Raw genomic sequence first — 42,674 nt, 5'->3', positions numbered from 1 at the left:
CGGCCCTGGCCGCCCGGCTGACCCTGCGCACCGGAGCCCGCGGTGCCGCCCTGGCCCGTCCGGTCCCCACGAGCAGCGCCGCCACCCTGACCCTGGCGCCCGGGCGGAGCCTGCTGGGCTCCCGCGGGACGGCCGGAGCCGCCCTTGTCGGGCGCGCGTCCCATCAGCCGGTCGGCGCGGGTCGGCGCACCGTCGGAGCCGGCGCCCGGGGCGCCCTCTCCCTCGACCCGCGGCTGGACCACCGTGTCGTCCTCGGGGTTGGCCGTGACCTTCGACCGATCACTCACGGGTGTCGTCCTCCTCGGCACCGCGAGACGGCGCGTCGTCCGTCGCCGGAGCGTCCGCGTCCGGCGTCAAGCCCCCATTATCGTCATCGGACTCCGAAACCGAACCGTCGGAGGCCAGCGCCGCGTCGGTGGTGTCGTCATCGGCGGGCGCGGCGACCTCGGTCAGCACCGCGTCGGCGGCCTGCACCGCCGCGGTCGCGGCACCCTCCTCGGCCGACTCCGCGGCCTGCTGCTCGACCTCCTCGGCCACGCTCGCCTCCGGGTTGATCGCGATCACGGCGACCGCGTCACCGTCGCGCACCCCGACGAAGCGGACGCCCATGGTGTCGCGGCCCTTAACCGCCACCTCCGACACCGCGCTGCGGGTCACCTGACCGCTGGTCTTGATCGCCAGCACCTGGTCGGACTCGCGCACCACGATGCCGCCGACCAGCTCGCCACGGTCCTCGTTGAGCCGCATCGCCTTGATGCCCAGCCCGCCGCGGCCCTGCACCCGGTACTCCGAGACCGCGGTCCGCTTGCCGTAGCCGCCGTCGGTGACGGTGAACACGTAGCGGTCGTCCTCGGGCATGTCGGCGTCGATGATCGACATCGACAGCAGCTCGTCCCCGGGGCGGAACTTCATCCCGGTGACGCCGGAGGTGGCCCGGCCCATCGGCCGCAGCTGGTCGTCGCCCGCGGAGAACCGGATCGCCTGGCCCTTGCGCGAGATCAGCAGCACGTCGTCGTCCTCGCTGCACGGGGCGGCCCCGATCAGCTCGTCGTCGTCGGAGCGGAAGTTGATGGCGATCAGACCCGCCTGGCGCGGCGAGTCGTAGGTCTGCAGCGCCGTCTTCTTCACCAGCCCCTGGCGGGTGGCCAGCAGCAGGTAGGGCGAGTCGTCGTAGCCGCGGATGTCGAGCACCTGGGCGATCCGCTCCTCCGGCAGGAACGACAGCAACCCCGCCACGTGGCCGCCGCGGGCGTCCCGACCGGCCTCGGGCAGCTGCCACACCTTGGCCCGGTAGACCCGGCCCAGGTTGGTGAAGAACAGCACCCAGTGGTGGTTGGTGGTGGCGAACATGTGCTCGACCTCGTCGTCGGTGCGCAGGGTGGCCCCACGCACCCCCTTCCCACCGCGCTTCTGCACCCGGTAGAGGTCGCTGCGGGTGCGCTTGGCGTAGCCGCCGCGGGTGATGGTGACCACCACGTCCTCGTCGGGGATGAGGTCCTCATCGGAGAGGTCGCCGTCGGCCCGGATGATCTGGGTGCGCCGCTCGTCGCCGTACTTGTCGACGATCTCGGCCAGCTCCTCGGAGATGATCCGGCGCTGCCGGGCCGGGGTGGCGAGGATGTCCTTGAGGTCGGCGATCAGCCGCTCGTACTCGGCCAGCTGGTCGATAATCTTCTGCCGCTCCAGCGCCGCCAGCCGCCGCAGCTGCATGTCGAGGATGGCGTTGGCCTGCAGGTCGTCGATGTCGAGCAGCTCGCGCAGCCCGGTGCGCGCCTCGTCGGTGCTGGGGCTGCGCCGGATCAGCGCGATGACCTCGTCCAGGGCGTCCAGCGCCTTGACCAGACCTCGGTAGATGTGGGCCTTCGCCTCGGCGTCGGCCAGCCGGTAGGCGGTGCGCCGGCGGATGACGTCGAGCTGGTGCTCGACCCAGTGCGAGATGAACTGGTCCAGCCGCAGCGTCCGCGGGACGTCGTCGACCAGCGCCAGCATGTTGCAGCCGAAGGTGTCCTGCAGCTGGGTGTGCTTGTAGAGGTTGTTCATCACCACCCGCGGCTGGGCGTCGCGCTTGAGCACGATCACCAGCCGCTGACCGGTGCGGGCGGAGGTGTCGTCGCGGATGTCGGCGATGCCGTTGAGCCGTCCGGTGTTGACCAGGTCGGCGATCTTCAGCGCCAGGTTGTCCGGGTTGACCATGTAGGGCAGCTCGGTGATCACCAGCAGCTGGCGACCGGTGCGCTGCTCCTCCTCGAGGTCGATCACCGCGCGCATGGTCACCGAACCGCGACCGGTGCGGTAGGCCTCCTCGATGCCCTGGCGACCCACGATCAGTGCGCCGTTGGGGAAGTCGGGGCCCTTCACCCGCTCGATCGCGGCCTCGAGCAGCTCCTCGCTGGAGGCCTCCGGGTGCCGCAGCGACCACTGCACCGCCTCGGCCACCTCGCGCAGGTTGTGCGTCGGGATGTTGGTGGCCATGCCGACCGCGATGCCGGTGGAGCCGTTGACCAGCAGGTTGGGGAACCGTGCCGGCAGCACGGTCGGCTCGGTGTCGCGGTTATCGTAGTTGGGCTTGAAGTCGACGGTGTCCTCGTCGATGTCGCGCACCATCTCCATGGCCAGCGGCGCCATCCGGCACTCGGTGTACCGCATCGCGGCGGCCTTGTCGTTGCCCTGGGAGCCGAAGTTGCCCTGCCCGGTCACCAGCGGCGCCCGCATCACCCACGGCTGGGCCAGGCGGACCAGGGTGTCGTAGATCGCGCCGTCACCGTGCGGGTGGTACAGACCCATCACCTCACCGACCACGCGGGAGCACTTGTTCCAGCCCCGGTCGGGCCGGTAGCCGCCGTCGTACATGGCGTAGAGCACCCGCCGGTGCACCGGCTTGAGCCCGTCGCGGACGTCGGGCAGCGCGCGTCCGACGATCACGCTCATCGCGTAGTCGAGGTAGGAGCGCTGGATCTCGGCCTGCAGGTCGATCGGCTCGGTCCGCTCGGTCGGCGGGTCGATCGGGGTGTCGGTCATGCCTTCTCTTTCTGGGTGCGGGGCGGCGCTTCGACGGGCGCAGGGCGCTGGAGCCGGGTCGGCCCTGGACGTCCGAGCCGGCTCAGATGTCGAGGAACCGGACGTCCTTGGCGTTGCGCTGGATGAACGCGCGGCGCTGCTCGACGTCCTCGCCCATCAGGATGGAGAACATCTCGTCGGCCTGGGCCGCGTCGTCGAGGGTGACCTGCAGCAGCACCCGCTGCTCGGGGTTCATCGTGGTGGCCCACAGGTCGTCGGGGTTCATCTCACCCAGACCCTTGTAGCGCTGGATCGGGTTGACGCTGGGCAGCTTCTTGCCCGCCTCGAAGCCGGCGTCACGCAGGCCGTCGCGCTCCTCGTCGGTGTAGGCCAGCTCGTGCGGGGCGTTGGTCCAGCGCAGCCGGAACAGCGGCGGCTGGGCGAGGTAGACGTGCCCGGCCTCGATGAGCGGCTTCATGAACCGGAACATCAGGGTGAGCAGCAGCGTGCGGATGTGGGCGCCGTCGACGTCGGCGTCGGCCATCAGCACGATCTTGTGGTAGCGCAGCTTGTCCAGGTCGAAGTCCTCCTGGATGCCGGTACCGAGGGCGGAGATGATCGCCTGCACCTCGTTGTTCTGCAGGATCTTGTCGATCCGCGCCTTCTCGACGTTGAGGATCTTGCCCCGGATCGGCAGGATCGCCTGGATCCGCGGGTCGCGCCCGCCCTTGGCCGAACCGCCGGCAGAGTCGCCCTCGACGATGAACACCTCGCACTCGGTCGGGTCGGTGGACTGGCAGTCGGCCAGCTTGCCCGGCAGCGTGTTGCTGCCCAGCAGACCCTTGCGGTTGCGGGCCAGGTCTCGGGCCTTGCGCGCAGCCAGCCGGGCCTGCGCGGCCGCCTGGGACTTGCGGACGATGTCCTTGCCCTCGTTGACGTTCTGCTCGAACCAGTCGCCGAGCTTGTCGTTGATGACCCGCTGGACGAAGCTGCGGGCCTCGGTGTTGCCGAGCTTGGTCTTGGTCTGGCCCTCGAACTGCGGCTCGGTCAGCTTGACCGAGATGATCGCGGTGAGGCCCTCGCGGACGTCGTCGCCGGACACCCGGTCCTCGCGCTTCTTGATCATCCCCCAGGTCTCGCCCCACTTGTTGACCGTGTTGGTCAGCGCGGAGCGGAAGCCCTCCTCGTGGGTGCCGCCCTCGTGGGTGTTGATGGCGTTGGCGAAGGTGTGCACGGCCTCGGTGAAGGAGCTGTTCCACTGCATCGCCACCTCCAGGCTCATCCCCTGGGCGGTGGCCTCGGCCTCGACGCCGATCACCGAGGCGTGGATCGGGTCCTTGGCCGAGGACAGGTGGCGGACGTAGTCCACCAGGCCGTCGTCGTACTTGAAGGTCTCGCCGATCTGCTCGCCGTCCTCGTCGACGTGGCCGGCCCGCTCGTCGCGGATGCTGATCGAGAGCCCCTTGTTGAGGAAGGCCATCTCGCGCAGCCGGTTGGCCAGGGTCTGGTAGGAGAAGTCGACGCTCTCGAAGATGTCGGGGCTCGGCCAGAACGAGATCGTGGTGCCGGTGCCCTCGGTGGCCTCACCCTGCACCAGCTCGCCGGCGGGCACGCCGAGGGCGAAGGACTGGCGCCAGTGGTGGCCCTCGCGCTGCACGTCGACCTCGAGCCGGGACGAGAGCGCGTTGACCACCGAGCTGCCGACGCCGTGCAGACCGCCGGAGACCTTGTACCCGCCACCGCCGAACTTGCCGCCGGCGTGCAGCACGGTGAGCACCAGGGTGACGGTGGGGATGCCCTCGGTGGGGTGCATGCCGACCGGGATGCCGCGACCGTTGTCGGTGACGCGGACGCCGTTGTCGGGCAGCAGCGTCACCTCGATGGTGTCGCAGTAGCCGGCCATCGCCTCGTCCACCGCGTTGTCGACGATCTCCTGCACCAGGTGGTGCAGACCGCGCTCGCCGGTGGAGCCGATGTACATGCCGGGGCGCTTGCGGACCGCCTCCAGACCTTCCAGGACGCTGATCGAGCTGGCGTCGTAGCTCTCCTCGACCCGGTGCCCGGTCGACTCCGTCAGCTCGAAGTGGCTGCCGTCGTCGGCTCCGTCGGTGCCGGCCGGGTCGCCGGGGGTGGCGCCGTCGGGGGACTCGTCAGCGGGGTCGAGGGGGTTGAGGTCACTCACCGAGACAGGCTCCTGTCAGACAGAGGACGCCCGGAGGTGAGACCTCACTCCCCGGGCAGCGCCTTCGCGCCCGGCCAGTCTACCGGGTAGGCGCCCAAGATCGGCGTCGTGAACCGCTCGATCTGTGGACAGTTGTCGTTTCCCGGCCTCCGACGGCCCGTTCGAGCCCTTCCGGGCCCCTTCCGTAGGGGCCGGTATGCGCTCCACCCTCCCAGACGCCCCAGGACGCCCTCTGGAGGAGGTCGGCCGGGCCGCCGCCCGCGGCCCGGCCGGTCAGGCCCCGTCGTGGTACGGGACGGCTCTAGGCTGCGGCCATGTCCGTGCCACCGGGAGTCTGGCTCGACGAGCGGCCGCTGTCGAGGAGCTGGCCCGAACCCGTCCCGCCGCTGCAGGTACCCGCCTGGGCGCGGATCGGGCTGCCGCTGCTGGTGCTGGCCGCCCTGGTGGCGGCGGTGGTCGGCTTCGGCGGCCTGGAGCAGCGCCGCGACCAGGTGCAGGTGGTCGCCCCCGGCGTCCCGGTGGACTGCAAGAACCTCGTGTTCGCCCTGGAGTCGGCCACCGTGCAGCGCGCCACCCAGTGGGACGACTCGATCGCCTGGACCGTCCGGGTCCACGGCACCGTCAGCAACCCCAACGACGAGCCGCTGCGTCCGCGCGACGGTCCCAGCGGCAACCTGGCGCTGGTGCCGGGGGAGCCGCTGGCCACCGTCACCGAGCTCGAGGGCTACACCATCGGCGAGGGTGAGGACTCGGTGCGCCGCGCGGTGCCGCCGGGCGGGGCGGCCTTCCCGCTCGAGCTGGAGTTCGTGCTGCCTGAGGAGTTCACCCCGCGCGACGTCATCCACGTCGGGCTGGTGGAGAGCGAGTTCACCGACAACTCGGTGCTCGACATCGGCGGCGGGGAGAAGACCTGGAACGGCGGCGACCAGGCGTACTCGGTCTACCTGCCGGTGACGGTGCTCGCCGAGGACGTCTACTGAGCCAGCTGGCGCCCCGGGCGCGGGTGCGGCTCAGGCCGGTGGGCGCAGCACCCACGCGACCCCGGTCTCGGGGTCGTTCATGGTGACGCCCTTGATGGCGTCGGTCCGCGTCCGCGGCACCTCGACGACCAGCTCGGTCAGGCCGGGTCCGGACTCCGGGCAGTCGTCGGGCACCGGGCGCTCGAGCCCCGACGGCAGCAGGTCGGCGGTCAGCTGCTCGTCCTCACCCAGCAGCACCGATCCGCCGCAGTAGGCGTCGGGCAGCAGAGTCTCCACCTCGAGGTGGGCGACGAGGAACACCTTGCCGGGCTCGGGGGTGACCGGCACGCCGTCGTCGGAGCCGCTGAGGGAGTCGGCCAGGTACCACTCGACCACCCTCTGCCGCAGGCCCTCGACCTCGACCCAGGCCCCGGGGGCGGTCGGCACGTAGGTGATCGAGGTGGCCCGTTCGAAGTAGCGCAGCCAGCCGACGCTGAACACGGTGCACAGGCACAGCGCCACCACCAGCAGCGGCCACCGCTGCCGGGCCAGCCGCTCGGCGAGCGTGGGGCCTGCCGCGCTCACCGTCGCCCCTCCCCGCGCACCCCGGTCACCGGATCGGCCTCGTCGTCGACTGCGAGGAGACCGTCAGCTCCCGGCCGGCGGCCTCGGCCACCACCCGCTCCGCCGCGGCCCGGTCCAGGCCGAGGTCGACCACGACCACGTCGGAGAACCCGGTGATGAAGGCGCCCACCTCGAGCTCGGCCTGCAGGCCGTCCAGGTCGGCCGGGTCGACCTCGTAGACCATCTCGATCGAGCTGACCACGCCGGACTCGCCGGGCAGCAGCTCGTTGGTCATCGCCGGGTAGGAGCGGTCGCCGTTGACCAGCGTCACGGTGAGGTTGCCGACCGGCTTCTCCCCCTCGATGGCCAGGTCCACCGGGAGCGCGATGAAGACCAGCGGTGTGGTGTCGAGCTCGGTCGGCTCGCTGTAGCCGATGTCGACCAGCACCTGGCCGTAGCGCGGCTCCCCGACCGAGACCTGGCGTCCCATCAGCTCGGCCCGCTCCCCGACGCCGGCCGACAGCCGGCGGGAGTCCTCGACCTGCTGGATGCCCACCGTCGCCCCGGCCAGGCCGAGGCAGAGCAGCAGCACCACCGCCGCCTGCCCGAGCTGGCCGCGCCAGCCGGCGGCCCGTCGCGGACCCGCCGGCTGCGCCCCCGGCAGCTGCTCCGCGCCTGCGGCCTGCCCGGCGAACAGCGACAGCGCCCGGGTGAACGCGACCGCGAGCAGCACGACCCGCAGACTCTGGTGCAGCACCCGGTCGACGAGGTCGAGGAAGGGGTCGATCCGGGCCCAGACGTCACCGCTCTGCCCACCGATGACGTTGTAGACGGCCATGTCGAGCACCTCGAAGGACAGCGACAGCACCGACGAGACGATCACGTAGCCACCGAGGAACACGATGCCGGCCCGCAGCACCAGCCGCAGCGACTGCCAGGTGGGCAGGTACTTGTCGTCGATGTCGCCGAGGAAGACCTCCTGGGCCTGCAGCGCCACGGTGCGCAGCCGGGAGGAGGAGCCGGACGTCCCCAGCCGGCGGGCCAGCCGGGTCTGCCGGGCCCCGGGCAGCTGGGCGGCCAACGGCTCACCCTTGCGCCACAGGTCGGCCACCGAGACCACCTTCGCCCCGAACACGAGCGCCGCCATCGCCAGCCAGGCGATCGGCTCGGTCAGCCCGTTCCAGAACACCGGCCAGACGACCTCACCGAAGAACGTCCCGACCGCGACGAGCACGTCGGGCAGGTCGATGCGGAACACCGAGAAGCCGGCGGCCAGGTCGGCGATCGCCGCGTCCCACCAGCTCATCAGCCGTCGGTCGGACAGCCAGAGGTTGGCCTGCTCGACCAGCCGGAATCCGCTGAGCAGGAACAGCAGCAGGAAGCAGGCCTCGACGAAGGCGGTGAGCAGGCCGAACACCCGGATCCTGGTCCGGTCGTGGAGGGTGTCGAGCACCCGGCGCAGCACGTACAACCCGACCAGCGCCCCGATGGTGACGATCGTGGCGGTGCGGCTGTTGAGCGGGTTGAGCCCGACCAGGATGTTCTCGAACGGCCCGCGGACGGCGGCGTTGCGGACCACCAGCGCGGTAGCCAGGTCGTCGACGTAGCCGAAGGCGGCGTAGACCGCGAGGAACGGGAGCAGGGTGAGCACCAGCAGCGAGGTCAACGACGTGTCGCGCTCGTCGTCGTCCTCGGCGTCCGGCTCGGCGGCGCGGACCAGCTCGCGCACCCCGAGCTGGGTGGCGACCATCCGCAGCCCGATCACGGTGGCGGCCAGCATCCCGACCAGCCCCGTGGCGAACAGCGGGACGACGAGGTAGGGCCGGGCGATGCCCTGGGTGACGGTCACCCAGGTGCTCACCTGGTAGGCCAGCCAGCCGAGCAGCATCAGCCCGATCAGCTGCGGCCACAGCCGCCACCACAGCTGGCCGCTGCGGGCGGCGAGCCGGACGGCCTCGGAGAGCATCGAGCTGACGGTGGTCATGTCGGACCGCACTCTAGGACCACGGCGGCCCAGGTCTCCTACGCTGCTGCCCATGAGCCAGCCCGCCGCGCCGTGGCTCGACGGCGCCCCGCTGTCGCGGGACTGGCCGCCACCACCACCGTCGCGCCGCCCACCCCGGTGGGTGCGCGTCGGTCTGCCGGTCGGGTTGGCGCTGGTGCTGCTCGCCGGGCTCCTCCTCTCCGGGGCGTTCGAGCGCCGCACCGACACCACCACCGTGATGGCCCCGGGGGCGGTGCTCGACACCGGTCCGCTGCGCTACACCGTCGACCGTGCCACCGCCGAGGCGACGACAGCCTCCGGCGGGGACGTCTGGCGGGTCGTCGTGCACGCGACGGTGGCCAACCCCACCGCGGAGTCCCAGCCGCTGCCCGACGCCACCTCGGGCCAGCTGGCGGTGCGCGGGGTGCCGGGCGCGCACGCCGCCGAGGTCGAGCTGGTGGAGGCCGGCGGGCCGACGAGCGCGCTGCTGTACCGGACGAACGTGCCGCCGGGCGCCACCCTCCCGGTCACCTTCAGCGCCACCCTGCCCGCGGACTACCGGCCCAGCGACCGGCTGCTGGTCGTGGTGTGCGCGCTGGAGCTGGAGAACCGGCGGGTGCTGGATCCCGACGCCGACCCGTGGTGGTACCCCTCGGACCGCTGCTTCGCCGTCTTCGCGCCGCTGTCGGTCCGCTCGGGAGGCTGATGCCGCCACGGCCCGTCAGTCAGGACGGGGGCCGCAGCAGGTGGGTGGTGCCGGGGCCGAGGGTGGGTCGGACGAGCACACCGCGGACGCGGTCCCGGTCCCGCAGCGGCACCCGGTAGACGACCTCGACCGTCTGCGCGGCTGCGGCCTCGCAGGTCGACGGGAGTGGACGCCCGACGACCGGGGCCTGCGGGTCCCACACCGCCGTCCCGGTGCCCAGCAGCGGCAGGTCGCACCACGCTCGAACCGGGCCGTCGGCGGTGGCCACCTGTTCAGCCCCGCGGGTGTCCACCTCCACCCGGGCCACCACGAAGACGGTGCCGGGCGGTGGCTGCTGCGGCTCCTCGCCGGGGTCGGTGCCGACGAGCCGGTCGGCGCTGTAGAGCTCGATCAGCCGGTAGGTGCTGCCCTCCACCCGCACGGTCGCCCCCGGGGCAGCGGGCCGGAGCAACCAGCCGCTGTTGGCCTGGTACCAGCCGACCCAGCCGACTCCGGTGAGAGCCGCCACGCAGACCGCCACCAGCAGCAGCCGCCACGGCCGCCGGACCAGGGTGGACGTCCCGGGCTGCGCCGCCGGTCCTGACGGCGGTCCCCACTGCGGCGAGGGCGGGGACCAGGTGGGCCGACCCGTCGCGCCGTCAGGCCCGGGAGGAGGTCCGGCCGACGTGGTCATCGCAGCCCCTCGGTGACCGGTGTGGGCAGGCACTCGACCTGGGCGTCGACCAGGTCGCGCCGGTGCTGCAGCGCGGTGGCCGCGTCCAGACCGAGGTCGACCCGCAGCTCGGCGTTGTAGCCGCGGTAGATCTCCAGCGGACGCACCTCGACCCGCAGCCCGGGAGCGATGTCGACGGGGTCGACCTCGAAGACGAAGGTGCCGCGCGTGCGGTACCCGGCATCGGCATCCAGCTGGCCCAGCCCGAACTGCGGGTCGTAGCGCCGCCCGTCGCCGACCAGCCGGGCGGTCACCGGTGCACCGGCTGGTCCCGGTGCCACCAGCTCGACCGGGACGACCACGACCGCCAGCTCGGAGACGGCCTCGACCTCCTGGCCACCCTCGCGGAGCAGCCGTTGGCCGAAGCGGGGTGCCGACACCGTCACCACCCGGCCCGACACGTCGGCCGTCTGGCCCACCGCGGCCCGGACCACCAGCGCCTCGTCCTGCTGGCGCAGCACCACGGTCGCCAGCCCGAGCACCGTGCACAGCAGCACCACCACCCCGAGCCGCCCCACCGCCCCCACCCGGGTGGACGGCCGCAGACCGGCGGGCGCGGTCGTCGCCGGGACCGCGCCGGCCCGGACGGCGAACCGCGAGAGCGCGGAGGAGAAGGCGACCGCCAGCAGGCTCACCTGCAACGACATCACCAGGACGTCACCGTCCAGGGTGAGGAAGGGCTGCAGCAGCGCCCACAACCCCACATCGGACGGCCCGACCAGGCGGGTCAGCAGATGGTCGAGGACCAGCGCCAGCAGCTGCAGCGCGGTGAACGCCACCAGGTAGCCGCCGAGCAGCCCGAGCCCGGCCCGCAGCACCAGCCGCAGCGACTGCCAGGTCGGCAGGTACTTGTCGTCGACGTCGCCGAGCAGCACCTGCTGCACCTGCAGCGCCACCCGGCGGACGCCGGTCGCCGAGGCCGCCGCCCGGTGCAGCCGGTCACGCAGACGGGGACGGGCCACCGCGGCCGGGGCGGACTCCGCCATCCGCTGCCACACGTCGGCCAGGCTGAGCACCCGCGAGCCGAACACCAGGGCGGCCAGCGCCAACCAGGCGACCGGCTCGCTCAGCCGCTCCCACAGCACCGGCCACAGCAGCGTCGACCACAGCTCGACCGTCCGGTCCCACACGGCCGGCAGGTCCACCCGCAGGACGGCGAAGCCGGCGGCCAGGTCGGCCCAGAGCTCGGACCACCAGCCGAGCAGCCGGCGCTCGGACCACCACGACCGCAGCAGCTCCAGGACGCGGAAGCCGCTGAGCAGCACGAGGAAGAGGAAGCAGGCCTCGACGAGGACGGTGAGCAGTCCCAGCAGCGCCTGTCCGGTCCGCCGGTAGGCCCGGTCCACCACCCGCCGCAGCAGGAACAGAGCGATCAGTGCGGCCGACACCCCGAGAACCGTCCAGCCGCTGCCGGTCGGGTCGAGCGCGACCAGCACCGGCGCGCCGAGCCCCTGGGCCAGCTGGGTGGTGTTGACCAGCGTGCCGGCCAGGCTCTCGGCGTGGCCGAACGCGGTGTAGACGGCCAGGAACGGCAGCAGCACCACGGTGAGCAGGCGGAGCGGGCTCCGGTCGCGGTCGTCGGGGTCGGCCGCCTCCCCGGCGGCCTGCAGCAGCCGCTCCACCCCCAGCGAGGTGGCCGCCAGGCGCAGCGCGACCACGGTGCTGGCCGCCACCGCCACCAGACCGAGGGCGACGGTCGGCACCACCAGCCACGGCCACTCGTCGGTCACCTCGGCCGACAGCAGCAGGGCCCCGTGCCGGCCCGCCCAGCCGAGCAGCAGGACGCCGATCAGCTGCGGCCACAGCCGCCCCCAGAGGCGCAGCGCCCCCGTACCCAGCCGGGCCGCCTCGAGCCCGACCTCGGCCACCGTCCTCACCGCGGGCTCATCTGCCCGGCCTGCGCTCAGCCATAGGTGTCGCGGGGGCCGCGGGCGCCGCGGATGCTGCGCCGGCCGTGCTTCCAGCTGGGGACGTCCGGGCCGAGCACGGTGATCCGGGTGACGGTGCCCTGGCCGAGCGCCTCGTTCAGCCGGGCCACCAGCTGGGGCGCCATGGTGCGCAGCGAGGTGGCCCAGGCGGTCGAGTCCGCGCGCACGGTGAGCACCTGGTCGGCGTAGCGCTCGGGCCAGGAGTGCTCGGCGTTGACCTCGCCGACCAGGCTGGGCCAGCGGCCGAGCAGCAGGTGCAGGTTGACCGTGGTCGTCCACCCCTGCCGCTCGAACAGCGCCTCCATCGCCGCACCGAGCAGCTGGGGGTCGCGTCCGTCGGGCCGGGCACCGGAGGACTGCGGGTCGGTCGGCCTCCGCCGCGGCCGGCGCCGGCGGGACGGTCCGGACACCCCCCGCACCTGGCGGCTGATGCTGCGGGCCAGGTCGAGACCGGTGTCGTCGTGGTCGTCGGCTGGGGTCGGCTCGGTGGGGGGCCCTTCGACAGGCTCAGGGCGCTGGGGGTCGGGGTCAGGGCGCTGGGGGTCGGGGTCAGGGCGCTGGGGGTCGGTCATGCCGCGACCACCTCCCCGCCGCCGACCCGGAACCGGTGGCCGTCCAGCTCGGCCGGGACGTCCTCGGCGACGGCCGCGGTGACCAGCACCTGCTCGGCCTCGCCGACCCCGGCCGCCAGCCGCTGGCGCCGGGTGGCGTCGAGCTCGGCGAAGACGTCGTCCAGGATGAGCACCGGCTGGACGTCCTCGCTGCGCAGCAGCGCCGCCGCCCCGAGCCGCAACGACAGCGCGTAGGACCAGGACTCGCCGTGGCTGGCGTACCCGCGCGCCGGCAGCTCGCCCAGACTGAGCACCACGTCGTCACGGTGCGGCCCGACCAGCGTCAGCCCGCGCTGCAGCTCGTCCCCGCGCCGCCGCCGCAGCTCCGCGGCCATCGCCTCGGCCAGCTGGTCGCGACCCGGGACGTCCGGCTCGCGCTCGGCGGGCAGCACCGCGGTCTGGTACCGGGCGGTGGCGACGTTGTTGGTCGGGGCGATGTCGGCGTACCACTGGGCGCAGAACGGGGCGAGGTCGGCCAGCGACTGCATCCGTGCGTGCACCAGCTCCGCGCCCAGCCGCACCAGGGAGTCGTCCCAGACCTCCAGCGTCCCGGCGGCCTCCGCCATCGCCCGGCTGCGACCCGAGAGCGACTTGAGCAGGGTGTTGCGCTGGCGCAGCACCCGCTCGTAGTCGGCCTTCACCCCCGCCAGCCGCGGCCAGCGGCCGACCACCAGCGAGTCGATGAACCGGCGCCGCTCGGCCGGGTCGCCCTTGACCACGGCGAGGTCCTCGGGGCTGAACACCACCGTCCGCAGCGCCCCCACCAGCTCGCGCGGGCTGCGCAGCGGCGACCGGTTGAGCCGGGCCTTGTTCGCCCGGCCCGGGGTGATCTCCAGCTCCAGCACCAGCGCGCGGTCGTCGTCGGCGCCGGCCCGCACCCGGGTGCGCACCACGGCCCGCTCCGCCCCGGCCCGCACCAGCGGGACGTCGGAGGCGACCCGGTGCGAGGACAGCGTGGACAGGTACTCCACCGCCTCCACCAGGTTGGTCTTGCCCTGCCCGTTGGCGCCGACGAACGTCGTCACGCCGGCCGCCAGCTCCAGCTCGACGTGGGAGTAGGAGCGGAAGTCGGCGAGGGTCAGGTGGTCGACGAACACGATCCCCCTTCGACGCGAACCCTCGCGGGCTGGTACCGACGTGGACCGAGACCTTAGCGCGCGGGGTGTGCTGGTGACCCGCCCTTCGACAGGCTCAGGGCGCTGGGTGGGACGGCAGAGGCGCTGGGTGGGACGGCAGAGGCGCTGGGTGGGACGGCAGAGGCGCTGGGTGGGACGGCAGAGGCGCTGGGTGGGACGGCTCAGGGCGTTGTGGTCGGGTCGGCGGACGACACCACCCTGCGCTGCTGGGCCCGCACGGGTCAGGTGCGGCTCTCGCCCTGGGCGCCGGGGCCGGACTCGCTGGTGTCGGTGAGGGTGTCGGGGTCCTGGCCGGCGTGCTCGGCCAGCACCGCGTGCCCGCCGAACTGGTTGCGCATCGCGGCCACCATCTTCATCGCCGGCGAGTCGTCCTGGCGGGAGGCGAAGCGGGCGAACAGCGACGCCGAAATCGCCGGGGCCGGCACGGCCAGGTCGATCGCCGCCTCCACCGTCCAGCGGCCCTCACCGGAGTCCTCGGCGTAGCCGCGGATCTTGTCGAGGTTCGGGTCCTCCTTGAGGGCGTTGACGGCCAGGTCGAGCAGCCAGGAGCGGATCACGGTGCCCTCACGCCACGACTCGAACACCGCCGGGACGTCGGTCACCTCACCGGAGGCGGCCAGCAGCTCCCAGCCCTCGGCGTAGGCCTGCATGATCGCGTACTCGATGCCGTTGTGGACCATCTTCGCGAAGTGCCCCGCACCCACCCCGCCGGCGTGCACGAAGCCGAACTCCCCCGGCGGCTTCAGCGCGTCGAAGATCGGCTGGGCCTTGGCGACGTCCTCGGTGGAGCCTCCGCACATCAGCGCATACCCCAGGTCCTTGCCCCAGACCCCGCCGGAGACCCCGCAGTCGAGGTAGCCGATCCCGCGCCCGCCCAGCAGCTCGGCGTTGTGGTGGTCGTTGATCCACTTCGAGTTGCCGCCGTCGATGACGACATCGCCCTCGCCGAGCAGATCGGACAGCTCCTCCAGCACCGGGCGCACCGCCTTGACCGGGACCATCACCCAGACCACCCGCGGGCTCTCGGTCAGCTGCTCCACCATGTCGGCCACGGTGGTGGCGTCGGAGATGTCGGGGTTGGTGTCGTAGCCGATCACGGTGTGGCCGGCCGCGCGCAGACGGTCGCGCATGTTGCCACCCATCTTGCCCAGCCCGATCAGTCCCAGCTGCATGTCTCGCCCTCGCTCCTGTGTGGTGTCGCGGATCGTCGTGGTGGATCGGTCGGGGCCCTGCCCGCGGGCGCCCGCGCTCAGCGGGTCGCCGGCAGCCGCATCAGCATGATGACGTGGCGGTAGTCGGTCTGCGGCTCACCGTCCAGCTCGGCCAGGCCGGTGAGCAGGCAGGGCTTGCCGGGCGCGGTGAAGGCGAAGTCGACGTAGGGCGCGTCCAGGGCGCCGAGGGCGTCCAGCAGGTAGTTCGGGTTGAACCCGGCGGCGTCCAGCGACGGCTCGGCCGAGCCGTGCAGGTCGATGGTCGCCTCCAGCGCCTCCGAGGCCTGCGCCTGGTCGCCGGTGGCGGCCTCCAGGGTGATGCTGCCGTCGCCGATGAGCATCCGCAGCGGGGTGTTGCGCTCGGCGACCAGCGCCACCCGCTTGGCGGCGTCGATGATCTCGGCGGTGTTGCCGCGCACGGTCAGCTGCGGCTGGATGCTCATCAGGTGCCGGACCTTGGGGAACTCCCCGTCCAGCAGCCGGGTGGTGGTCTCGCGCTCCCCGCCCGAACCGGTGCCCTGGAACCCGATCAGGCCGTCACCCTGGGAGGCGGCGGACAGGCTGATCGAGACGGTCTCGCCGGCGGTCATCGAGCGTGCGGTGTCGGCCAGCACCTTGGCCGGCACCAGCGCCGCACCGCCGGCCGACGGGTTGGCCGGGGACCAGGTCAGCTCCTTGAGCGCCATCCGGTAGCGGTCGGTGGCCAGCAGCGAGACGGTCTCGCCGTCGATCTCCATCCGGACGCCGGTGAAGACCGGGAGCAGCTCGTCGCGGCCGGCGGCGACCACCACCTGGGAGACCGCGCGGGCGAACTCGTCGCTGGCGATGGTGCCGGTCTGCTCCGGCATCGTCGGCAGGTTGGGGTAGTCGGCCACCGGCAGCGTCTGCAGGGTGAAACGGGCGCTGCCGCAGATCAGCTCCATCCGCGAGTCCGCGGTGCTGATGTCGACCGGCTTGTTGGGCAGCGAGCGGCAGATGTCGGCCAGCAGACGTCCCGACACCAGGGCCTGGCCCTCGTCGGTGACGGTGGCACGCGCGTGCACCTGGGTGGAGGTCTCGTAGTCGAAGCTCGACAGCACCACCGACTCGGTGCCCTCCTCACCGCCTCCGGTGCGGAGCAGCAGACCGGCCAGGATCGGCACGCTCGGCCGGGTGGGCAGGCTGCGGGCAGCCCACTGCACGGCTTCGGCGAGAACGTCTCGTTCCAGTCGAATCTTCATGGTCCTCCTCGAACCGCAGGCGCGTCGATCACGGGGTGTTCCGAGGCGCAGGCAAGCAGATCACGCGACCGGGGCCGAGATCGTGAGGTGACTCTAGCGAGGCGCGGGAGCGGGGGGAAAGCCGCTCCGGGCGCACCGGTGTTGTGCACAGCGAGCGGGCTCCCAGACTTCGAATGACTTGGAGCATGGATCAGTTCGTCTTCGTCATCACCGCTGTGGATCCTGTGGACAACGCCCGTCTCCCCTGGTCAGCGCGGAACCGGGCTCGTGGATGCCGGTGGGGAGAACGACGAACTACACGGGGAGGATCTGTGGTCCGCGTGGGCGGGGGTCGGTCCAGGTCCCCAGCCGACGACGTCCCGGTGTGGACGTCCCGGGGGTTTTCCACAGTTGTGCACACAGGCTGTGGGTAAGAGTTCCACTGGTGCAATTCAGACCACATCGGATGCTGGTCCGACCGGCTGCGTCGCGGACCAGGGGTGGCACGTCGGAGGGCTACGGTGCCGCGCATGGCTGTTCCCGGCTGGTACCCCGATCCCTCCCGACCGAACGGGGGCTACCGGTGGTTCGACGGGACCCGCTGGACCCGGCACACCACCACCGACCCGCACCGACCGGCACCGGCCTCCGCGCACCCCGCGCGGGCTCGCCGGTCGTGGCTGGTGGTCCTCGTCGCGGTGGTGCTGGCGGCGGCGCTGGTCGGCGGTCTGCTGCTCGTCGTCGGGCTACGGACGTCGGGGCCGTCGGTGAGCGCGCCGCGGCCCACGGTGAGCGCCTGGGACGAGGTCACCACCCCGCCGCCGACCCCGACCCCCGACGCCGGCCCGACCACCCCGTCGGAGGCGGAGGCCTGTGAACCGGCCACCGGTGGGTCCCTGCCGGCCGCGTCGGATCCCGGACGGGTGCACGGCGGGCCGCTGTCGTTCCCGCGCATCCCCGGCTGGGGGGCACCGACGAGCAGCGTCCGCTTCCCGCACGGGCGGGCGTCCCGGGTGACGACGCTGCGGATGGTGGAGGAGGAGCTGCCCTGGCAGTCCTCGGCCGAGGTGGGCGAGCTGGTGCTCGGCACGATCGCCGACCCCGCCCAGGCGCCGGAGCTGCTGCTGCAGTGCGTGCTCAGCAGCAGCTTCTACACCAGCGTGGACGTCGCGGTGGCCGAGAGCACCGTCCGCCCGGTCACCGTCGACGGCGCCCGGGCGTACCAGCTGGACGCCCGGATCACCTTCGAGCACCCCCGGCTGCGGACCACGGGGTCGGTGGTGCGGATCGTGGTGGTGGACGCCGACGTCGACGGCTACTGGTTCAGCGCGGTGCCGCAGGAGCGCGTCGACCTGGTCGCGGCCGTGGAGGAGGCGGCCGCGGGGCTGCGGCTGGAGGACTGAGCCGGACCGCCCTCAGCGGTGGGCGGCCTGCTTGATCCGGTTGGTCACCTCGGTGACGTGGTTGTAGGTCGAGCGCCGCTCGGCCATCTGGGTGCGGATCTTGCGGTCGGCGTGCATCACCGTGGTGTGGTCGCGGCCGAACTGCGAGCCGATCTTCGGCAGCGAGAAGTCGGTCAGCTCGCGGCACAGGTACATCGCGATCTGGCGGGCCAGCACCAGCTGCTGGGTGCGGCTGGCCCCGCAGACGTCGTCCACCGTCAGGTCGAAGTAGGCCGCGGTGGTGGCGATGATGGTCTGGATCGAGATCTCGGCCTCCCCGCCGGGCGGGATGAGGTCGCGCAGCACCTCCTCGGCCAGCTCCATCGTCACCGGCTGGCGGTTGAGGCTGGCGAAGGCGGTGACCCGGATCAGCGCACCCTCGAGCTCGCGGATGTTGGTCTGGATCCGGCTGGCGATGAACTCCAGCACGTCCGGACCCGCGGTCAGCCGCTCCTGGGAGGCCTTCTTCCGCAGGATCGCGATCCGCGTCTCCAGGTCGGGCGGCTGGACGTCGGTGATCAGCCCCATCTCGAACCGGCTGCGCAGACGCGGCTCCAGCGCCTCCAGCGCCTTGGGCGGACGGTCCGAGGTCATCACGATCTGCTTCTGCGCGTTGTGCAGCGTGTTGAAGGTGTGGAAGAACTCCTCCTGGGTCTGGATCTTGCTCTCCAGGAACTGGATGTCGTCGATCAGCAGCACGTCGACGTCGCGGTAGCGCCGGCGGAACTCGGCGGTGCGGTTCTCCGAGATCGCGTTGATGAAGTCGTTGGTCAGCTCCTCGGTGCTGACGTAGCGCACCCGGACCCGGTCGAAGTAGTTGCGCACGTAGTGGCCGAGCGCGTGCAGCAGGTGGGTCTTGCCCAGCCCGGAGTCGCCGTAGATGAGCAGCGGGTTGTAGGCCTTGCCCGGCGCCTCGGCGACCGCCACTGCCGCCGCGTGGGCGAAGCGGTTGGAGGAGCCGATGACGAAGCTCTCGAAGGTGTACTGCGGGTTGAGCCGGCTCTGCGCCGCGCCCTGGGCGGCCGCACCCGCGTGCAGCGGGGCCGGCTCACGGGTGACGAAGGCGCTGACCGGTGCCGGCTCGTCCTCCGCGCCGTCCAGCGGGAAACGGGCGTCCTCGAGCTCGGCCGGCACCGGCTGCTCGTCGGCGAGCTGGGTGTCGACGGTCAGCGCGAGGTGGGTCGGACGCTGGTAGTGGTCCGACAGCCGTTCCTCGATGTCGTGGCGGTGCTTGGTCTCGATCTGGTCCCGGGTGAAGTCGTTCGGCACCGCCACCATCAGGGTGCTGCCGTGCAGGGTGAGGGCCTTGGTGGCCCGCAACCAGGGACGCTGCGCCCGCGGAGCGGTGTTGAGGACGTACGACCAGGCCTGGGCGATCGCGTGCTGTGACGTGAGCTCCGAGGAGGGTTCGGTCACGCGCTGCTCCCCTGTCCTCCTGGTCGGGCCCGGTCGTCGAGCGTCGGCTGCTCAGCGGTCCACACAGTTGTCCACAGGATGTGGGTAACCCGCACGCTGCGACAATCTCCCAGGGGATGTGACTGATCGGACCGCTCGTCGGCGGCGCCGACCCAGGGGAAACTAACAACGTGCTCAAGACCTTGGCAAGCCTCCGGCGACCGACTGGAGCTCCGTCGGCGTGTCGCCTGGACAGGCGCCGCCGGAGCTGTGCGGCGGTCCACAGGACGTTTTGACCGGTCGTGCCGGGGCGCGTATCGTAGCCAGGTCGCTGTACCGGCGCGCAGCGTTCGTGCGTGCCCAGACGAGGGCGGCAACAGACCTCTGCAGGCCGAGAATCGGGAGTCACCCCATGAGCAAGCGCACGTTCCAGCCGAGCAACCGCCGTCGCAGCCGTCGTCACGGCTTCCGCCTGCGGATGCGGACCCGCGCCGGCCGCGCCATCCTCGCCGCGCGTCGCCGCAAGGGACGCTCCGAGCTCTCCGCCTGAGTCCGGTGTGCTGCCCGCCGCCCACCGGATGCGGTCCTCGCGCGAGTTCGCCGAGACCATCCGCTCCGGTGTGCGCGTGGGCGGCCCCCGCATCGTGATGCACGCACGCACCGGTGAGGCCGGCGACGGGGCCCTGGTGGGTTTCGTCGTCTCCCGCGCTGTGGGCGACGCCGTCACCCGCAACCGCGTCAAGCGCCGCCTGCGCCACCTGGTCGCCGGGCACCTCGACGAGCTCGGCGACCTCCGTCTGGTGGTCCGGGCGCTGCCGCGCAGTGCGTCCGAGCCGGGGCTCCTCGGCGAGGACGTCGAGGCTGGTCTCGCCCGGGTGCACCGGCGGCTGGCCGGGACGAGGTGATGTCGTGCGCCATCTGCTCATCGGCCTGCTGAAGCTCTACCGGCTGCTGATCAGCCCGCTCTACGGCCAGGTGTGCCGGTACCACCCGACCTGCTCGGCCTACGCGCTGGAGGCGGTCACCGTGCACGGCTCGCTGCGGGGCAGCTGGCTGGCCGCGCGGCGGCTGCTGCGCTGCCACCCGTGGGCGCCCGGCGGGTACGATCCGGTTCCGGGAACCGCTGCCGCTGCGGAGTGGGAGGCCGAGCAGCGGGCACAGGCGTCGGGCGACGTCGATGCCGACCCCGTCGTGTCCGCCGTGGGCACGACGTCCGCCAACCGACGTGGCCCGTCCGGGCCCGACCACGAGGTGTGAATTGATCGAGGGACTGATCCCGACGCTGGTCCCCCTGCTGTCCGTGATGGGCATCTGGGACTGGTTCGTCGACGTGGGCAACACCCTGATGTACCCGCTGCACTGGGCGGTCTCGGGCATCCTCGTCTTCTTCCACTGGGCCTGGTCGCCGGTGCTGGGCGTCGACTCCGGCTGGACCTGGACGCTGTCGATCGTCTGCCTGACGATCGTGGTGCGGATCCTGACGATCCCGCTGTTCGTCCGCCAGATCCGCTCCTCGCGCAACATGCAGCTGGTCCAGCCCAAGGCGCGCGAGCTGCAGAAGAAGTACGGCCACGACCGGGAGCGTCTCGGGCAGGAGACGATGAAGCTCTACCGGGAGGAGGGCGTCAACCCGATGGCGTCCTGCCTGCCGCTGCTGCTGCAGATGCCGATCTTCTTCGCCCTGTTCCAGGTGCTCAACGGCGCGGCGAACGCGGTGAACCCCGCCGACGCCGTCGGTGACTGGCTGCGAGACTCCCCGACCCTGGTGAACTCGCTGCGCGAGAGCACCATCTTCGGCGCCCGGATCTCCGACACCTTCCTCTCCTCCGCGCTGTGGGAGGTGAAGGTCCTCACCGTCGTGCTCATCCTGCTGATGACCGCGACCCTGTTCTTCACCCAGCTCCAGCTGATGCGCAAGAACATGCCGAAGGAGGCCCTGGAGGGTCCCTTCGCCCAGCAGCAGAAGATCCTGCTCTACGTCTTCCCCGTCATCTTCGCCGTCGGCGGCATCAACTTCCCCGTCGGGGTGCTGATCTACTGGCTCACCTCGAACCTGTGGACGATGGGCCAGCAGTTCTACATCATCCGCAACAACCCGGCCCCCGGCAGCGATGCCTACGCGGCCTGGGAGGAGCGGCAGCGTCAGAAGGGCCACGACCCGAAGGTCGAGGCGGCCAAGGAGGCCGACAAGGCCCGCCGGCAGAAGGGCGAGCCCGAGCCGACCGCCCCGGCCACCGAGGTCCAGCGCCAGCAGGTCCAGCGGCAGCAGCCGCGTCGGCAGACCCGCTCCCAGCGGGGCAAGAAGCCCGGGGCCCCCGGGCAGCCGCAGACCCGCACCGACTGACGCCGTACCCGGCAGGCGCGGCCGTCCGGCCCTGCCACACCAGCCCGTTCCCGGGTGCCCAGGTGCGCCCCGGACCTGAATCGAGAGGGACGACCATGAGTACCAGCGACGAGCTCGTCAGCGAGCGCCCGGCCGAGGAGCAGGTGGAGGCGACCGACACGACGCCGACGACGAGTCCTGCCGACGCCGCGGAGGAGACCACCGACCCGCTCGAGCTCGAGGGCGAGGTCGCGGCGGACTACCTGGAGGAGCTGCTCGACATCGCCGACCTCGACGGCGACATCGACACCTACACCGAGGGCGGGCGGGCCCATGTCTCGGTGGTCACCGACACCGACGTGCTGGTGGGTCCCGACGGCGAGGTGCTCGAGGCGCTGCAGGAGCTCTCCCGGCTGGCGGTGATGACAGAGACCGGGCGTCGCAGCCGTCTGATGCTCGACATCGCCGGGCACCGCGACCGTCGCCGGCGCGAGCTGCGCGAGCTGGCGAGCGACGCCGTGCAGGAGGTCAAGGAGACCGGCGAGCCCGTGCGGCTGGCGCCGATGAATCCGTTCGAGCGCAAGATCGTGCACGACGCCGTCGCCGAGGCCGGTCTGGGTAGCGAGTCCGAGGGCGAGGAGCCGCGGCGCCGCGTCGTCGTGCTGCCCGGCTGAGTCAGCGGTGAGCGAGGACGCCGAGGTCGCGCCTGAAGGGGTGGAGACCGAACCCGTCGAGGCCGCCGACGTGTTCGGCGACCGCCTTGGATTGACTAGACGATATGTCGATATGTTGTCGAGTCGAGGTGTCGAGTGGGGCCTGCTCGGGCCTCGGGAGGCTGGACGGCTCTGGTCCCGGCACGTGCTCAACAGCGCGGCGGCTGCGGGCGTGATGCCCGAGGGGGCGCACATCGTGGACGTCGGCAGCGGGGCCGGGCTTCCGGGCATCCCGCTGGCGCTGGCGCGTCCCGACCTCGGTGTGACGCTGCTGGAGCCGCTGCTCCGTCGGGCCGAGTTCCTCGAGCTGGCCGTCGACGAGCTGGACCTGGAGGAGCGGGTGCGGGTCGTGCGGGCTCGGGCGGAGGACCACGAGGACGTGTACGACGTCGTCACGGCCCGGGCGGTGGGAGCGCTGTCGAAGCTGGTGCCCTGGTGCGAGCCCCTGCTCGACGAGGGTGGGGAGATGCTGCTGATCAAGGGCGCGTCGGCGCCGGATGAGCTGGCGAAGGCAGAGAAGCTGCTGCGCCGGCTGCGACTCCGCGCTGACGTACTGTCGGTGCGTGCCGATCCACGGAGCGAACCGACCACGGTGGTCCGGTTGCGTCGGGTCTGACCACACCCACCGTGCGCTGGCGGGCGCGGTCGGGGTGCTGCTGCTGGTGACGGTCACGGCATGCAGCGCAGAGGTGTCCGACGCCGAGGTGCTGGCCTCGTGGTCGGAGACCGAGTTCGGGCAATCCGCACTGGAGGCGGTGGTGCCTCGAGGGCCCGGCAGGGTCGTGCAGCCGGAGGAGCTTCCCGGGTTGATCGCTGCCCTGCCACGGACGGAGGAGTCTGATCGGCTCCAGGATCCGCCGGATGGTGCGGTGGTGCTCGTGCACGGCTACCAGAAGTGCCAGCAGCAGCGTCCGCACGTCGACCGGCAGCAGGGGACGGTGTGGTTCGCGGTGCCCGAGGATGATGGCGATGTCTACTGCGCCTGGGCGCCGTACACGGTGGAGCTCTGGTCCGTGCTGGAGGGGACGATCGGCGGCCCGGGACCTGAGGTGGTCGAGGCGCCGGAGTAGCGGTGGCGGATGTGGACGTGGTGGCGACGACGGCGTCGGGCACGCGTGTGTGGGCTGTTCCACGTGAAACGCATCGAGGGTCTCGTGTGGACAGGTCGGTCGCGGCCGAGCGACCGACGGACGGGTCGGCGTATGGTGTCCCGGTGCCGGGCCGCCGTGATGGAGGGCTCCAGCACATGGTCGACGAGTCGAGGTGCGAGGAGATGCGCTGGTGGGTGTGCCACGCCGGGCGATGATCGATGACGAGGAGGCCGGACCCGCGCCCGAGGCGGAGGCGGAGGCGCCCTCGTCGCCGACGTCGCTCCCCCAGCTCCCGCGGCCCCGGTCGACCAGGACGTTCGTGGTCGCGAACCAGAAGGGTGGCGTCGGGAAGACCACGACCACGGTGAACCTCGCAGCGGCCCTGGCGCTCGGTGGGCTGCGGGTGCTGGTGGTCGACCTTGATCCTCAGGGCAACGCGTCCACTGCCCTGGGCGTGGACCACCATGCCGGGGTGGCTGGGACGTACGAGGTGCTGCTCGAGGGTGACCGGGTGGAGGAGCACGTGGTGCTCTCCCCCGAGGCCCCGAACCTGCACGTCCTCCCGGCGACGATCGACCTCGCGGGCGCAGAGATCGAGCTCGTGTCCGTTGTTGCACGTGAAACACGGCTCAAGAGGGCCCTCGCCGCCTACCGCGAGACCCACGCCCTCGACTACGTGCTGCTCGACTGCCCGCCCTCGCTCGGGTTGCTCACCCTGAACGCCCTGGTGGCGGCCGACGAGATCCTCATCCCCATCCAGTGCGAGTACTACGCGCTGGAGGGGGTGTCCCAGCTGATGCGCACCATCGACATGGTCAAGGGCCAGCTCAATGACGACCTGGAGCTGAGCACCATCGTGCTGACGATGTTCGACGGGCGCACCCGGTTGGCCAGCCAGGTCGCCGAGGAGGTACGCGGTCACTTCCGGACCCAGACGCTCCCCACGGTCATCCCCCGCTCGGTGCGGATCGCCGAGGCACCCAGCTACGGGCAGACGGTGCTGTCGTACCAGCCGGGCTCGGTGGGCGCGATCGCCTACGTCAATGCGGCCAAGGACATCGCCCAGCGGGGCGTCGAAGGAGGGCACTGATGGCGAAGACACAGCGGCGCGCGCTCGGCCGGGGTCTGGGCGAGCTGTTCCAGAGCACCGACACCGCCGATCCGTCCCGCGGGGGTGAGGACCGCGCCGAGTCCCCCGCCCGCCCCGAGCTGGTGGATGTACCGGAGGGCTCCTCCTTCCAAGAGCTGCCGGTCTCGGCGATCACGCCGAACCCCCGCCAGCCGCGCACCGACTTCGACCAGGACGCCCTGGCCGAGCTGGTCGGCTCCATCAAGGAGATCGGCCTGCTGCAGCCGGTCGTGGTCCGTCCCGTCGCCGCTGGCCGGTATGAGCTGGTGATGGGTGAGCGGCGCTGGCGGGCCACCCAGGAGGCGGGCCTCGACACCATCCCCGCGATCATCCGGCCCACCGAGGACCACGACCTGCTCCGGGACGCGCTGCTGGAGAACCTGCACCGCGCCCAGCTCAACCCGCTCGAGGAGGCTGCGGCCTACCAGCAGATGCTCGACGACTTCGGCTGCACGCAGGAGGAGCTGTCCCGCCGCATCCACCGGTCCCGTCCGCAGATCTCCAACACCATCCGCCTGATGCGGCTCCCGGCCAGCGTGCAGCGGCGGGTCGCGGCTGGCGTGCTCAGCGCCGGCCACGCCCGGGCGATCCTCGGCCTGGGTGATCCGGCTGCCCAGGAGCGCCTCGCGCAGCGGATCGTCGCCGAGGGGATGTCGGTCCGCTCGGCGGAGGAGGCAGCCGCCCTCGGGGAGGACGCGCCCGGTGGGAGCGCTCGTCGTCCTCGCCGCCCTCGAGAGCTGCCTGCGGGGGCTCAGGAGGTGGCTGAGGAGCTGACCGACCGGCTGGACACCCGCGTCCGGGTGGAGGGCAGCGCCCGTCGCGGACGCATCGTCATCGACTTCGCCTCGGCGGAGGACCTCCAGAGGGTCGCCGGGATCCTCGGCGTGCGTATCTAAGTCGACAAAACGACTAGTCGCCCTGACGACGAGGGGTCATCGAGGTGGCCGCTCGGCGTCGACGGGCTGGCCGCTGGGTGCGGGGCGGTCGGTGTCCGCCTGCGCGAGACGCCGCTGGACGTCCTTGGTGGCCGAGCGCTCGGCGACGAAGGAGAGGAATGGCACGGTGCCGGCCAGGGCGATCAGGAGCAGCCGACGCCACGGCCACGTGACCCGACGTCCGAGGTCGAAGGCGGTGATGAGCAGCACCATGTACAACCATCCGTGCGGCACACCCGTCCAGGTCACCACGGTGTCGTCCCCGCCGAGGTACTTCAGCGGCAGCCCGACGCAGACCAGGACGACCAGCAGGATGCCGACCACCCAGGCCATCACCCGGTACCTGAGCAGGGCACCCCGCACTCCCTGGACGTCCACCGCGATCTCCCCTCTCCGGTCTGAGCTGACCCTGGGAGCCTAGTCGAGCCGACTAACGGCCAATAAATCGTTGTGTCGACAAAGAGTCTTAAGCCTACCTCGCTAGATCCGGTCTCCAACCGGCGAGCTCGGCTGCCAGCCGCAGAGCGCCGAGGACCGGCCGCTCGCCGAGGTGCACGCGGTGGCCGAGCGACCGGAGCGCCTGCGTCACCGGCTGCCGGACGGCGTCCACACCGGTGAGCACCCCGCCGACCAGGACGACATCGGCCGGACCGGTGCTGACCACCGCGCAGGTGCCGAGCAGCGCCTCGGCCGCCTCGGCCAGGATCGTCGCGGCGAGGGCGTCCCCGGCGTCGGCGGTGGCGACCACCGCCGGCACCAGCGCGGCGACCTGGCCGGCGGTGAGGGGGGCGACGGTGCGGATCCAGTCCTGACGGAGGTCGCCCGACAGCTCCTGCACCCCGAGCGCGGTGCCGATGCGCTGCACCAGCGCGGTGGGAGCGCCTCGGCCGTCCAGTGCGGCGGCGGCCGCCCGCAGCGCACGGGAGCCGATCCACCAGCCCGAGCCCTCGTCGCCGAGCCGCCAGCCCATCCCGTCGCAGCGGGCCTCCAGCCGGCGTCCGGCATAGCGGGCCGCGACCGCCCCGGTCCCGCTCAGCAGCAGCAGGCCGTCGTCGCCGGGCGCTCCGCCGAGGAAGGCGATGTCGAGATCGGTGACCACGGCGTGGGGGGCGCCGATGCCCAGCGCGGCCAGGTCGTCGGCAACCCGCTTCCGCACGGTGTCCCCGGCGGCGGCCGCCGCTCCGGCGACCCCGGCGACCACCGCGGCCACCTGTGCCGTCGGGACGTCACCCAGGGCGCCCGCGACCGCCTCGCGGAAGTGTCGCGAGACCTCCGTGCCAGCACTGCGGTGGTTGCCGCCGCCGGTGCGCCGTTCCCCGACGACGGTCCCGTCGGCCGTCACCGCCAACGCGCGCGTCGACGACCCGCCGGCGTCCACCCCCACCACGACTCTCATCGACAGCGAACGCTACCCCGAGAGGTCCAGACCATGTGGTTGCATGGCCCTCGTGCCCGGGACCAGCGACGACGGACCTCCAGACGCCACCCGCGCCGGTCTGCGCCGCCTGCTGGCCAGCTTTCCCGGCACGACCGTGCCCGCGTGGGTGCGCCAGGCTCTCCTCGACGGGGTCGGCGGTGTCGTCCTCTTCGGTGAGAACACCCCCGACCTGATCACCACCCGCCGGCTCTGCGACGAGCTGCACGCCATCGCCCCCGACGTGTTGATCATGGTCGACGAGGAGGGCGGGGACGTCTCGCGCCTGGAGGCGGTCACGGGGTCGTCGATCCTCGGCAACGCCGCCCTGGGGGTCCTCGACGACGTCGCCACCACCGAGCGCATCGGCCGAGCGCTGGGCGCGTTGCTGCACGCGGTCGGCATCGACGTCGACCTGGCGCCCTGCCTCGACGTCGCCAGCCAGCCGCGCAACCCGGTGATCGGCACCCGCTCGTTCGGCGCCGACGCCGAGCTGGTCGCCCGGCACGGGGACGCCTTCGTCCGGGGCACGGCCGCGGGTGGAGCCGCCGCCTGCGCCAAGCACTACCCGGGCCACGGCGCCACCGAGGTCGACTCCCACGCCGGTCTGCCGGTGCTCGATGTCGGCCTGGCCGAGCTCGGGGCCCGCGACGGGCTGCCGTTCCGGACGGCCGTGGGTGCCGGGCTCGAGGCGGTGATGACCGCCCACGTGGTCGTCCCCGAGCTCGGACCGGACCCGGCCTCCCTGTCGGCGTGGTCGTCGCAGCGGCTCCGGGCCGACGGCTTCGACGGGTTGATCATCACCGACGCGCTGGGGATGCGGGCGGTGGGGGACGACATCGGTCGGGCGGCCGTCGCGGCGGTCGCGGCGGGAGCCGACCTGCTCTGCCTGGACGCCCCGCACGAGCGGGACGCCGAGCTCGCCTTCCGTCAGGCGCTGGACGCCCTGACCGCCGCGTTCGTCGACGGCACCCTCGACCGAGCCGCCACCGCCGAGGCCGACCGCCGCGTCGCCGTCGCCGCGGCAGCCGCCCGCCGACGCAGGGAGCAGCCCCGCGTCGACGTCGACACCGCCCTCACCACGCTGGCCGAGGCCGGACGCGACGCCGCCCGTCGTGCGCTGCGGACCACCGGGCGTCCGGTGCTCACCCCGCCCCTCGCGCTGGTGGACCTGCGGGGGAGGCAGAACCTGGCCGCCGGACGGACCACCTCCGCCTTCCAGATCGCGCTCGACGACGGGCTCCGTCGGCTCGGCCAGCCGCCGGCCCGCCGCGTCGACCCCGCCACGGATGCCCTCGACCACGCCGGCACCGTCCTGGTGCTCACCCGCGAGCCCTACCCGGACGGCGCGGAGGGCCACGCGCTCGCCGCCGTGCTCGAGCGGTCGCCGTCCGCGGTCGTCGTGCACACCGGGCTGCCCGCCGTCGCACCGGACGTCCCGACCCGGGTCGACTGCCACGGGGTCGGGCGGGCCAACGCCGAGGCGGTGGCCGAGCTGCTGCTGCCCCTCCCCGACGAGCCGAGCCGACGAGCGACAGCCACCCCAACCCGCACCCCGAGGAGCGATCGATGACCGCACCGGTCAGCCTGGACGGCATGCCCACCGAGGAGCGCAACCCGCGCTCGCTGCGCCTGGACGAGCTCGAGGTCGACGAGCTGGTCGAGATGATCAGCGCCGAGGACCGCTACGCCCTGGAAGCGGTCGAGCGGGCCCGCCCGCAGGTCGCGGCGCTGGTGCGGCTCGGCGTGGAGAGCCTGGCCGCCGGCGGCACCATCCACTACGTCGGCTCCGGGACCTCGGGACGCCTCGGGGTGCTCGACGCGGTCGAGCTGGTGCCCACCTACAACGTCGGCCCGGAGCTGGTCACCGCGCACCTGGCCGGCGGACCGGGCGCCTTCCTCAAGGCGGTCGAGGGAGCCGAGGACGACGAGCAGGCCGGCCGCGATCTCGCCGCCGGCTTCCGTGCCGATGACCTGGTGGTCGGCCTGGCCGCGAGCGGGCGTACGCCCTACGTGCGCGGTGCGCTGCTCGGCGCGGCCGAGGTCGGCGCGCGGACCGGCATCATCGCCGCCCACCCGCGGGCGCCGCTGGCCGATCTCGCCGACGTCGCGGTGCTGCTGGAGACGGGACCGGAGGTGGTCACCGGGTCGACCCGGATGAAGGCCGCCACCGCCCAGAAGATGGTGATCAACACCTTCTCGACCGCGGTGATGGTGCGCAGCGGACGCACCTACTCCAACCTCATGATCGAGGTGCTGACCACCAACGAGAAGCTGCGGGCCCGCGCGGTCCGGATGCTCGAGCAGGCCAGCGGACGCCCCGAGGACGACTGCCGCGCCGCCCTGACCGAGGCGCTGGGCGTCCACCAGGAGGGCGGCCCGAGCGCGATCAAGATCGCCCTGGTCGCGCTGCTGGCCGGTTCGCCCGTGCCGGCCGCGGCCGAGGCCGCCACCCGGTTCCCCGCCGACCCGGCCCGTGCCGGCGACCCCTCGGGCGTGCGGGCCGCGGTGGCCTCCCTGGGCTGACCGGCGGCTGGGCGCTGCGGTCTGGCCACACCTCCTCCGGCTGATCGGTCGCTGAGCGCCGTCCGGGTTCCGGTCCGGTGCCCAGCGGCTCGATCGCCGTGCGGCCCGGCCCGGCGGCGAGGGCTCTCGGGCCCTCTACGGTGAGGGCGTGCTGCCGCCGGGTTTGTCGATGCTGTGGGAGCCGGTCGAGGCGCAGGACGCGCTGCGGGACCGGTTCGGGTTCGACGACCTCGTGGGCGTCTCGGAGTGGCTCACCGCGGCCCTCCGCGACGGCTGGGCGATCGCGGCCGGCGAGGTGCGCCGGGTCGTCCTCAGCGACCAGAACGCGATTGCGTGGGTGACCACCGACCGGGGCGAGCTCGTGGTGAAGTGGTCGCGGGCCGAGGCGCTGTTCCCGGTGCTGGAGGCGACCACCGCGGTGCTCGGCACCCTGGGCGCCCAGGGCCTGCCGGTGGCGGCACCGTTGCCGGCGGTCGACGGACGGGTCCGGGTGGTACGGGCCGGGCCGCTCGGCCGGCTGTCGCTCACCGTGCTGCCGGAGCTGACCGGGGAGTGGCTGGACGTCACCGACCAGGCGGCGGTGCGGGACGCCGGCGCCTGCCTGGCACGGCTGCACGAGGCGCTGGCCGACTGCTCCGACGACCGGCTGCCCCGGGGCGCGCGGACGTCCGCCTCCGCGACCGGCATCCGGCACTGGCTCGCCGACGAGGGGCACCGGTTGCCGGCCGACGTCGCGCAGCGCCTGGACGAGCTGCTGACCGACCTGCCGGAGCTGGAGGACCGTCCCCAGCCGGTGCACCAGGACTACCGCGCGGCCAACCTCCTGGTCCGGGACAGCCGGGTGGTGGGGGTGCTCGACCTCGACGAGGTGGGGGTCGGCCACCGCGTGCACGACCTGGCGCACGCCTGCGTGTACCTGGCGACCCGGTTCACCGACTGGGGTCCGACGCCGGCATCCGCCCAGCAGCAGCTGCGGGCCGGCTACGAGTCGGTCCGCCCTCTGGGTGGGGCCGAACGGCGCTGGTGGGACGTCCTCGTCCTCTGGCAGGGTCTGCGCGCGTTCCCGTCCGCGACACCCGCGACGTGACCGCGAGCACGGGCCTCAGCCCACGGGCTCCTCGTCCCCGCGGGTGGTGTCCTTGCGGCCGATGTCGCGGGCGATGAGGACGGCCAGCACCAGACCGAATCCGGCGAACACCCACCACTGCAGGGCGTAGCCGCCGTTGCGCAGCTCGCCCTCGCCCTCGGGCAGGGTGACCGCCGCCTGCTCCAGGCCCTGCGCCGCGGCGTGCTCGGCGTCCAGGGTGACGAAACCGTTGACCAGCGGCGGGTCCCAGGACTGGGCCACCTCCGACAGCCGCACCGAGGCCAGCTCGCCCGGCTCCGGTTCCGCACCGTCGACCCGGGCCTCGGAGGCCAGCAGGATCCCGCTCAGCTGCTGCGGCCCGGACGGCGGAGCCGGCGGGTCGGCGATGTCGGGCAGCGCCGCCACGCCGCGGACCACCGGGACGGTGCTGCCGTCGTCCTGCACGAGCGCCGACAGCACCCGGTAGCGCCCCGGCTCCCCGGGCACCGGGATGAGGAACTGCGGCTGCGACGCCGAGAACTCTCCGGCGAAGGTGACGGTGCGGCCGTAGCCGTCCTCGGGCAGCTCCCCGGGCGGGGCCACCTCGCCCAGCGGACGGGCCGGCTCGGCCGCCCGCTGCAGGGCGAACCCCTCCGCCTGCTGGCGGTAGACGTCGAGCTGCCACCAGCCGAGGCGGACCATCGCGCCGGCGATCACCAGCGCCAGCAGCACCACCCCGACCTGCTTGAGCCGCGTCACCAGCACGGGCACGCCGCGAGCCGCACCGGTCACGGGCGGTGGCGGGCGCGGGCCAGCTCGACCAGCTGCAGCAGCACCGGGCCCAGCCCCAGACCGGCCTGCTCCAGCGCGATCGGGACGGTCGAGGTCGGGGTCAGCCCCGGTGCGACGTTGGTCTCCAGGAAGGTCGGACGTCCCTGCTCGTCGACGATGATGTCGGTGCGGCTGAGGTGGGCCAGCCCGAGCGTCTCGTGCACGTCGAGGGCCATCCGGGCGCACGCCTCGGCGGCCTCGGTGCTGATCTCGGCGGGGCAGAGGAAGCGGGTCTCCCCGGCGGTGTAGCGCGCGGCGTAGTCGTAGACACCGGACTCGGGCCGGATCTCCACCGCCGGCAGCGCCTGCGGCCCGTCCGGTCCCTCGACCACGCCGACGGCCACCTCGGTGCCGGTGATGAAGGTCTCCACCACCGCGACCGAGCCGTAGGCGTAGGCGGCGACCATCGCCGAGGACAGCTCACCGGGCTGGTCCACCCGGGTGCAGCCGAGGGCCGAGCCGCTCCGCGACGGCTTGACCATCATCGGGAACCCGATCTGCTCCCCGAGCGCCCGGACCAGCGCGGCGGCGCCGAGCTCGCGGAAGATCTCGTGCGGCAGCGCCACCTGCCGCGGGGTGCGGATACCGGCCTCAGCCACCACCCGGGTGGCGATCGACTTGTCGAAGGCAACCCGGCAGGCCGCGCCGGTGGAGCCGACGTAGGGCACGTCCAGCAGGTCCAGCACCTCACGCAGGGAGCCGTCCTCACCGGCCTCACCGTGCAGCAGCGGAAGCACCACCGAACCGGGATGGGAGCGCAGCGTGCTGATCAGCTGGGGGTCGACGTCGTGCTCGAGCACCTCCACCCCGGCGTCCTGCAGCTGTTCGGCGACCCGGCGCCCGGAGCGCAGGGACACGTCACGTTCGTGGGACAGCCCGCCGGCCAGGACGATCACCGGTGCGTTCACGGCCGGCTCCTCCGCTGCTGGGTGCTCTGGTGCTCGGACACGTCGCTCAGGTCCTTCCTCGTTCGGTGGTGCCCCCTGGGATCGTGTCCGCAGCGGGGCCGCGGGACGCCGTCACGCCGCGACACACCGGCGGTGACGGAGATGCCATCCACGTTCTCGGGGGGCAGGGGTGGGGCGCCTAGCTCTGGTTGGCGCGGGGGCCGCGGGTCAGTGGCGGGGAGGTGGCGGCGTCGCGGGCGTCCAGGCCGAAGGTGTGGTGCAGGTCGAGCTCGCGGTGCAGCACCTCGCCCAGGCGGCGGCAGCCCTCGCGGATCCGGTCCGGCGGCGGGTAGCAGTAGGAGACCCGCATGTGACGGGCGCCGAAGCCGTCGGCGAAGAACGCCGAGCCGGGTACGTAGGCCACCCGGGACGTGATCGCCCGCGGCAGCATCGCCTGCGAGTCCAGCCCCTCGGGCAGGGTGAGCCAGACGAAGAAGCCGCCGTCAGGACGGGTCCAGGTGGTGCCGGCCGGCATGAACTCGGCGAGCCCGTCGAGCATGGCGTCGCGGCGGGTGCGGTACATGTCGCGGAAGCTGACCACCTGCCCCTGCCAGTCGCAGGTGGTGAGGTAGGTGGTGACGGCGAACTGGCTGAACGTCGGCGGGCAGAGGGTGGCCGACTCCTGGGCCAGCACCAGCTTCTCCCGCACCGCGTGCGGGGCCAGCACCCAGCCGACCCGCATGCCGGGGGAGAAGGTCTTGGAGAAGCTGCCCAGGTAGAGCACGTTGTCGGCGTCCAGGCTGCGCATCGCCGGGATCGGCTCGCCGGAGAAGCTGAGCAACCCGTACGGGTTGTCCTCGACCACCATCAGCTCGTGGTCGCGGGCCACCGCGAGGATCTCCTGCCGGCGCTCCAGCGGCTGGGTGACGCCGGCCGGGTTCTGGAAGTTGGGGATCGTGTAGAGGAACTTCACCCGGCGTCCGGCCGCCTGCAGCGCCACCAGCGCCTCGCGCAGGGCCTCGGGCTGCAGCCCGTGCTCGTCCATCGCCACGTGCACGACGTCGGTCTGGTAGGAGCGGAAGGTGCCCAGCGCACCCACGTAGGACGGCGCCTCGGCCAGCACCACGTCGCCCGGGTCGCAGAAGATCCGGGTGACGAGGTCGAGGCCCTGCTGGGAGCCGACGGTGACGGTGACGTCGTCGCGGTGGGCGTGGATGCCCTCCAGCCGCATCACCTCGGTGATCGCCTCGCGCAGCGCGGGCTCGCCCTGGCCGGAGCCGTACTGCATGGCCCTCGGCCCCTCCTTGCCGATCATGGCGGCGAGGTTGTCGGCGATGACGTCGAGGGGGAGGTCGGCGATGTTCGGCATCCCGCCGGCCAGCGAGACGACCTCGGGACGGTTGGCGACCTCGAAGAGCGAGCGCACGGCCGAGGCGGTGGTGCCGTGGGTGCGGGCGGCGTAGCGCCCGGCCCAGGTGTCCAGCCGCGTGTCCTGGCGTGCCCGTGGGCTCTGCTCGGGGAGGCTCACCCCCGCGATGCTACCCGCGGCAGCGGGCCCCGGACGGCACCGCCCGCCGGTGTGGCCGACGACCTACCATGACGACATGACGGCCGAACCAGCGCGGGGAGGGGCGGATGCCCGGGGGCGCGACGACGTGCGGACCGGGGCCCCGGTGTCCGCGGTCACCGTGGCCCGGGCCCACGCCGCGGTACGGCGCTGGCGCTGGGTGGCCATGCTGCTGGCCGGCGTGCTGACCTCGCTGGTCCTCGGCTTCCTGGTCGGGCTGGCCCGGCCGCGGACGGTGTCACGGCCGTGACCCGCGACGGCTCCCGGCGCGGACGGCGGACGCGGGTGCGCCCGCTGCTGCCCCGCGACCTGCCCGACCTGGAGACCTGCGCCGGCTGCCCGAGCACCGACCCGGCCGACGAGCACGTCCGCGCCGCGGTCTCGGCGTGGGGCTGGTGCGGGCTGGCCGTGGTGGACGGGGACCGGATGGGCGCGCACGTGCTGGCCACCCCGGTGACCACCTCGGAGGGGGTGCTCGCCCGGATCACCCGCTTGCACCCGGTCACCGCCACCGACGGCTCGGCCGCACCTGCCACCCGGGACGCCGACGCCGCCCGGCACCCGATCGAGGTGCGGGTGCACGCCCAGCAGCTGGTGGAGACGCTGGCGGCGCGCAGCCTGCGGCGCGGTGTGGTGGCGGTGGAGGCCCACGCGCACCGCTGGGCCGGTCACTGCGGGATGCCGCCGATGGTGTGGCTGGCCGCGCGCGGTTTCGTCGTCACGCAGACCGGGGCCCTGCACCCGTGGATGCGCCTCGACCTCAACCGGACGGTCTCGGAGCAGTCGGGTCTGCGGGAGGCCTGGAGCCGGCTCACCGACCTGGTGCGGACACCCCCGCCGCCGGAGCCGATCGGCCGCCTCACCCACCGCACCGGCGGCTGAGGGGCACCGCCCTGCGCGAGGACGGTCGGCCCGTTCAGACCTCCATCGCGGCGAGCACGCTGTTGGTGTCGTCCATGATGTCGGTGATCGGCTGGGCGGCGATGCCGACGCCGAGCGCCGACACGTTGCCGCGCACCGCGACGCAGACGTCGAAGCCGCTCTCGGCGTCCCGGCCGCACAGCCCGTTCTGCACCGGGCGGACCGCCTCGGCCTGCACCAGCTCCAGCATCCGCGCGGGGTCGCTCACCGGGCGTCCGGCGATGACCACCAGGGACGGCACGGCGTTGCGCTGGTAGGTGGCCGAGACCGTCTCGATGTCGGTGTCGATGGTGTCGGGATCGGAGGTGGCGTTGGGGTCGCGGCTCAGCTCCCCGGCCGCCAGCGGCAGGGCCAGCGGGGGCGGCGGCGGGGTGGGGGAGTCGGTGGGCTGGCCCGAGGCGCCCATCCGCGAGGTGAGGAACGCCGCGACGACCACCCCGGCCAGCACCAGCACGAGGGCCGTGATCCCGATGATCAGCGGCTTCGCCCCCGGACCCGGGGACCGCTCCGGCTGCTCCGCGCCGTCCCCGCCGTCGACCGGGCCGTCGGCGGCCGGGCCGAGGGGCTGCTCGGGGCGTCCGTGCTCGTGGTGGTCGGGCGATGCGGTCAACGCGGCCTCTCCTCACAGGTAGTCGTCGAGCGCCTTGAGCAGCTGCGACTTCGTCTTCGATCCCCGGAACTGCTTGACCAGGGTGCCGCCGACGTAGATCTGCAGGGTCGGCAGCCCGAGCACCTGCTGCTCGGTCGGCGTCACCGGGTTGGCGTTGGTGTCGAGCTTGGTGAAGGTCACCTTGTCACCGTGCTCGGCCGCCAGCTCCTCGATGATCGGGGAGAGCTGGCGGCAGGGCGCGCACCAGTCGGCCCAGTAGTCCACCAGCACCGGCCGCGGCGACTCGAGCACCACCGTGCGGAAGGTGGCGTCGGTGACCTCGACGACGTCGGCCATGCGGGACCTCCTCGGACGGCTGGGCTGGTGGACGGATGGGGTGCGGTCAGGCGTTGGCCAGCTCGGAGACGACCAGCGCCTCGTCGGCGAGCTCGGCCAGGTAGCGCTCGGCGTCCAGGGCCGCGGCGCACCCGCTGCCGGCGGCGGTGATCGCCTGGCGGTAGGTGTGGTCGACCAGGTCGCCACAGGCGAAGACGCCGGTGAGGTTGGTCTTCGTGGTGCCTGGCTGGGTGAGCACGTAGCCCTCGGCGTCCAGGTCGACCTGGCCGACGACGAGCTCGGAGCGCGGGTCGTGGCCGATCGCGATGAACAGGCCCTCGACGTCCAGCGGCCGGGTTTCGCCGGTCACCGTGTCGGTCAGCGTCACCGACTCGAGCTTGCCCTCGCCGTGCACCTGGCTGACCTGGGCGTTCCACGCGAAACGGACCTTCGGGTCGTTCTGCGCCCGGGCGGCCATGATCTTGCTCGCCCGCAGCTCGTCGCGCCGGTGCACCAGGGTGACCGAGCGGGCGAAGCGGGTGAGGAAGGTGGCCTCCTCGACCGCGGAGTCGCCGCCGCCGACGACCGCGATGTCCTTGTCGCGGAAGAAGAACCCGTCACAGGTCGCGCACCAGGACACCCCGTGCCCGGACAGCCGGTCCTCACCGTCCACGCCGAGCTTGCGGTAGCCCGAGCCCATGGCCAGGATCACCGCACGGGCGCGGTAGGTGGTGCCGGAGCTGTCGGTGACGGTCTTGATCGGCGCGGTCAGCTCCATCTCCACGACGTCGTCGGTGACCAGCTCGGCGCCGAACCGCTCGGCCTGGTCGCGCATCTGCTGCATGAGGTCGGGGCCCATGATCCCGGTCGGGAAACCGGGGAAGTTCTCCACCTCGGTGGTGTTCATCAGCGCGCCACCGGCGGTCACCGAACCCTCGAAGACCAGCGGCTGGAGGTCGGCGCGGGCGGCGTAGACCGCGGCGGTGTAGCCGGCCGGACCGGAGCCGACGATGATGACGTCGCGGACCCGTCCGGGGTCGGGCTGCGTCGATCCGGTGTCGATCTGAACAAAGCTCATGCGTCCTGCCTCGTCGGTCGTGCGGGAGCGGCCGGGCGGGGCTACCGGCCCCGGGGCGACCGCCACTGTACTCACAGCGTCTGTGGAACCAGGCGGCCACGACCGCTATTCCGGTGCCGGTCCGGTCGTGGCGTACCGGGCGGCGAAGGTGCGGACGGCCTCGTCGACCACCTGGGCGACGCGTTCGGCGCCCACCTCCCATCCCGGCACCAGGAGGGTCGGCCAGAAGAGGTAGTTGGAGATCATGCCCAGGAACTGGGTGGCTGCGAGGTCCGCGTCCTCGACCCGGACCGTCCCCGCCTCGCGCTCGGCCAGCAGGTAGTCGCGTACGGAGGCGAAGTAGGGCATCTTCCCGTGCGAGAACTGCGCCTCGGCGAGCTCGGGGAACCGCGGCAGCTCGGCGATGACGATCCGGAACAGGTCGGTCATCTGGGCCCGGCCCAGCAGCTCGGCGTAGCGGTGGCCGATGGTGCTGAGCCCGGCGACGACGTCGCCTGCCGGCGGAGGGTCCTCGTCCTCAGCGGTCGACCACGACCCGGTGACCATGGCGTCGAACAGTGCGGCCTTGGTCGGGAACTGCTTGAACAGGGTGGCCCGCGAGACGCCCGAACGCTCCGCGACCCGCGCCAGCGACGTCCGGTCGTAGCCCAGCTCGAGGAAGAGCGAGGTCGCGGCTGTCAGGATCAGCGCACGCTTCTCCTCGGCGATGCGTTGGTGGTAGGTCGACGTGGCTCTCGGCACGGGCCGAGCCTACGAGGTGAGTGGCTTGACTCGCCATCCCGGCCGGCCTAGTGTCGAGGTAGTGAGTCGACCGACTCACCACTGGCCGATGGTCAGCACCCGTCCGGGAGGGACATCAGATGGGCCGATTCGACGACCAGACCGTGCTCGTGACCGGTGGTACCGGAGGCCAGGGGTCGAGCCACGTGCGCGCCTTCCACGCGGAGGGGGCGAACGTGGTGATCGCCGGCACCGACGCCGACCGCGGCGCCGCTCTCGCCGCCGAGCTCGGCGCCCGCGCCCGCTCCACCCACCTCGACGTCACCGACGAGACCGCGTGGTCGGCCGCCGTGGGAGCCGCCGAGGACGCCTTCGGCTCCCTGGACGTGCTCGTCAACAACGCGGGCGTGCAGAACCCCCCGGCCCCGATCGAGAGCACGGAACCCGCCGCGTGGTCGCGCATCCTCGACGTCAACCTCACCGGGACGTTCCTCGGCATCAGGGCCGCGGCCCCCGCCCTGCGCCGCGCGGGAGGAGGAGCGGTCGTCAACATCGCCTCGACCATGGCCCTGGGCGGCACCGCCCACTACGCGCCGTACGTCGCCAGCAAGTGGGCCGTACGGGGCCTCACCCGGACGGCGGCGCTCGAGCTCGGCCGCGACCACATCCGGGTGAACACCATCCACCCCGGCGTGATCTCGACCCCGTTCATCCACGAGCCGGCGACCGGCGCCACCACGGCGATCGCCGACGTCTACTCACCCGAGCCGTTCGCCATCCCCCGGCTGGGGGAGCCGACCGACGTCACCCGGCTCCTGCTGTTCCTCACCTCCTCAGAGGCCTCGTTCATCACCGGGTCGGAGTACGTCGTCGACGGTGGGCTCCTGCTCGGGCCCGCCCTCCAGGGCGAGGCGGCATGACGAGCCCGGGCACGGCCGCAGGGGCGGCCGGTGCTCCGCGCGACGGGTCCCTGGCGCACCTGCCCGACCACATCCGGCGGGCCATCGAGATCACCCCAGCCGCGGGCACCAGCGAACGGATCATCGACATCACGACGGTGGGGCGCCGCACCGGCCGGCCACGCCGCATCGAGATCTTCTTCTACCGCGCCGCGGGCCACACCTACCTCTGCAGCGGCGCCGGCGGGGGCGCCACCGACTGGTGCGCGAACCTCCTCGCGAACCCCGGTTTCACCTTCCACCTCAAGAACGGGGTCCGTGCGGATCTGCCGGCCCGGGCCACACCGGTCACCGACCCGGCCGAACGCCGAGCCGTGCTGGCCGAGATCGTCGCGGACCTCAACCAGCCCCACGACCCCGGCACCATCCGGCCCACCCGGCTCGAGGACTGGGCCGGCAGCCGGCTGATGCGCATCGACTTCCCCGGGTCGTGATCGCGGACCCTCCGGCCGGGTGACCTCGCCGCCGTCACCCACTGTTCACGTCGCTGCCGCACAGATCCGGTGGCCGGCCGGGTCGGGCCGGCGTGGGATGGAGTCGTCCGTCCCCGACCCAGGAGATGTCATGCCCTCCGTCTTCCGCCGCCGCGCCGCGCTGGCGCTGTCACTGGCCGTCACCGCCGGGCTGGTCGCGGGGTTGCCGACCCAGCCCGCCGCGGCCGAGCCGGCCGCCGGCACCGTCGAGGTGACCGGTCCCCGTCTCACCGCCCGCGCCACCCTGGCCTCGGACTACCTGGCCCCCGGCCCGCGGTCGGGTCGCGAGGTCACCCCGGCCAACGGCGTCGAGGGCCCCTTCGACGGGCAGGTCATCCCCGGGTTCTCCGGTGCCGTGGCCGACGACAACGGCACCTTCTGGGCGCTGCCGGACAACGGCTTCGGCACCAAGGCCAACTCCGAGGACTTCCGGCTGCGCATCTACAAGGTGCGCCCCCGCTGGCAGCAGCCCGACGCCTCGGGCGAGCTGACCGGCAGCGGCGCGATCCAGGTGCTCAGCTACATCGAGCTGCGCGACCCCGACCACAAGATCAGCTGGCCGATCGTCAACGAGGACCGCGCCGGCCGCCGCCTCACCGGCGGCGACTTCGACGTCGAGTCGATCCAGCGGATGGCCGACGGCTCGTTCTGGATCGGTGAGGAGTTCGGCCCCTACCTGCTGCACGTGTCCCGCAACGGCAAGGTGCTCTCGGCTCCGGTGTCCTCCCCGGTCGGACGGGCCCCGCAGCACCACGACCTCGGTGGTGAGCAGCCGACCGTCCGCTCCAGCGGCGGGTTCGAGGCGATGGCGGCCTCGCCCGACGGGCGCTACCTGTACCCGATCCTGGAGAACTCGCTGGTCGACGACGCCGACCAGCGCCGCCGCGTGGTCGCGGAGTTCGACACCACCACCGGCGCCTACACCGACCGCCGCTGGGACTACCGGGTCGACACCGACGCCAACCTGGTGGCCGACGCGCAGATGGTCGCACCCGGCAAGCTGATGGTGCTCGAGCGCGACAACTTCGACGGCGAGGCCGCGTTGATCAAGCGCATCTACACCGTCGACCTCGACCAGACCGAGGCCTCGGGCGCGCTCGCCAAGACCCTGCACACCGACCTGCTCGCCATCGACAACCCCGACCTCATCGGCGCGGGTGCGGGCTGGGGCACCGGGGAGACCTACTCCTTCGCCTTCCAGTCCACCGAGACCATCGTGCCGATGCCGGACGGGCAGATCATGCTGGTCAACGACAACAACTACCCCGGCAACGCCGCCCGGGTGCCCGGCACCCCCGACGACACCGAGATGATCATGATCTCTCCCGTCGCCGAGCGCGAGCAGGCCGTCAACGCCGTCCCGGTGATCGCCCACCGCGGTGCCAGCGGCAGCCGTCCCGAGCACACCCTGGCTGCCTACTCGCTGGCCATCCGGCAGTGCGCCGACGTCATCGAGCCCGACGTCGTCCCCACCCGCGACGGCGTCCTGGTGGCCCGGCACGAGAACGAGATCGGCGGCACCACCGACGTCGCCAGCCGGGCCGAGTTCGCCGACCGGCGGACCACGAAGACGATCGACGGCGTGGCGGTGACCGGCTGGTTCACCGAGGACTTCACGCTGGCCGAGCTGCGCACCCTGCGGGCCGAGGAGCGGCTGCCGCAGGTGCGTCCGGAGAACACCCGCTTCGACGGGCTCTACCCGGTGCCCACCCTGACCGAGGTGCTCGACCTGGCCCGGCACTCGCGCACCTGCACCGGGGAGCCGGTCGGGGTGGCGCCGGAGATCAAGCACCCCACCTACTTCGACTCGATCGGGCTGTCGGTGGAGGAGCCGCTGGTGGAGGAGCTGGAGGCGGCGGGTCTCAACGAGGCCGACGCGCCGGTGGTCGTCCAGAGCTTCGAGACGACCAACCTCAAGCAGCTGGCCCGCCGCACCCCGGTTCAGCTGTCCCAGCTGATCAACTGCTCCGGCGCCCCCTACGACCTGGTGGTCGCCGGTGACGACCGGACCTACGCCGACCTGGTCACCCGGGCCGGGCTGCGCGAGATCTCCCGCTACGCCGACAAGGTCGGCTACTGCAAGGACGTGATGATCCCGCGGCAGGCCGACGGCAGCCTGGGTGAGCCCACCTCCGCCATCGCCGACGCCCACCGCTACCGCCTCGACGTGGTCGGGTGGACCTTCCGGGTGGAGAACCAGTTCCTGCCGACCGAGTTCAAGAGCTCGGCCGACCCGAACGCCGACGGCGACCTGGCCGGTGAGATCCAGGTGTTCCTCGACGCCGGGATGGACGAGCTGTTCAGCGACAACCCCGACCTGGCCGTCGCGGCGGTGACCGAGGACTGACCGGCGCGGGAGCGGGTGCGCCGCCGCGTCCTGGGTAGAGCGGCGTCGTGGGTTCGGACGTCACCTTCCTCATCTTCGGCGCGGCGCTGCTCGTCGCGGTGGTGCTGCCGCCTGCCCTGCGCCGGGTGCCGCTGTCCTCGCCGGTGGTGCTGCTCGGCCTCGGGTGCCTGATCGGGCTGCTGCCCGTGGTCGGGGAGGAGCAGTTCTCCCCGCTGGTGCACCGCGACTTCGCCGAGCACCTCACCGAGCTGACGGTGATCGTCGCGCTGATGGGGGTGGGGCTGGCTCTGGACCGCCCGATCAGCCTGCTGCGGCCCGCCAGCTGGCGCGGCTGGTCGGTGACCTGGCGCCTGCTCGGCATCACGATGCCGCTGTGCATCGGGGCGGTGGCGCTGCTCGGCTGGTGGTGGATGGGTCTGACCCTGCCCGCGGCGGTGCTGCTCGGTGCGGTGCTGGCGCCCACCGACCCGGTGCTGGCCAGCGACGTGCAGGTCTCCGGGCCCGGGCAGCCCAGCGAGCGCACCGGTGACATCGACGAGACCGACGAGGTGCGCTTCGGCGTCACCTCCGAGGCGGGGTTGAACGACGGGCTGGCCTTCCCGTTCGTCTACGCCGCGGTGCTGCTGGCCGGTGCTCCCTCGCTGGCCGCCTGGGTCGGCGACGGCGGTCTGGCGAGCTGGGTCGGGTTCCACCTGGTCGGCAAGCTGGTGATCGGGGTGCTGGTCGGTGCGGGCGCGGGCTGGGCGCTGGGTCGGATCGCCTTCCAGTCCTCCCGCTGGTCGCTGCGGGTGGCCGAGCGCGGGCAGCCGCTGCTCGCGATCGCGGCGCTGCTGCTGTGCTACGGGCTCGCCGAGGTGGCGCAGGGCTACGGGTTCGTGGCGGTCTTCGTGGCGGCGGTGATGCTGCGGGCGGTCGACCGGGGGCACGAGTACCACCGCCAGATGCACGGGGTGGTGGAGCGGCTGGAGCAGCTGCTGACCCTGGTGGTGCTGCTGCTGCTCGGCATCACGCTGACCAACGGCCTGCTCAACCACCTCGCCCTCGGCGGAGCGATGGTGGGCCTCGCGCTGGTGCTCGTGGTCCGTCCCGTCTTCGGCTGGGCGGCGCTGCGGATCGCGCCGCGGGGAGAGCGGGTCGGGGGACGCCCGCTGGGTCGCGCGGAGCGGCTGGCCACCGCGTTCTTCGGCATCCGGGGAATAGGGTCGCTGTACTACCTGGCCTACGCGGCGGGGCAGGCGCACTTCCCGCAGCTGCCCGAGCTGTGGTCGGCGGTGGGGTTCACCATCCTGGTCTCGGTGGTGGTGCACGGGGTCGCGGCGACACCCGTGATGTCGCGGATCGGCGTCGAGGAGGCATGACGGTGGAGCTGCTGCGCGAGCAGTGGGAGCGGTTGCGGGGCTGGCTGGACGACGTGGACGTCTCCGCGCGGCGGGAGCGGCCGTCGGGCCTGGACGGGTGGCAGGTGGGCGACCTGGTGGCGCACCTGGGGATCGGTCTGCACATGCTCACCGAGATCCGGCCCGACCCGGACGCGGAGCCGACCAGCTTCGGCCGCTACGTGGCGGCCTACCAGCCGGCGGCCCCTGCCATGGCCGAGGCGACGGTGCGGCTGTCGGCCGAGCTGGGCGACGACCTGCTGGGCGGGGTCGACCGGCTGGCCGCCGAGGCGTTCGCCGTGCTGGACCCCGCGGACCCGACGCGCGGCGGGCTGGCCCCGGTGGTGCTGGGCCGCCGTGGCCCGCT

Annotated in this window: 41 protein-coding genes and 2 pseudogenes; 22 read left to right on the top strand and 21 right to left on the bottom strand. The window is 72.8% G+C overall.

Going from position 1 to position 42,674, the window contains the following annotated elements:
• From DVA66_RS20715 to gyrB, 3 genes and pseudogenes are all read right to left on the bottom strand, one after another.
• Positions 1-287 (bottom strand): annotated as a pseudogene (locus tag DVA66_RS20715) (hypothetical protein); the annotation flags it as partial.
• Positions 280-3,018, bottom strand: a complete 2,739-nt coding sequence (gene gyrA, locus DVA66_RS01130; protein WP_114558372.1) for a DNA gyrase subunit A — start codon at positions 3,016-3,018, stop codon at positions 280-282. The pseudogene DVA66_RS20715 and the gene gyrA, both read right to left, overlap by 8 nt.
• Positions 3,019-3,100: 82 nt before the next feature.
• Positions 3,101-5,179 (bottom strand): DNA topoisomerase (ATP-hydrolyzing) subunit B, encoded by a 2,079-nt coding sequence (gene gyrB / locus DVA66_RS01125; protein WP_114558371.1) that lies wholly within the window; start codon positions 5,177-5,179, stop codon positions 3,101-3,103.
• A 314-nt stretch (positions 5,180-5,493) separates the two neighbouring features.
• On the opposite strand from gyrB, the gene DVA66_RS01120 reads away from it, so the two are divergent.
• Positions 5,494-6,159: a hypothetical protein gene (locus DVA66_RS01120; RefSeq protein WP_114558370.1), complete on the top strand. Its 666-nt coding sequence runs from the start codon at positions 5,494-5,496 to the stop codon at positions 6,157-6,159.
• A gap of 30 nt (positions 6,160-6,189) precedes the next feature.
• On the opposite strand, the gene DVA66_RS01115 is transcribed toward DVA66_RS01120, so the two are convergent.
• Together DVA66_RS01115 and DVA66_RS01110 are read right to left on the bottom strand one after the other, a co-directional pair.
• Entirely contained in the window at positions 6,190-6,723 is a 534-nt protein-coding gene (locus tag DVA66_RS01115; protein WP_114558369.1) for a hypothetical protein, read from the bottom strand.
• A gap of 25 nt (positions 6,724-6,748) precedes the next feature.
• On the bottom strand, positions 6,749-8,686 hold the full coding sequence (locus DVA66_RS01110; protein ID WP_114558368.1) for a hypothetical protein: 1,938 nt from the start codon (positions 8,684-8,686) through the stop codon (positions 6,749-6,751).
• Positions 8,687-8,738: 52 nt separating this feature from the next.
• On the opposite strand from DVA66_RS01110, the gene DVA66_RS01105 reads away from it, so the two are divergent.
• The gene (locus tag DVA66_RS01105) at positions 8,739-9,392 is read left to right on the top strand and encodes a hypothetical protein (protein ID WP_157973760.1); all 654 of its coding nucleotides are present in this window, start codon (positions 8,739-8,741) and stop codon (positions 9,390-9,392) included.
• 19 nt (positions 9,393-9,411) lie between these two features.
• Here DVA66_RS01105 and DVA66_RS01100 read toward each other — a convergent pair whose 3' ends face one another.
• The 6 genes from DVA66_RS01100 to dnaN form a co-directional block, all read right to left on the bottom strand.
• On the bottom strand, positions 9,412-10,065 hold the full coding sequence (locus DVA66_RS01100; protein WP_157973759.1) for a hypothetical protein: 654 nt from the start codon (positions 10,063-10,065) through the stop codon (positions 9,412-9,414).
• Positions 10,062-11,981 (bottom strand): hypothetical protein, encoded by a 1,920-nt coding sequence (locus DVA66_RS01095; RefSeq protein WP_157973758.1) that lies wholly within the window; start codon positions 11,979-11,981, stop codon positions 10,062-10,064. The genes DVA66_RS01100 and DVA66_RS01095 overlap by 4 nt, the downstream gene beginning before the upstream one ends.
• Before the next feature lie 26 nt (positions 11,982-12,007).
• Entirely contained in the window at positions 12,008-12,604 is a 597-nt protein-coding gene (locus DVA66_RS01090) for a DUF721 domain-containing protein (protein ID WP_114558364.1), read from the bottom strand.
• Entirely contained in the window at positions 12,601-13,740 is a 1,140-nt protein-coding gene (gene recF, locus DVA66_RS01085) for a DNA replication/repair protein RecF (protein WP_114558363.1), read from the bottom strand. Before recF ends, DVA66_RS01090 begins: the two co-directional genes overlap by 4 nt.
• Before the next feature lie 260 nt (positions 13,741-14,000).
• Positions 14,001-14,984 carry a phosphogluconate dehydrogenase (NAD(+)-dependent, decarboxylating) gene (gene gnd, locus DVA66_RS01080; RefSeq protein ID WP_269801579.1) on the bottom strand — a complete coding sequence of 328 codons (984 nt, stop codon included), beginning with the start codon at positions 14,982-14,984 and terminating at the stop codon, positions 14,001-14,003.
• Between the two features lie 44 nt (positions 14,985-15,028).
• A complete protein-coding gene (gene dnaN / locus DVA66_RS01075; protein ID WP_114558361.1) occupies positions 15,029-16,210 on the bottom strand; it encodes a DNA polymerase III subunit beta in 1,182 nt (393 codons plus the stop codon).
• A gap of 509 nt (positions 16,211-16,719) precedes the next feature.
• On the opposite strand from dnaN, the gene DVA66_RS01070 reads away from it, so the two are divergent.
• The gene (locus DVA66_RS01070) at positions 16,720-17,592 is read left to right on the top strand and encodes a DUF2510 domain-containing protein (RefSeq protein WP_114558360.1); all 873 of its coding nucleotides are present in this window, start codon (positions 16,720-16,722) and stop codon (positions 17,590-17,592) included.
• A gap of 12 nt (positions 17,593-17,604) precedes the next feature.
• On the opposite strand, the gene dnaA is transcribed toward DVA66_RS01070, so the two are convergent.
• Positions 17,605-19,047, bottom strand: coding sequence for a chromosomal replication initiator protein DnaA (gene dnaA / locus DVA66_RS01065; RefSeq protein ID WP_114558359.1), 1,443 nt, complete (start codon positions 19,045-19,047; stop codon positions 17,605-17,607).
• 391 nt (positions 19,048-19,438) lie between these two features.
• Here dnaA and rpmH point away from each other — a divergent pair, with 391 nt between their 5' ends.
• From rpmH to DVA66_RS01020, 9 genes are all read left to right on the top strand, one after another.
• Entirely contained in the window at positions 19,439-19,576 is a 138-nt protein-coding gene (gene rpmH, locus DVA66_RS01060) for a 50S ribosomal protein L34 (protein WP_114125901.1), read from the top strand.
• A 7-nt stretch (positions 19,577-19,583) separates the two neighbouring features.
• Positions 19,584-19,931, top strand: coding sequence for a ribonuclease P protein component (gene rnpA / locus DVA66_RS01055; RefSeq protein ID WP_114558358.1), 348 nt, complete (start codon positions 19,584-19,586; stop codon positions 19,929-19,931).
• 4 nt (positions 19,932-19,935) lie between these two features.
• A complete protein-coding gene (gene yidD, locus DVA66_RS01050; protein ID WP_114558357.1) occupies positions 19,936-20,283 on the top strand; it encodes a membrane protein insertion efficiency factor YidD in 348 nt (115 codons plus the stop codon).
• 25 nt (positions 20,284-20,308) lie between these two features.
• A complete protein-coding gene (yidC, locus tag DVA66_RS01045; protein WP_408608881.1) occupies positions 20,309-21,370 on the top strand; it encodes a membrane protein insertase YidC in 1,062 nt (353 codons plus the stop codon).
• A 95-nt stretch (positions 21,371-21,465) separates the two neighbouring features.
• Positions 21,466-22,023 carry a Jag family protein gene (locus tag DVA66_RS01040; RefSeq protein ID WP_114558355.1) on the top strand — a complete coding sequence of 186 codons (558 nt, stop codon included), beginning with the start codon at positions 21,466-21,468 and terminating at the stop codon, positions 22,021-22,023.
• Positions 22,024-22,063: 40 nt separating this feature from the next.
• On the top strand, positions 22,064-22,678 hold the full coding sequence (rsmG, locus tag DVA66_RS01035; protein ID WP_114558374.1) for a 16S rRNA (guanine(527)-N(7))-methyltransferase RsmG: 615 nt from the start codon (positions 22,064-22,066) through the stop codon (positions 22,676-22,678).
• 34 nt (positions 22,679-22,712) lie between these two features.
• Positions 22,713-23,132: a hypothetical protein gene (locus tag DVA66_RS01030; protein ID WP_114558354.1), complete on the top strand. Its 420-nt coding sequence runs from the start codon at positions 22,713-22,715 to the stop codon at positions 23,130-23,132.
• 232 nt (positions 23,133-23,364) lie between these two features.
• A complete protein-coding gene (locus DVA66_RS01025; protein ID WP_114558353.1) occupies positions 23,365-24,243 on the top strand; it encodes a ParA family protein in 879 nt (292 codons plus the stop codon).
• Positions 24,243-25,178: a ParB/RepB/Spo0J family partition protein gene (locus DVA66_RS01020; RefSeq protein ID WP_114558352.1), complete on the top strand. Its 936-nt coding sequence runs from the start codon at positions 24,243-24,245 to the stop codon at positions 25,176-25,178. Before DVA66_RS01025 ends, DVA66_RS01020 begins: the two co-directional genes overlap by 1 nt.
• Positions 25,179-25,214: 36 nt before the next feature.
• On the opposite strand, the pseudogene DVA66_RS01015 reads toward DVA66_RS01020, so the two are convergent.
• Positions 25,215-25,592: pseudogene (locus DVA66_RS01015) on the bottom strand (DUF3817 domain-containing protein); the annotation flags it as partial.
• Between the two features lie 97 nt (positions 25,593-25,689).
• Positions 25,690-26,613 carry an N-acetylglucosamine kinase gene (locus DVA66_RS01010; protein ID WP_114558351.1) on the bottom strand — a complete coding sequence of 308 codons (924 nt, stop codon included), beginning with the start codon at positions 26,611-26,613 and terminating at the stop codon, positions 25,690-25,692.
• A 43-nt stretch (positions 26,614-26,656) separates the two neighbouring features.
• Between DVA66_RS01010 and DVA66_RS01005 the strand changes: the two genes are divergently transcribed.
• From DVA66_RS01005 to DVA66_RS00995, 3 genes are all read left to right on the top strand, one after another.
• Entirely contained in the window at positions 26,657-28,204 is a 1,548-nt protein-coding gene (locus tag DVA66_RS01005) for a glycoside hydrolase family 3 N-terminal domain-containing protein (RefSeq protein ID WP_114558350.1), read from the top strand.
• Positions 28,201-29,157, top strand: coding sequence for an N-acetylmuramic acid 6-phosphate etherase (locus tag DVA66_RS01000; protein ID WP_114558349.1), 957 nt, complete (start codon positions 28,201-28,203; stop codon positions 29,155-29,157). Before DVA66_RS01005 ends, DVA66_RS01000 begins: the two co-directional genes overlap by 4 nt.
• Positions 29,158-29,305: 148 nt before the next feature.
• Positions 29,306-30,244 (top strand): phosphotransferase enzyme family protein, encoded by a 939-nt coding sequence (locus tag DVA66_RS00995; protein ID WP_114558348.1) that lies wholly within the window; start codon positions 29,306-29,308, stop codon positions 30,242-30,244.
• 15 nt (positions 30,245-30,259) lie between these two features.
• On the opposite strand, the gene DVA66_RS00990 is transcribed toward DVA66_RS00995, so the two are convergent.
• The 3 genes from DVA66_RS00990 to DVA66_RS00980 all read right to left on the bottom strand — a co-directional run bounded on the left by DVA66_RS00990 (position 30,260) and on the right by DVA66_RS00980 (position 33,478).
• Positions 30,260-30,994 (bottom strand): SURF1 family protein, encoded by a 735-nt coding sequence (locus tag DVA66_RS00990; protein WP_157973757.1) that lies wholly within the window; start codon positions 30,992-30,994, stop codon positions 30,260-30,262.
• A 17-nt stretch (positions 30,995-31,011) separates the two neighbouring features.
• Positions 31,012-31,962, bottom strand: a complete 951-nt coding sequence (locus DVA66_RS00985) for a D-alanine--D-alanine ligase family protein (protein WP_114558346.1) — start codon at positions 31,960-31,962, stop codon at positions 31,012-31,014.
• Between the two features lie 178 nt (positions 31,963-32,140).
• Positions 32,141-33,478: an aminotransferase-like domain-containing protein gene (locus tag DVA66_RS00980; protein WP_114558345.1), complete on the bottom strand. Its 1,338-nt coding sequence runs from the start codon at positions 33,476-33,478 to the stop codon at positions 32,141-32,143.
• A gap of 67 nt (positions 33,479-33,545) precedes the next feature.
• On the opposite strand from DVA66_RS00980, the gene DVA66_RS20710 reads away from it, so the two are divergent.
• Both DVA66_RS20710 and DVA66_RS00975 read left to right on the top strand, forming a co-directional pair.
• Positions 33,546-33,758, top strand: a complete 213-nt coding sequence (locus tag DVA66_RS20710; RefSeq protein WP_157973756.1) for a hypothetical protein — start codon at positions 33,546-33,548, stop codon at positions 33,756-33,758.
• Complete coding sequence (locus DVA66_RS00975; protein ID WP_114558344.1) at positions 33,755-34,390, top strand: hypothetical protein; 636 nt, start codon at positions 33,755-33,757, stop codon at positions 34,388-34,390. The genes DVA66_RS20710 and DVA66_RS00975 overlap by 4 nt, the downstream gene beginning before the upstream one ends.
• 34 nt (positions 34,391-34,424) lie before the next feature.
• On the opposite strand, the gene DVA66_RS00970 is transcribed toward DVA66_RS00975, so the two are convergent.
• The 4 genes from DVA66_RS00970 to DVA66_RS00955 form a co-directional block, all read right to left on the bottom strand.
• Positions 34,425-35,039, bottom strand: coding sequence for a hypothetical protein (locus tag DVA66_RS00970; protein WP_114558343.1), 615 nt, complete (start codon positions 35,037-35,039; stop codon positions 34,425-34,427).
• A gap of 12 nt (positions 35,040-35,051) precedes the next feature.
• Positions 35,052-35,375 (bottom strand): thioredoxin family protein, encoded by a 324-nt coding sequence (locus tag DVA66_RS00965; protein WP_114558342.1) that lies wholly within the window; start codon positions 35,373-35,375, stop codon positions 35,052-35,054.
• Positions 35,376-35,421: 46 nt separating this feature from the next.
• Positions 35,422-36,432 carry a thioredoxin-disulfide reductase gene (trxB, locus tag DVA66_RS00960; RefSeq protein ID WP_114558341.1) on the bottom strand — a complete coding sequence of 337 codons (1,011 nt, stop codon included), beginning with the start codon at positions 36,430-36,432 and terminating at the stop codon, positions 35,422-35,424.
• Positions 36,433-36,537: 105 nt separating this feature from the next.
• Complete coding sequence (locus tag DVA66_RS00955) at positions 36,538-37,173, bottom strand: TetR/AcrR family transcriptional regulator (protein WP_114558340.1); 636 nt, start codon at positions 37,171-37,173, stop codon at positions 36,538-36,540.
• Between the two features lie 119 nt (positions 37,174-37,292).
• Between DVA66_RS00955 and DVA66_RS00950 the strand changes: the two genes are divergently transcribed.
• From DVA66_RS00950 to DVA66_RS00930, 5 genes are all read left to right on the top strand, one after another.
• Complete coding sequence (locus tag DVA66_RS00950; RefSeq protein WP_114558339.1) at positions 37,293-38,072, top strand: glucose 1-dehydrogenase; 780 nt, start codon at positions 37,293-37,295, stop codon at positions 38,070-38,072.
• Positions 38,069-38,545, top strand: a complete 477-nt coding sequence (locus tag DVA66_RS00945) for a nitroreductase/quinone reductase family protein (RefSeq protein ID WP_114558338.1) — start codon at positions 38,069-38,071, stop codon at positions 38,543-38,545. The genes DVA66_RS00950 and DVA66_RS00945 overlap by 4 nt, the downstream gene beginning before the upstream one ends.
• 130 nt (positions 38,546-38,675) lie before the next feature.
• The gene (locus DVA66_RS00940) at positions 38,676-40,931 is read left to right on the top strand and encodes an esterase-like activity of phytase family protein (protein ID WP_114558337.1); all 2,256 of its coding nucleotides are present in this window, start codon (positions 38,676-38,678) and stop codon (positions 40,929-40,931) included.
• A 47-nt stretch (positions 40,932-40,978) separates the two neighbouring features.
• Positions 40,979-42,289: a cation:proton antiporter gene (locus tag DVA66_RS00935; protein ID WP_114558336.1), complete on the top strand. Its 1,311-nt coding sequence runs from the start codon at positions 40,979-40,981 to the stop codon at positions 42,287-42,289.
• On the top strand, positions 42,286-42,674 hold a 389-nt coding region (locus DVA66_RS00930), incomplete at its 3' end, for a maleylpyruvate isomerase N-terminal domain-containing protein (protein WP_198671372.1). The genes DVA66_RS00935 and DVA66_RS00930, both read left to right, overlap by 4 nt.

It is taken from the genome of Desertihabitans aurantiacus, assembly GCF_003344635.1.
GTDB lineage: Bacteria > Actinomycetota > Actinomycetes > Propionibacteriales > Propionibacteriaceae > Desertihabitans > Desertihabitans aurantiacus.
Note: the sequence above shows the minus strand (reverse complement) of the source record. Positions and strands in the feature narration are given on the sequence as shown.

Bases quoted from the DNA above. Each gene is read 5' to 3' on its own strand.
- DVA66_RS01120 (WP_114558370.1), top strand. From the start codon at position 5,494: ATGTCCGTGCCACCGGGAGTCTGGCTCGACGAGCGGCCGCTGTCGAGG.
- DVA66_RS01005 (WP_114558350.1), top strand. From the start codon at position 26,657: ATGGCCCTCGTGCCCGGGACCAGCGACGACGGACCTCCAGACGCCACC.
- rpmH (WP_114125901.1), top strand. From the start codon at position 19,439: ATGAGCAAGCGCACGTTCCAGCCGAGCAACCGCCGTCGCAGCCGTCGT.
- DVA66_RS01110 (WP_114558368.1), bottom strand. From the start codon at position 8,686: ATGACCACCGTCAGCTCGATGCTCTCCGAGGCCGTCCGGCTCGCCGCC.
- DVA66_RS00945 (WP_114558338.1), top strand. From the start codon at position 38,069: ATGACGAGCCCGGGCACGGCCGCAGGGGCGGCCGGTGCTCCGCGCGAC.
- DVA66_RS00940 (WP_114558337.1), top strand. From the start codon at position 38,676: ATGCCCTCCGTCTTCCGCCGCCGCGCCGCGCTGGCGCTGTCACTGGCC.
- DVA66_RS01040 (WP_114558355.1), top strand. From the start codon at position 21,466: ATGAGTACCAGCGACGAGCTCGTCAGCGAGCGCCCGGCCGAGGAGCAG.
- DVA66_RS01010 (WP_114558351.1), bottom strand. From the start codon at position 26,613: ATGAGAGTCGTGGTGGGGGTGGACGCCGGCGGGTCGTCGACGCGCGCG.
- DVA66_RS01025 (WP_114558353.1), top strand. From the start codon at position 23,365: ATGATCGATGACGAGGAGGCCGGACCCGCGCCCGAGGCGGAGGCGGAG.
- DVA66_RS01100 (WP_157973759.1), bottom strand. From the start codon at position 10,065: ATGACCACGTCGGCCGGACCTCCTCCCGGGCCTGACGGCGCGACGGGT.
- DVA66_RS00950 (WP_114558339.1), top strand. From the start codon at position 37,293: ATGGGCCGATTCGACGACCAGACCGTGCTCGTGACCGGTGGTACCGGA.
- DVA66_RS01090 (WP_114558364.1), bottom strand. From the start codon at position 12,604: ATGACCGACCCCCAGCGCCCTGACCCCGACCCCCAGCGCCCTGACCCC.
- dnaN (WP_114558361.1), bottom strand. From the start codon at position 16,210: ATGAAGATTCGACTGGAACGAGACGTTCTCGCCGAAGCCGTGCAGTGG.
- DVA66_RS20710 (WP_157973756.1), top strand. From the start codon at position 33,546: ATGACGGCCGAACCAGCGCGGGGAGGGGCGGATGCCCGGGGGCGCGAC.
- trxB (WP_114558341.1), bottom strand. From the start codon at position 36,432: ATGAGCTTTGTTCAGATCGACACCGGATCGACGCAGCCCGACCCCGGA.
- DVA66_RS00965 (WP_114558342.1), bottom strand. From the start codon at position 35,375: ATGGCCGACGTCGTCGAGGTCACCGACGCCACCTTCCGCACGGTGGTG.
- DVA66_RS01070 (WP_114558360.1), top strand. From the start codon at position 16,720: ATGGCTGTTCCCGGCTGGTACCCCGATCCCTCCCGACCGAACGGGGGC.
- DVA66_RS01000 (WP_114558349.1), top strand. From the start codon at position 28,201: ATGACCGCACCGGTCAGCCTGGACGGCATGCCCACCGAGGAGCGCAAC.
- gyrA (WP_114558372.1), bottom strand. From the start codon at position 3,018: ATGACCGACACCCCGATCGACCCGCCGACCGAGCGGACCGAGCCGATC.
- DVA66_RS01105 (WP_157973760.1), top strand. From the start codon at position 8,739: ATGAGCCAGCCCGCCGCGCCGTGGCTCGACGGCGCCCCGCTGTCGCGG.
- DVA66_RS01020 (WP_114558352.1), top strand. From the start codon at position 24,243: ATGGCGAAGACACAGCGGCGCGCGCTCGGCCGGGGTCTGGGCGAGCTG.